This window comes from Reyranella sp. (assembly GCF_965229815.1).
Lineage (GTDB): Bacteria > Pseudomonadota > Alphaproteobacteria > Reyranellales > Reyranellaceae > Reyranella.
In genome coordinates, this window is the sequence record NZ_CBDDJN010000002.1 from 1,401,027 (window position 1) to 1,456,567 (window position 55,541).

The window sequence follows — 55,541 nt, forward strand, 5'->3', positions numbered from 1 at the left end:
GAGGGCTATGGCCAAGCCATCTTCCTGCATCTCGCGGAACTGGGGCTTGTCCTGCTGCTGTTCACGGACGCGGCGCGCACCGGCCTGTCGTCGCTGTGGAGCATTCGCAGCCTGCCGGCGCGGCTGCTGCTCCTGGGGCTGCCGCTGACGGTGGCGCTCGGGACGGCCGCGGCGTGGCTGACGCTGCCCGGTCTCGGCCTCCTCGAGGCGGCGATCCTGGCCGCGATCCTCGCGCCGACCGACGCCGGTCTCGGGCAGGTGATCGTGACCAGCCCGAGCGTGCCGCCGACCGTCCGGGAGGCCCTCAATGTGGAGGCCGGCCTCAACGACGGACTGTCGGTGCCGTTCCTGCTGTTCTTCATGGCCGTGGCGGCGGCGCCGCTCGAGGGCACGGCGGCGAGCCTCGGCCAGTTCATGGTCGAGCAGCTCGGCTACGGCGTGGCGGTCGGAGGCGCCATCGGCCTGGCCGGCGGCTGGCTGCTCGGCCAGGCGTCGAGGCGCGGCTGGATGTCCGACGTCTTCGCCCAGGCCGGCGTGGTCGCCCTCCCGGCGCTGTGCCTCCTCGTGTCCGACCAGGTTGCCGCCAGCATGTTCATCGCCGCCTTCGTGGCGGGCCTGTGCGTGCAGGTGGGCTTCGACGCGGCCGGGCAGCACAGCCTGGCGTTCGGCGAGGTCTGGGGGCAGATCCTCAACCTCTCCGTCTTCTTCCTTTTCGGGATTGTGGTCGTGCGCAGCGCGACCTCATTCGATCCTGCCATGCTCGCCTACGCGGTGGCGAGCCTGACCGTGGTTCGCATGCTGCCGGTGGCGCTCGTGCTGGCCGGAAGCGGTCTCGGCTGGCCGACCCGGATGTTCATGGGCTGGTTCGGCCCGCGCGGCCTGGCTTCGATCGTGCTGGGCCTCGTCTACCTCGAACGCGAGGTCCATCTGCCCGGCGAGTCGACGATCCGACAGGTCACCATCCTGACCGTCCTGCTGAGCATCCTGCTGCACGGGCTGAGCGCGCGTCCCGGCATCGCGCTGTACGCCCGCCTCAGCGGTGCACCATCAGGAAGGCGACCAGGGTCGCGGTCGCGGTGACAAGGGCGCCCCAGCCCATGTCGACGACGGTGAGCGTCGTCGACCAGCCGCGCAGCACCGCCTGGTTGGTGAGGTCGTAGGCGGCATAGACGAAGAGACCATAGAGCGCGCCGTAGCACGCGGCGGCGAGCCAGGTGCCGGCGCCCAGCGCCGCCGGCACGGCGAAGGTCGCGATGCCGGCCGCGTGCAGGAGATAGAAGAGCACAGCCGCCAGCCACACCGGATCCTCGCGCATCAGGGGTCCCAGACGCGCCTTGTAGAAGTCGCGGCCGATGAAGCCCAGCCAGATCCCGTCGAGGACGGCCAGCACGAGGAGCGCCGACAGGAAGCTCAGGCCGAATGTCCGCATGGTCTCACCCTGGATGTCGGTTCGTGGGCATCGGCCAGATACGCGCGGAGCGCCCGACCGGATGAGCCATGCCATGCAGGGCATCCATGCGCGTCGTGCGTCCTCTCCGGCCGGCGGGCGGGAGCAACCGGTGGCGGACGGCGCCGTTGCCCGCCACCCGAAGCAAACCCAGGAGATGACGATGGCCACGCCGCGCGAGCTTGAGGAGAAGTTCTGGTCTGCCCTCGAGTCCGACAGGACGGTGATGCTGGGCCTCGACGGCGTGGAGGACGGTCACGCCCGCCCCATGACGGCCCAGCTCGACGGCGGCCGCGGCCCGATCTGGTTCTTCACCGCGCGCGACAATGCGCTGGTGCAGAAGCTGCCGCAGGGCAACCGGGCGATCGCCACCTTTGCCGCCAAGGACCACGATCTGTTCGCCACCCTGCACGGCGCGGTCTCCATCGACACCAGCCGCGCCAACATCGACCGGCTGTGGAACCGCTTCATCGCGGCCTGGTACAAGGGCGGCAAGGACGATCCCAACCTCGTGCTGCTGCGCTTCGACGCCGAGAAGGCAGAGGTCTGGCTCGACGCCTCCAGCATCGTCGCCGGCATCAAGATGCTGCTCGGCGCCGATCCGCGGAAGGACTACGAAGACAAGGTCGGCGAGGTCGACCTGCGCCGATAGCGAGGCCGGCCGGTCCGGCTCAGGGCTCGAAGCTGAAGATCCGCTTCCAGTCGGACTTCATGCTGATCACGGTCCAGCCCTTGGCCTTCGCCTCGTCGTACAGCGCCTGCGTGAAGGTGCCCACCCGGGAATCCGGCAGGCCCTGGGCCGGACCGTAGGCGTACTCGCGCACCGCATCGTCGTGCAGCACGAGCATGCCGAGGCGGGCGCCGTTCCCGGCCGTCGTGTACTCGAGCATCTGGCGGTCGCCGGTCGAGTTGCCGAAGGCGGCGTGCGGCCGCCGGCCGATCATCAGGTAGATGCCCTCGGGCTTGCCGGCATCGTTGTCGTTCAGGAGCAGGCGGGGTTCCTTGGTCAGGAACGGCTTGCCGTCCTTGTCGTAGCCGTACTTGGTGGCGGCGGCGGTCCCCACGACCTGCTCCACCGGGATGCCGTAGGTGGCCTCGGCGTAGGCCCGCACGAAATCCTGGCCGCCGCCGGTCACGATGTAGGTCTTGTAGCCGCTGGCGCGCAGGTACTTCATCAGCTCCTGCATCGGCAGGTAGGTAAGGTCCGTGTAGGGGCGCTTCCAGCGCGGATGACGGGCCGTCTCGAGCCACTGCCGCGCGCCCGCGCGGAACTGATCGACGCTCACGCCGGTCAGCGTCATGGACAGGAGCTTCAGCAGGTCCTCGTCGCTCAGCTTGCCCATCGCCTCGCGATCGCCCGACAGGACCGTCTTGAACGGTTCGACGCCGGCCAGCTCCGGCTTCTGCCTGACCAGGGCCGGCACCTGCTCGAGGCAGTAGACGATCTGGGTGTACAGCGGATGCTCGACCCAGAGCGTCCCGTCCTGGTCGAAGGTGGCGATACGCTCGGCGGGCGGCACGAAGGTCGGGCTCGCCTGGTCGGTCGTCTGCTTCACGAAGGCCAGGATCGCCTGCTTGGCCGCACCGTCGTTCCAGGAGGGCAGCGGGTCGGTCTGCGCCCGGGCGGCCGGGCCGAGGCCGGAGGCCAGGACCGTGAGCAGGCTCGCCAGTGCGGCGGCGAGAAAGCGCGAACGGAACATCATCGTGGCAGCCTCTCCTGTTGCGCCGAGCCTAGCATGACGACCGATGACGATCCGGACGAGGCGGATGCGCGTCCTGCATCGAACGGCGGCCTTCCCTCCTGTCGCGGAGGCTCGACTCGTCTATGATGTCGGCCTGCGAAGGGAGGCAGCCATGCCCGACAAGAGCTGGGAGATCGCCGGCGAGTACATGGAAAGCTGCAACTGCGACTATCTCTGTCCCTGCATCTTCACCAATCCGCAGGCGCCGGCGACGCACGATCATTGCACCGCGCTGATGGTCTATCGCATCGACCGCGGCCGCAGGGGCGACGTGGTGCTCGACGGCTTGAAGTTCGCGCTGGTCATCCGCTCCAGGCGCGTCATGGCGGACGGCGACTGGGTGTTCGGCGTCGTCGTCGATGACAAGGCGAGCGAGGCGCAGCGCAAGGCGCTGGCCGCGATCGCCGGCGGCGAGGCCGGAGGGCCGCCGCAGATGATCCGGGACAATCTCGTGAGCGATTTCCGCGGCGTCGAGTTCCATCCCATCGCGTTCACGATGGACGGGCTGCGCCGCGCCGCGGCGATTCCGGGCGTGCTGGCCTTCGAGATCGAGGGCGTCGCCTCGCGCAACCGGTCGGGCGAGCCGTACTTCATCGACAATACCGCCCATCCCGCCAACCGCCGGCTGGCGCTCGCCCGGGCCAGCAAGACCGAAGTGCAGGGCTTCGGGCTCAGCCTCGGCCTAGCCGGCAAGGGCAACAACGGCCACTTCGCGCCCTTTGCCTGGTCCGCCTGACGGCGCGCCGTCGCGGCCCATCGAGCTGCTGCTCGGGCCGCGCGTCGCGATCCTGGCCGCCCTCGCGGCGCTGACGTTCGTCTGCTGGCTCTGGCTGGCCGACGAGGCGGCCACCATGGCGGCCATGGATCCGGCCATGACGATGCCGCCCAAGGGGTTGCACGACCTCGTCCTGCTGTTCGTGATGTGGTGGATCATGATGGTCGGCATGATGCTGCCCAGCGCCGCGCCGATGATCCTGACCTTCGCCGCCGTCAATCGCCGCCGCCGCGCCCGCACCCAGCCCTACGTGCCGACGGCGCTGTTCGTGGCCGGCTATCTGCTGGCCTGGGGCGGCTTCTCGTTCATCGCCACGCTGGCGCAGTGGGGCCTCGAGAGCGTGGCGCTGCTGTCGCCGATGGCGATGGCCGCCACCGCGCCGTGGCTCGCCGCGGCCCTGCTGCTGGCGGCCGGCCTATACCAACTGACGCCACTCAAGAATGCCTGCCTCGGCCTCTGCCGCTCGCCGTTCGACTTCGTCGTCAACCACTGGCGCGACGGGTCTGTCGGAGCGCTGCGCATGGGCCTCGGTCACGGCCTCTATTGTCTCGGCTGCTGCTGGGTCCTGATGGCGCTGCTGTTCGTCGGCGGCGTGATGAACCTGCTCTGGGTCGCCGCTCTCACCGCGATCGTGCTGGTCGAGAAGCTGCTGCCCTTCGGTGCCTGGACGGCGCGGATCGCCGGCGTGGCGCTGATCGGATGGGGCCTCGGCCTGCTGCTGGCCGGCCGCTGAATCGACCTTGACGATGCGATCCACCTCATCTCATCCGCGCGCGCGAATGTCGTAGGTCGCCGGAGGGCATGATGAGATTGGCTGGTTCCAGCCAATCTCATCATGCTTTATCGCCTCGGACGAAGAACGGTGCGGCGATGGACATGGACAGCATGGCGTACGGCGGCAGGAGCGGGTTGGGACGGCGCGAGGCGCTGGCCGTCGGCTCGGGGCTGGCCCTGTCGGGCTTTTCCGGCCCGGCCGTCGCGGCGACGGGCGTGCGCTTCCTGCGATCGGCCGAGCAGCTGCGCGCGGCCTACGACATCGTCATCGTCGGTGCCGGCTCGGCGGGCTGCGTGCTGGCCCATCGCCTCGGCCGGGCGGGTCGCCGCGTTCTCGTGATCGAGGCCGGCGGTCCGGCGACGCTCCCGGCGGTCGCCGATCCGCCGCAATGGCCGACCCTGTCGGGCGGGCCGCTCGACTGGCGCTACGCCACGGTGCCGCAGCCCGGCCTCGGCGGCCGCGTCGTGCCCTATCCCCGCGGCAAGGTGGTCGGCGGCTCCAGCATCATCAATGCGCTCGCCTACCAGGCCGGCCATCCGGCGGCCTACGACCGCTGGCCCGAGGGCTGGCGCCATGCCGACCTCCTGCCCTTCTTCAGGCGGGCCGAGACCTTCTCGGGCGGCGGCGACGCATGGCGCGGCGGCGACGGGCCGCTCCACGTCCTGTCGCTCGCCGACGTCGAGGACCGGACGCCGGTCGCGGCGTCCTTCCTCGCGGCGGCGCGCGAACGCGGCTTCGCGATGACCGCCGACCTGGGCGGCGCCGTCACGACGGGCGCGGCCTGGAACCAGCTCAGCGTCCGGGGCCATGTCCGTGACGATGCCGCGACGGCGTTCCTCGGGCGCCTCGAGGGCGCGGACGTCGACGTGCTCGTCGAGACGCAGGTGCTCGGTCTCGCGATCGAGAGCGGCCGCTGCGTCGGTGTGCGGATCGCGGGGCGCGTCCTGCGCAGCGAGGGCGAGGTGCTGCTCTGTGCCGGCGCCGTCGATTCGCCGCGCCTGCTGATGGTCTCGGGCATCGGTCCGGCCGACGCCCTGCGCGCGCTCGGCATCGGCACCGCCGTCGACCTGCCCGAGGTCGGTCAGCACCTTCAGGATCACCTGCTGCTGGCCGGCGTCGCCTACCGGGCGCGGCGCGCCGTGGCGCGTTCGCACTACAATCACGCCGATGCGCTGCTCTACGTGCCCGCCGCGCGGGACGACGAGCCTCCGGAGCACCTCGTGATGTGCCTCTCGCTGCCCTTCGTGCAACCGGCTGTGGGCGCGATCGAAGGGCCGGCCTACACGCTGGTGCCCTGCCTGATGCAGCCGCGCAGCCGGGGCAGCGTGCGGCTGGCGTCCGCCGATCCCCGGGCGCCGGCGCTGATCGATCCCGGCTACCTCACCGAACCCGGCGACCTCGCGAGCCTCGTCGAGGCCGTGAGCCTTGCCCGCGAGATAGGCGCGGCCGCTGCGCTCGACGACTGGCGGCTGGAAGAGGCCTTTCCCGGTCCGGGCTGGGCGGACCCCGCGACGCGGCCCGAGTTCATCCGCCGCGCCGCGCGATCGTTCCACCATCCGGTCGGTACCTGCCGCCTCGGCGCCGTCGTCGATGCGGCGCTGCGGGTCCGCGGCGTGGCCGGCCTGCGCGTTGTCGACGCCTCGGTCCTGCCCGGCCTGCCGTCGGCCATGATCAACGCCGCCGTGACGGCCGTGGCGGAGCGCGCCAGCGGCCTGGTCCTGGCCGGATGAATGCGCGGCAGGGGCTTGTCCCGCGATCGCCCGAAACCTCCTTTTGTTATATATCAATAGCTTAGCGCCATCCCTCTAATTGCACCGCTGTAGAAGCCAAAGTTATTGTTCTGACAGTGCAATGACGCTACATCAGCCCCGGGAAGAGACGCGTGGTTTGGGGAAGCCGACGCGTCGAGAGGAGGTGTGGACATGACACTCAGAACGGTGCTGGCGCTCGCCACCCTGGTCGGAGCGGGATTCTCAGTGGCGGCACTGTCGCCGTCGATCGACTTGTCGGCCGCGGCCCAGGGGGCCTCGCCGCCGGCACAGGCGGCGACGCCGCGCGATCCGACCTGCACGACGCAGTACGCGGCCCAGGCCGACGTCTCGGCCGGGACGCTGGTGACGCAGAACTACCAGATCAAGGCGGCCGTGCCCGGCGGCCTGTGGCTGCAGAAGGAGAAGGACGTCTTCTACTGCAACTCGGGCATCGTGGCCGACGGCGATACGATGTGCTGGAAGCTGACGGGTCCGGTCCGCGGGCAGGCCTGTTCGGATGCGGCCCAGAAGGCCGCCTCCAAGCCGATCTCGAACTGACCGTCGCCCGTCGTCGGGGCGTGGACATGAAGAGAGGCGGGATCGCGTGCGATTCCGCCTCTTTTCATTCGCGTGTATCGAGTCTGTGGCTCAGCGGCCCTCGCGCCACCAGGCGGTGCCGAGGGCCAGCAGGAAGGCGGCGGCGACCAGGATACCCGGCAGCAGCGGGATCTGGTTGATGCCGGCGACCGTGTAGCCTTCGTTGCGGCGCAGGCCGATCCAGTCCGAGCCGCCGGCGGCGCGGCCGGGGCGGACCGAGCGGATGTCGGGCTCGCCGGTGTCGGAGAGCCACATCGCCGTGCCGCCGGTCGCCTCGGCGAACGGCTTCAGCTTCGCATCGGTGGCGCGCACGTCGGAGAATTCCAGCGGGTCGGGATTGCCGACCGCGGCCACCGTGTTCAGCGTACCGTCGTCGAAACGGTAGAGACCCGGCTTCTCGACATCGACCACGCCCACTCCCAGGCCGGGGCTGGCCTGGCGCAGCTCGATGGTCCGCGTGCTGCCGTCCGGCGAGGTCATCGTCACATTGGGGAAGGTCGCGGCCAGCGTGCGCCGCGAGACCTCGATGCGGCCGCCGACCGACGTGGCGCGCAGCGCCTCTTCCTCGAGATCGGGTTCCTTCATCAGCCAGTGCGCGACGCGGCGCACCAGCTCGGGCTGCGGTCCGCCGCCGTCGATGCCGCGATTCCACAGCCACAGATGGTCGGACATGAGCTGGGCGACCCGTCCTTCGCCGACGCGGTCGAGGATGACCAGCGGCCGGTCCTCGGCGCCGGACATCACGGCATTGCCGTGCTCGGTGCGCGAGGTCACGACCCGGAACCAGCGGCCCCAGTCCGGTTCCTTCCCCGGCTCGCCGGCCTGCGGCAGGTTGGCGGTCACGGGATGACGCTGGCCGATCTCGGTGACCTTGGGCTTGAAGCCGGTCTCGAGCACGTCGCCGAGCGGCGCGGCGGGCAGCACGGTCCCGAGCGGCGTGCGGTAGAGCGAGCGCTGGGTGGCGAACACCGGCCCGACCGAGACCAGCAGCGCGCCCCCCTGCTTCACGTACTCGGCGATGTTGCGGAAATAGTCGCGCGTGATCAGGTTCCCCGACTCGTAGCGGTCGAAGATGATCAGGTCGAACTCCTTGAGCTTCTGCTCGAACAGCTCGCGCATCGGGAAGACGATCAGGCTGAGCTCGCGCACCGGCGTGAAGTCGTCCTTCTGCGGCGTGCGCAGGATCGTGAAGTGGACCAGGTCGACGGCCGGATCGCTCTTCAGCAGGTTCCGCCATGCCCGCTCGCCCTGGTAGGGCTCTCCCGAGACCAGCAGGACGCGCAGCCGGTCGCGCACGCCGCTGATGGTGAAGAGGGCGCGGTTGTTGTCGAGGGTGAGCTCGTTGGGGCCCGCCGCCACCTCGATCTCGACGACGTTGGCGCCGGGGTTGCCGACGGTGATCGGCACCTCGATGTCGCGTCCCACCGGCACATCCATGCGGCGCACGACCTCGCCGCCGACCGAGAGGGTCACCGGGGCCGTGCCGCCGCCCGGATCCTCGACCCGGAACTTGGTCGTCACCTCGCGGCCGACCACGCCGAAGCGCGGCGACTGCTCGAGCACGATCAGCCGGTCGCGCTCGCCCTTCCTGCCGGCGATCAGTGCATGGACCGGTGCGCCGCCGAGCTCGGGCAGCGTCTTGGAATCGTCGAGTGCCGGCACGTCGTGCACCTGGCCGTCGCTCAGCAGGATCACGCCGGCCAGACGCTCCGGCGGCACCTCGACCAGCGCCGAGCGCATCGTCTCGATCAGCCGCGTGCCGCCCGGCCGCTCGCTGCCGAGCTGGATGTGGGCCGGCGGCAGCACCGCCTCGCGCACCTCGAGTCCTTCCTGCTGGCCGAGCTTCTTCTTCAGCGCCTCGCGGGCGGCGGTCACCTGGGTGCGGCGATCGCCGATCGACATCGAATCGGAGTCGTCGACCACGACCAGCGCCACGTCGGCGATCGGCTTGCGCTGCTCCTCGACCAGCGACGGGTTGGCGAGCGCCGCCATCACCACGAGGAGCGCGCCGAGCCGCCACCAGGTGCCGCGCGCGCGCGCGAGGAAGCCCAGCGCGACGAGGACGAGGCCGAGCGCGCCCAGCCCGCCGAGGATCTCCCACGACAGAAGCGGGTCGAAGGCGACCGAGACTGCCGATGTCGGGTTCATCGCCGCAGCCTCTGCATGATGTCGGGCAGGTGCACCTGGTCGTCCTTGTAGTTGCCCGTCAGGGCATGCATCACGAGGTTCACGCCGACCCGGAACGCCATCTCGCGCTGCGTCTCGCCGCCCGGCGAGACCGGCATGATGCCGCGCCCGCGCTGGTCGACCGCCCAGGCGCCGATATAGTCGTTGGAGCCGATGATGATGGTGGTCACGCCGTCATTGACCCGGCCGCTGCCCGCCTCGATCCACAGCTTGCCGCCCGACCAGCGGCCCGGCATGTCGCTCAGCAGGTAGAACGACCGGGTCAGCACATGGTCCGTCGGCATGGCGACCAGCGGCGGCGTCTCGATGCCGCCCAGCAGCCGCTTGAGGTCTGGATTGCCGCCCGAGCGCCGGTCGAAGCTCATCTGCTGGTCGCGCGTGTCGACGAACAGGATGCCGCCGGTGCGCAGGTAGCGATCGAGCGCGGCCGAGGCGCGCGGCGACAGGGCCGGCTGGCTCGGCGTCACCGCCCAGTAGATCAGCGGGTAGAGCCGCGGCTCGTCCTTCTCGAGGTCGAGGCCGACCGGATCGGCCGGCTCGACCGAGGTGCGGCTGCGCAGCACCTCGCTCAGCCCCTCGAGCCCCTGGCGCGTCAGGTCGTCGACTTCCTTGTCGCCGGTGACGATGTAGGCAAGCCGGATGTCGAGCGAGCCCTTGAGCGCCTGCTCCTCGCTGAGCGGCGGCGGTCCCGGCCGCTGGTCGGCGGCCCGCCCGTCGGGCGCCGGCATCAGCGTCGCGGCGAACAGCAGGAGAGCGGCCGGCGCCGCCCGGCCGGTGCGACGGCCGAAGCGCAGTGCCCGGCCCATCAGGCCGCGCAGCCACAGCGACAGGAAGAGGTCGAGCAGCAGCAGCCCCAGCGCGGCGAGCAGGAACCAGCGCGACAGGTCGGTCTCGCCGCCCTCGCTCAGCCGGTCGGTCTGCACGCCGGCCGGCAGGACCAGCGGCTTCGGCGCGTCGACATGGCCGCCGATGTTGAACGCCACCTGGGCGTTCTCGTCGCCGTAGAAGCCGGGCGGGGTCGCGGGCCTGGGCTTGAAGGTCTGGTTGGCATCGGCCGGCAGCATCTGCGCACCGGCCGGCGGCGCGCCGAGCCGGCCGAATCCGTCCAGCGTCCGCCACGGCTTCAGTGCCTTGTTGACGCCGTCGCCGGCGACGCCGCGCGACAGGATGACCAGACGCTGCAGCATGTTCACGAACAGACCCGAGAGCGCCATGTTGCTCCAGCCGGCGTTGGCGGTGGTGTGGAACAGGACCAGCCAGCCTTGGCCGCGCTTCTCGGCGGTGACCAGCGGCGTCCCGTCGGCCAGCCGCGCCCAGGTCTTGTCGGCGAGATCGGGTGTCGGCTCGGCCAGCACCTGCTGGCTGATGCGCACGTCCTTGGGCACCGGCAGGCCGAGGAAGGGGCTGTTGGTCGGGAACTCGGCCAGCGCGCTCGGCTGGCCCCAGCTCATGACGCCGCCCAGCGCCCGGTCGCCCAGCCGCAGGCGGGTCGGCACCAGCGGGTCGTTGCCGGCCGCGAGGTTGGGGCCGGCGAAGCGCACGGCGACGCCGCCGCGCTCGATCCACTTGGCGATCTCCTCCCGGTCGTTCGCCGAGGGCGCGGCGCCGTCGGGGATCAGAAGGACGGCCGTGTTGCGGTTCAGCACCGTCTCCCGGTCGCCGATCGTCAGGCTGACATAGGGATCGATCGCCTTCTCGAGATAGTAGACTTCCTGCAGCAGCGGCTGGCCGGCCGCGGTCGGCCGCTCGCCCAGGACGGCCACCGGGCGGCGGCGGTTGCGCTCGTCGAGCAGCACGGCCGAGCCGGCGCCGCCCTGGGTCTCGATGTCGAGGCGGGCCATGCGGTTGCGCAGCTCAGGCGGCGCCGGCAGCACGCCTTCGCCCTTGGTCTCGCCGGCGCCGAAGTCGAGCTCGATGCGCGCCACGATGCGGCCGGCCTCGTCGGAGGCCTGGACCGCCACCTTGCGCGGCCCGTCGGCCTCGGGCCGCAGCGCCTGGACCTTGAGATCGCGACCCTCGGCGACCGGCGGCAGCAGCAGCAGCGGAGACGTCGCCTGGTCGGGCAGGACAACCTGCAGCCCGTCGAAGCGGCGCAGGCGCTGCGCGAGCCGGGTTGCGCCCTCGTCCTCGAGACCGTCGCTCAGCCATACGACGGTGGCCGCGGGATCGACCTGAAGGCCGTCGATGGCCGTCGCGACCGCAGCGCGATCGGTCGGCCAGGGCTTGGGCCGGAAGGCCCGGAGCACGGTACGGGCCTCGTCGGCGCGCAGCGCGCCGCGGCGGACCGTCGGGGCGTCGAGCGGCAGGGGTGCGGTGCCGAGCAGCACGACGGGCCGCTGGGTGCGCTCGGCGCGCTGGATCAGCCGCTCGGCATGAGCGATGCGCGTCGTCCAGCCGGGCGCCGACGACCAGCCGTCGTCGATCACCAGCAGGAGCGGGCCCTTGCCCGGCAGGTCGGTCTGCGGGTTGAGCAGCGGTCGCGCCACGGCGAGGATCAGCGCCGTCGCCAGCAGCAGCCGCAGCAGCAGCAGCCACCACGGCATCTTGGCCGGCGTCTGCTCGGTCGGCTCCAGCCCGATCAGCAGCCGGATCGCCGGGAACCGGATCACCTTCGGCAGCGGCGGGATCATGCGCAGCAGCCAGTAGATGACCGGCAGCGCCAGCAGGAGCGCCAGCATGCCGGGCGCCGCGAAGGCGAAGGCGCCGAAGCTCAGCATGCGGACACGCGGAAGCTCGCCGGCCTCCCCGGCGAAGCTGGGGAGGTGTCGCCGTCACACGGCGACGGAGGGGTCATGGGCTTCAGTGCCGAGGCCCATGACCCCTCCGTCCGCTTCGCGGACACCTCCCCACGCGGAGCGTGGGGAGGAAGGCTTGAAAGGAGCTCGCTCATCACGTCACGCCGCCAGCCGACGCAGGTCGGCCATGGCGAGGTAGAGCGACAGCAGGACGGTCTGCGGCGACTTGTCGGTGCGATGCAGGTGGACCGTCCAGTCGGTCGAGCGGGTGAGATGCAGGAGCCCTTCCTTCTGGGCCGCCAGCCGCGCGCCGTAGGCCTCGCGGACGCCCTCGACGCGGCGGATCGTGTGCTGGCCCTCGGCTTCCAGGCCCTCGAACTTCACGTGGCCGTTGAACGGGAGGTCTTCCTCCGCCGGGTCGAGGATCTGCACGAGATGGCCGCGCAGGCCGCCGCCGGAATAATGGCGGATCACCGCCTCGATCCTGTCCAGCGGGTCGAGCCAGTCGGAGATCAGCACCACGGTTCCGTGCGCCGGCAGCGGCAGGAGCGGCGGCAGGCTGGGCAGCGCGGCGCCCCGGTCGGCAACCTGTCGCGCCTCGTCGAACAGCGTCTCGGCCACGCGGCGCACCGCCAGCCGCCCCGAAATCGGCCGCATGCCGGTGCCCAGAACCGCCACGCGCTCCCCGGCATCGGACAGGAGGCTGGCCAGCGCCAGGGTGATCAACTCGGCCCGCAGCGCCTTGGTGTCGCTGTTGCGCAGCGAGGCGTACTGCATCGACGGCGATCCGTCGCGCCACAGCCAGACGCTGGCCGCGGCTTCCCATTCGGTCTCGCGCACGAACAGGTGGCGGCTGCGCGCGCTCTGCCGCCAGTCGATCTGGCCCGCGCTGTCGCCAGCACGGTAGGGCCGGTACTGCCAGAAGGCATCGCCCTGGCCGACGCGCCGGCGGCCGTGCACGCCCTGAATCACGGTCGCGGCGACACGGTCGGCCGCCACCATCAGCGCAGGCAGCGTTCCGGCGAGTTCGAGGGAACGATGAAGGGTGCTGGAGGACGCCATTACGCTTCGAATTGCAAGCCCTGCGCCAGCCTAAGCCAGCCGCGCGCACATCTGGGCGATCACCGTTTCCACCGTCACGCCCTCGGCGCGGGCGGAGAAGTTCACCGCCATGCGATGGCGCAGGATCGGTCCGGCGAGCGCCACGACGTCGTCGATCGACGGGGCGAGCCGGCCCTGGATGATGGCGCGCGCGCGGCAGGCCAGCATGAAGGCCTGGCTGGCGCGGGGGCCGGGGCCCCAGGCGACGCGCTGGCGCACGACGTCGAGGTCGGACGTATCGGGGCGGCCGGCGCGCACCAGCTTCAGGATGGCGTCGACCACGCTCTCGCCGATCGGCAGGCGGCGGACGAGGGCCTGCGCCGCCATCAGGTCGGCCGGCGTCAGCGCCTGGGTCGCCGTCGGCAGGGTGGCGCCCGTGGTACCGATCATGATCTGGCGCTCGGCCTCCTCGTCGGGATAGCCGACGTCGGCCTGCAGCAGGAAGCGGTCGAGCTGGGCCTCGGGCAGCGGGTAGGTGCCCTCCTGCTCGAGCGGGTTCTGGGTCGCCAGCACGTGGAAGGGGGCCGGCAGATCATAGGTTTTTCCCGCCACCGTGACGTGGCGCTCCTGCATGCTCTGCAGCAGGGCCGACTGGGTGCGCGGGCTGGCGCGGTTGATCTCGTCCGCCATCAGAAGCTGGGCGAAGACCGGGCCCGAGATGAAGCGGAACGAGCGCCGTCCCGTGTCGCTCTCCTCGAGCACTTCGGAGCCCAGGATGTCGGCCGGCATCAGGTCGGGGGTGAACTGGATGCGCTTGGTCTCGAGCCCCAGCACGACGCCCAGCGTCTCGACCAGCTTGGTCTTGGCCAGACCCGGGACGCCGATCAACAACAGGTGCCCACCGGACAGCAGCGCAACCAGTGTTTGATCGATGACATCCTGCTGGCCATAAATGACCCTGCCGATGGCCGCGCGGGCGGCGCGCAGCTGGCCGCCCAGACGTTCGATGTCGGCCAGGGCGGCGAGGGCATCGGCGTCGGTTGCGGTCGAAGTGTCTGGGGCCACTGGGGCGCTCCTGTTGTCCGAGGGATCGAGTTGAGGGAAGCCCAGAATTGAGGCCGGAACAAGGGCATGACGGTTGACGAAATCGTGCGGCGGGTCAGCGAACGCAGTCGGCGTTTGGCATCCGGTTTGCCCGTACCCCACCCACCCCTGGGCAGCGACTTCTCGCTGAACGGCGTGGTCCCCTCGCCGGCTGCCTTCCGGCCGGCCGCCGTGCTCGTGCCGCTGGTCGTTCGCGAGCCCGCCATCACGGTGCTGCTGACCCAGCGCACCGACGACATGCCGAGCCACGCCGGCCAGATCGCCTTTCCCGGCGGGCGCACCCAGAAGGAAGACGCCGATGCGGTGGCGACGGCGCTACGCGAAACCGAGGAAGAGGTCGGGCTGTCGCGGACCTTCGTCGACGTGCTGGGCGCGGTCGACCCCTACCGGACCGGCACCGGCTACGAGATCACGCCGATCGTCGGCATCGTGCGGCCGGGCTTCACGACCCATGCGGATCCGCGGGAAGTGGCGGACGTCTTCGAGGTGCCGCTCGCGCATTTCCTGGACGAGCGCAATCACCGTATCGACAGCCGCCTCTACCAGGGTCGGGAGCGGCGCTACTACGCCATGCCCTATGGCGACCGCTATATCTGGGGGGCCACCGCCGGCATGCTCAAGAACCTGCACTTCGTCCTGACCAGCTAGGCCGTCATGCTGCGCATCGTCCTGATGGCCCTCATCCTGGTCCTGGTGCCCACCGTCGCCTTCTTCCTCTGGGCGTGGGGCGTGAAGATCAAGGAGCAGCGCAAGCTCGCAGGCACCCTGCCGGACTGGCAGGACCTGCCGTTCACCTGGCTCGCCATCGCCGGCCTGGTGCTCGCCATCGCGGGCTTCGTCCTGCTGTTCTTCACCCAGAGCCAAGGGTACGGCGGCCTGTTCGCGCCATGACGGCGTCGTGCGCATCCGGCGAAGGTTCGCGGTGATCCCCGGCTGGATGGGCAAGGGGCCGGTGCGGCGGCTGCTCGACGCGCTGGCCGCGGGCGGGGTCGAGGCGCGCTTCGTCGGCGGCTGCGTGCGCGACTGGATCGCGGGCCGGACGGTGGGCGAGATCGACCTCGCAGTCGACCGGCCACCGGATGTCGCGACGCGCGTGCTCGAGACAGCGGGTATCAAGGTCGTGCCGACCGGGGTGCGGCACGGAACGGTCACGGCGGTGGTCGACGGCCAGCCGTTCGAGCTCACGACCCTGCGCCGCGATGTCGAGACCGACGGCCGCCGCGCCGTCGTCGCCTTCACCGACGACTGGCGCACCGACGCCGAACGCCGGGACTTCACCTTCAACGCGCTCTACGCCGAGCGCGACGGCACCATCCACGACTATTTCGACGGCCGGGCCGACCTCGCGGCGGGCCGCGTGCGCTTCATCGGCGATCCCGACCGGCGCATCGCCGAGGATCGGTTGCGCGTGCTGCGCTTCTTCCGCTTCCACGCGTGGTACGGACGGCCGCCGCTCGACGGGGAAGGCTTCCAGGCCTGCCGGCGCAACGCCGCGACGTTGCGCAGCCTGTCCGGCGAGCGCGTCGCCAAGGAACTGCTGCGCACCCTCGTGGCGCCGGGCGCGGCGGCAGCCGATGCGCTCGATGCGATGCTCGAGGCCGGCGTGCTCGATCACTGGCTGCCCGAATATGCCGGCAGCGCGCGCCTGCGCGCCCTGGCGGCGCGCGAGGAGGCCGGGAAGGAGACGGCAGACGGCGTGCGGCGGCTGGCGGCGATCCTCCCTGCGGCGGCAGACGCCACGGCGATCGGCAAGCGCCTAAAGCTGTCGACGCAGCAGTCGCTGCGGCTGTCGGTCCTGCTGCCGCCGGAACCCGCGATCGACGTCGCGGCCGGACCGCCGGCCTGGCGCGCCGCCCTCTACCGGCTGGGCAGCCGCCTGTTCATCGACCGGCTGCTGCTGTCGATCGATGCACCGGGCGACTGGCAGGCAGCACTCGACCTGGCGCGGCGGTGGACGCCACCCGAGCTGCCGGTGGGCGGCCGCGACGCGCTCGCCCTCGGCCTTGCGCCGGGGCCCCAGGTCGGACGGCTGGTCGAGGCGGTCGAGGGCTGGTGGGTCGCGGGCGACTTCGCGGCCGACCGGGCCGCCTGCCTCGCCGAGCTCGCGCGTCTGGCAAAGAGCGCGCCGTGATCCGTCCGGGCCTTTCCTTCGCGCTGTGGCTGGCGCTGGCCCTGTTCGTGGTGCTGAACAACGCCGTCGGCGACACCTGGATCGGCCTGTCGCTCAGCGTGCGCGCCGTCGAATGGTACAAGGCGATCGTGCCGCTGCCCTATGCGGCGATGCTCGCGGTGATCCACGCCCGCCGCACGGCGGGGCCGCACTGGCTGCCGGCGGCGCTGCTGGCGGCCGTGCTGTGGCCGACCTCGACGCTCCTGGTCGACTTCGCCTATGCGCGGCTGCTCTACGATTCCGATCCGCTCGCCTTCCTCGACCGGTTCGGCGGCCCCTATCCGCTGTTCCTGGCCGGCCTCGTCGTCCTGCCGCTGCTCGCCGGCACCCTGGTCGGCCGGCGCTAGAAGCTCACGGCCACTTCACCTCGGGCGGCAGCGACATCAGGATCGCCTCGACGTTGCCGCCGGTCATCAGGCCGAACCGCGTGCCGCGATCGTGCAGCAGGTTGAACTCGACGTAGCGGCCGCGGCGCACGAGCTGGTGCTCGCGCTCGGCGGCGGTCCACGGCTCGTTCATGCGGGCCCGCACGATGCGGGGGTAGACGTCGAGGAAGGCCTCGCCGACGTCGCGGGTGAAGGCGAAATCGCGCTCGAAGTCGCCGCTGTCGAGGTCGTCGTAGAAAATGCCGCCGACGCCGCGCGGCTCGCCGCGGTGCGGAAGGTGGAAGTACTCGTCGCACCATTGCTTGAAGCGCGGATAGTAGGTCGCGTCGTGGCGGTCGCAGGCTGCCTTCAGTGAGCCGTGGAAGGCCTGCGTGTCCTTCTCGTCGGGCACCATCGGGGTCAGGTCGCCGCCGCCGCCGAACCAGGCGCGGGTGGTGACGATGTGGCGGGTGTTCATGTGCGCCGCCGGCACCCGGGGCGAGCGCATGTGGGCGACCAGCGAGATCCCGGTCGCGAAGAAGCGCGGATCCTGCTCGGCGCCGGGAATCTGCCGGCGGAACTCCGGGCTGAACTCGCCGAACACGGTCGAGACGTTCACGCCCACCTTCTCGAACACGCGGCCGCGCATCAGCGACATCACGCCGCCGCCGCGATCCTCGCCGGCGGGGCCGGGCTCGCGCCGCCACGGCTTGCGCTCGAAGCGTCCCGGCGCGAGGTCGCGGTGGGGGCCGGTGAGCTCGTCCTCGATCCGCTCGAACACGGCGCAGAGACGGTCGCGCAGCCCCTCGAACCAGGTCCGGGCGGCATCCTTGCGTCGCTCCACGAGCGCGGCGTCGGGCAGGGGCGTGGGAGTGCTAGTCGGCGAGCGCATCGTATCCGGAGGTCTGGCGGAGGGCCTCGCTCACTACCATGGCCGCCGCCAGGGCGACATTCAGCGACCGCACCCCGGGCTGCAGCGGGATGCGCAGCCTGAGATCGGCCGCCTCGTGGACCTCGGCCGGCACGCCGGCGCTCTCGCGGCCCACCAGCAGCGTGTCATCCGGCCGGAAGGCGACGTCGGGGAAGGGCACGGCCCCCAGGGTCGTCAGGAGGACTAGGCGGCCGGGCGCCCGGTCGCGCCGGAAGGCCGCCCACGAGGCGTGCCGGACCAGGGTCGCCCGGTCGAAGTAATCCATCGCGGCCCGCCTCATCCGCCGGTCGTCGACCGGGAAGCCGCAGGGCTCGATCAGGTCGAGGGGAAGGCCCAGGCAGGCCGACAGGCGGATGCAGGCCCCCAGATTCTGCGGGATGTCGGGCTCGAAAAGGGCGAGACGCATGGCTCCGTCCGTTTTTCGTCCGCGCCGCGGAAAGGCGGCTCTGCGGCACGCTGTCACACAACGGCAGGGCTCCGGCCTGCGACCAACAGAGCCTTGAAACATAAGGTCCTTTTGCGGTCTAAGTCTCAATCTCCTCGGGGGAGCGCAAGAGAGCAATATGGCAACACCCAGCATTCCGGCCGGCGGGCATGGCGACCCGACCCGGCGCGACTTTCTCATGGTCGCGACGGGCGCCCTCGCCGGCGTCGGCGCCGTCGCCACGGCGTGGCCCTTCATCAACAATCTCAATCCCGCGGCCGACACGCTGGCGCTGGCCTCGATCGAGGTGAACGTGCAGCCGATCCAGGTCGGCCAGGCGATCACGGTGAGCTGGCGCGGCCAGCCGCTGTTCATCCGCCACCGCACGCCGGAGGAGATCAAGGAGGCCGAGGCCGTCCCGCTCTCGGAGCTGCGCGATCCCCAGACCGACAATGCGCGCTGCACCGACACGGCCAAGAAGGTCCGCCCGGAGTGGCTGATCCAGGTCGGCGTCTGCACCCATCTGGGCTGCGTGCCGCTGGGCAACAAGCCGGGCCAGCCCAAGGGTCCGTTCGGCGGCTGGTTCTGCCCCTGTCACGGCTCGGCCTACGACACGTCGGGCCGCATCCGGCAGGGGCCGGCGCCGCGGAACCTGGCGATCCCGCCCTACCTCTTCACGTCCGACACCCTCGTCAAGATCGGCTGATCTTCCGTCCGATCGCCTGCACGGGATCGCTCCAGGAGCTGCAGAAATGGCCTCGTCACACGGCACGCCGCCGGTCTTCAACAACAAGGTGATCGCCTGGATCGATCACCGCCTGCCGGTGTTCTCGTATCTGGAGAAGGAATACCACACCTTCCCGACGCCGCGGAATTTCAACTACTTCTGGAACTTCGGCGCCATCGCCACGGTGATGCTGGTGCTGATGATCGCCACCGGCGTGGTGCTGGCGACCAACTACATGCCGAACGTGCTGATGGCCTTCGACTCGGTCGAGCGCATCGATCGCGACGTGCCGATGGGCTGGCTGATCCGCGACATGCACATGAACGGCGCGTCGTTCTTCTTCATCGCGGTCTACATCCACATCTTTCGCGGCCTCTACTACGGTTCCTACAAGGCGCCGCGCGAGCTGCTGTGGATGCTGGGCGTGGTCATCTTCCTGCTGATGATGGCGACGGCCTTCATGGGTTACGTGCTGCCCTGGGGCCAGATGAGCTTCTGGGGCGCCACCGTCATCACCAACCTGTTCTCGGCCATCCCGGTCGTGGGCGAGTCGATCGTGCACTGGCTGTGGGGCGGCTTCTCCGTCGACAACGCGACGCTGAACCGCTTCTTCGCCTTCCACTACCTGCTGCCGTTCGTGATCGTGGCCGTCGTGGCGCTGCATGTCGTGGCGCTGCACATCCACGGCTCGAACAACCCGCTCGGCATCGATCCGAAGGGCCCGCAGGACACCGTTCCCTTCCATCCGTACTACACGATGAAGGACGGGTTCGGCACGGTCGTGTTCCTGATCATCTATGCCGGCTTCGTCTTCTTCGCCCCCGACTATCTCGGGCATCCCGACAACTACACCCCGGCCAATCCGCTGGTGACGCCCGAGCACATCGTGCCGGAATGGTACTTCCTGCCGTTCTACGCGATCCTGCGCGCGGTGCCCGACAAGCTCGGCGGCGTCATCGCCATGTTCGGCGCCATCGCCGTGCTGTTCGTGCTGCCCTGGCTCGACACGTCGCGGGTCCGCTCGGCCACGTTCCGCCCGATCTACAAGTGGTTCATGCTCGTGCTGGTGGTCGACGTGATCGTGCTCGGCATCTGCGGCGCCCACCCGCCGGAGGGCTGGTACGTGCCGATCTCGCAGCTCGCGACGGTCTACTACTTCTTCCACTTCCTCATCCTGCTGCCGATCCTGGGCAAGATCGAACGGCCGTTGCCACTGCCCCCCAGCATCGCCGACTCGGTGCTCAAGAAGGCGGGTTAAGGACATGCGCAAGTATTTCGCCTCGGGCGCCCTCGCGCTCGCCTCGCTCGCCGTCGGCACGCTCGCCGTCGGCGCAGAGAGCCTTTCCGCCTACGAGGCCGAGAACAAGCTGCCGGAGAAGCATTGGCACTTCCAGGGACCGTTCGGCACCTACGACCGCGCCGCCGCCCAGCGGGGCTACCAGGTCTATGCCGAGGTGTGCGCCGCGTGCCACTCGATGTCCCTGATGTACTACCGCAACCTGACCGAGCTCGGCCTGACCGAGGACCAGGTCAAGGACCTGATCAAGGACATCCAGGTTTCCGACCTCAACGACGAGGGCCAGACGGTCGACCGTCCGGCCAAGCTGTCGGATCGTTTCAAGAGCCCGTTCCCCAACGCGCTGGCCGCCGCCGCCGCCAACAACGGCAAGGCGCCGCCCGACCTCAGCGTCATCGTGAAGGCGCGTGAAGGCGGACCGAACTACGTCTACGGGATCCTCACCGGCTACGTGCCGTTCGACAAGCTGTCGCCCGAGGTGATCAAGGCGTACGACGTCTCCAAGGACGACAACTTCAACAAGTACTTCCCCGGTCACAAGATCGGCATGGCGCCGCCGCTCAGCGACGACAAGGTTCAGTACGCCGACGGCACCAAGGCGACGCTCGACCAGGAAGCCGCCGATGTCACGGAGTTCCTGGCCTGGGCCTCGGAACCCCATCTCGAGGCGCGCAAGCGCACGGGCATCCGCGTCATCCTCTTCCTGCTGGCGCTGGCCGGCATGATGTACGCGGTCAAGCGGGCGGTGTGGGCCGACAAGCACTGATCGCTCGCCGATCCTTGCATCGACCTGGGCATTGATCCGGGCGCGCCCCTGTCGGGGCGCTCCGGACGGCGCGTCAGGCGCTCCGCCGGCTGCGGCGTTCGATCGCCTCGTGGCGCGCCAGCAGGCGGCGCGCCCGGTCGATCACCGGGATGTCGATCATCTTGCCGTCGACGGTGAAGGAGCCGCGGCCCTCCGCGGCCGCCTTCTCGTCGGCCGCGATCAGCCTGTGGGCCTGCGCGATCTCCTCGGCCGGCGGCGTGAAGGCCTCGTTCAGGGCCTGCACCAGTCCCGGATGCACGCAGGTCGCGCCCGAGAAGCCGAAGCGTCGCGCCCGCTCGGCGCTCCTGCGATAGGCCTCGGGATCGGTGTAGTCGGCGACGGTGCCGAGGATGCCGATCATCGGGACGCCGTGCGCCTGGGCCGCGAAGGCGACCAGCCGCTTGGGCAGCTCGAGCGTCTCGTCGCCCGGGATCGAGCCGGTCTCCAGCGCGAAGTCCTCGCCGCCCAGCATCATGGCGATGACGCGTGGGCCGCGCTCGGCGATGTCGTTGATCTCCGCCAGGGCGCGCGGATGCTCGATCATGACGCCGAAACCGACGCCACCCACCGGCATGCCGCGCTCGCGCTCCAGCTCGCTCACCACCTCGTCGAGCAGGCGCAGATGGCCCACGCCTTCCGTCTTGGTGACGAACAGCGCCGCAAGCCCCGGCCGAACGGCCGCCTCGATGTCGGGCACGGCGAGCCGGAGCGGCCGGTTGATCCGCACGGCGACGTCGGCGCCGCCGCGCACCACCTTTTCCATCGTGTCGGGCAGCAGGGCGCGCGCCCTCGGCTTCTCGGCCGGCGTGACGCTGTCCTCGAGGTCGACCAGGACGCAGTCGGCGCCGCGCTCGTGCGCACGGTCGATGAATTTCGGGACGTTGCCCGGCACGTAGAGGATCGAGCGCCAGACGGGTGCTGTTGGGCGGTTCACGCTACTTCTTCTTTCCCTTGTTCTTTTCCTGGGAGATCGCGCCGGCAGCGCAGAGCTTGTCGTACTCGACGTCGCCCAGCAGGGGCTTCAGCAGCGCCTCGTTGTGCTCGCCGATCCTGGGCGCGGCCGCGCGCAGGGCGCCCGGAGTGCCCGAGAGGCGCGGCACCACCGGATGGGTGGGCAGCGTGCCCATCTCGTCATCGTCGATCTCGATCAGCGCCTCGCGCTCCAGCACGTAGTCGTCGGCCACGATCTGGGCGATGTCGTACACCGGCCCGATGGTGACGCCGGCCTCGTCGAAATACTTCAGGTTCTCGTCGAGGTCGCGTTCGGCGATGAAGCCGCCGATGATGCGGTCGAGCTCCTCGCCGTTCCGGACGCGCTCGATGTTGGTGGCGAACCGCGGATCCTTCGCCAGCTCGGGTCGGCCGATCTTGACCAGCACCCGCTCGGCCATGCCCTGCGTCGAGGCGGACAGGCACACCCAGTGACCGTCCCTGGTCTGGTAGACGTTGCGCGGCGCGGCATTGGTCGAGCGGCTGCCGGTGCGCACCTTCACCTCACCCGTGAGCCTATGGTTGGCGGCCTGCGGCCCCAGCACCGAGAACAGCGGGTCGAACAGCGGCAGGTCCATGACCTGCCCCATGCCGCCGTTCATCTCGACCTCGCGCAGCGCCACCATGACCGCGCCGTAGCCGTAGAGCGCCGCCATGGCGTCGGCCAGGTACATCGGCGGCAGCACCGGCTCGCGGTCGGCGAAACCGTTCATCGAGGCGAAGCCGCTATAGCCCTCGATCAGCGTGCCGAAGCCTGGCTTGTGGCGGTAGCGCCCGTCCTGGCCCCAGCCGGAAATGCGCACGATGACGAGCTTGGGATTGATCGCGTGCAGGTCGGCCGGCGCCAGGCCCATGTCCTCGAGCACGCCGGGCCGGAAGCTTTCGACCAGGATCTGGGCCGACCTTGCGAGCTCGCGCACGATGGTCCGGCCGGCATCCGAGCGCAGGTCGAGCGCGACGCTCTTCTTGTTGCGGCTGTAGACCTTCCACGCCGTCTCGATGCTCTTGACCCGCCACGAGCGCAGCGTGTCGCCCTCGGGCGGCTCGATCTTGATGACCTCGGCGCCGAAATCGGCGAGCTGCAGGGTCAGCACGTTGCCGGCGACCAGTCGCGAGAGGTCGACCACGCGGACCCCGTTCAGGGGGCCGCGTGCGGTCGGTGTGAGGGGTTTCTTTGCGGGTCTCTTCGTCATTGCTGGGGGCGCGCCACTCCAGTGGCGCGTCTTCTCTTGGCTGTTTGGCCCGCGTTTGCCTCGCCCGCCTCATGAGCGAGCCGGAGGCTCGCGGTCCGGAAGATCATGATCGCGCTACTGGAGGAGCGCGCGCCCGGCTAGCCGACGTGCTTGCCGAAGAACTCCATCGTGCGCGCCATGGCCTGCCGGGAAGCGGCCGCGTCGTAGCTGCCGCGCTCGTCGCAATGGAAACCGTGATCGGCCGGGTAATCGAAGATCTGCACGTCGGGATGAAGCTTGCGCAGCTCGTTCACGTGCTCCATCGGGATGTGCATGTCCTTGTCGCCGAAATGCATCTGTGTCGGGACCTTGGCCTTCTCGTTCTTCAGCCCGTGGATGCCGCCACCGTAGTAGGCCGAGACCGCGTCGGGGTTGAGCCGCGTCGCCGCCAGCCAGGAGATGGTGCCGCCCCAGCAGTAGCCGGTGACCGCCACCTTGCGGGCGCCGCGCTTCTTCAGCTCCTCGATCGCCGCCTCGACGTCCTGCACCGGCTTGTCGAAGCCCAGTTCCATCACGTACTTGCGGCCTTCGGCGATCGTGTCCGGCGTGTAGCCCAGCTCGACGCCCGTCTTGATATGGTCGAAGAACCGGGGGGCAAGGGCGAGATAGCCGTCGGCGGCGAACTTGTCGGTCACCGCCCGGATGTGGTGGTTGACGCCGAAGATCTCCTGGATGACGACGATGCCGCCCTTGGGCGACCCCTTCGGGGTGGCGAGATAGGCGCCGATCTCGCCGGCCTTCGACTTGAGACGAATATCCTCGCCCATGAAAAATCCTCCCGGTTGCGGCCGGCATTGGACATGGTAATGGGCCGCCATTCAACACGTCCCCATCGGGGAGCGAAAGCGAGCGCGAGAGCCAGCGATGTACATTCCCAAGCCTTTCGAGGGCAGCGAAGCCGTCGGCCGCGAGATCATGCAGGCCCATAGCTGGGCCCTGCTGATGACCGCCGACAGCCAGGGCGCGCCGCTCGCCACCCACCTGTCGCTGCTGTGGCAGGACGACGGATCCGAGCACGGCTCGCTGATCGGCCACATGGCGCGCGCCAACGACCACTGGAAGCTGTTCGATCGCGGGACCGACTCGCTCGCCCTCTTCTGGGGACCGCACGCCTATGTCTCGCCGACCTGGTACACGCCGGGTCCCAAGGTGCCGACCTGGAACTATGTCACGGTCCACGCCTATGGCCGGCCGCAGGCCATCGAGGATACGGCGGGCGCCCTGGCGGTGCTGGCCCGCCTGGCGGCGGCCTACGAGGGCTCGGCGCCCGATTCCTGGAGCCTCGACCGGCTGCCGCCCGGCAATGCCGAGGCGCAAACCCGCGGCATCGTCGCCTTCCGCATGCCGCTCGCGCGCGTCGAGATCAAGATCAAGCTCAGCCAGAACCGCGACCTCGAAGACCGCCAGCGCGTGATCGCGAAGCTCGAGGCCAGCGACGGTCAGGATGCACGGGCGACGGCGGGGTGGATGAAGCGGGTGCTGCCCTAGGCGGCATCGTCAGGGCTGCCGGTTGCCGCAAATCGGCATGGCGATCCGCAACCGTTCGCCCGCAACCTCGACGTCCTTGAAGCGCGGCGCCACCGGCTCGACCTTGCCGGTACGCAATGCGTCTCGCACGCCCGGACAGGAAAGCTTGTCGCGGATCTGGCCGACGGCTGCCCACGTGCCGTCGGCCATTCGAGCGAAGACTGTGGCGAAGAAGGGATCAGAGAGCAAGATTTCGGGTTCGTTGTCGCCCGTGAGGTCGATCAGGCTCGCCTCGCACTTGACTTCCGCCGTCGTCAGGCAGCGCGGCGTGGGAATCGCGGGCAGCCTGCTGGGTTTCCAGTCCTGACTCAGGAAGTCGGCTGGCAAGGCATCGCCAGCCGGTCGCACCACGGTGATGTTTCGCCGCCGCGTATCGGCGGTCGCACCGCTTGCCGACCGCGTCGCCTTCGAGCGCAGTTCCTCGATGCGTGCCGTGATGCGCGCAGCGTTGGGCCCCTGTGGGCTGGTCCGCAGGCGGTCGTAGGCGTCCTTGCCGTAGCGGCCGCCGCGATGCTCGAGGAAGGCAAAGTCGAACTTCTCGGGCACCACGCGCCCGGATTCCAGGCGGCCGACCTGATCGGCCACCGAGATGCGCGTCGGATCGGCGAGCGGCGTCAGCAGCGCGAGCAGGCCGGCGCCGACGATGAACGCCGAGATGATGTTGGTCGTGGGCAGGCCGCGCAGGGCCGGGCCCGATCGCAGCGCGGCAAGGGCATAGCCCAGTGCGTGGGCCGCGAGCATGACGAGATAGGCGCAGGCAATGACCCGCGACGGGGTCCAGCCATACTGGTCGACGCGCAGGCCGAGCCCGACGGACGCCAGCACCACCAGCGGGACCAGCATCAGCGCAGCCAGGAATCGCGTGTAGACCAGCAGGCGGCCACCGCCGGGCGCCTCGCCGTCCTGATAATGGCTATTGATCAGCAGGATGAGGAGGGCGGCCGCCACCATCAGGCTGCGGGTCGCGTAGCGCGTGTGCCACAGCGGGTCGAGGCCGGTGAAGAACAGGGCGACGAGGAAGGCCGCACCGATCACGGTCAGAACCGGCATCAGCCAGGACATCAGGTTGAGCAGCAGCGTCCGCGCGCCGCGCACCAGGTTTGCCTGGTGGTCGGTCAGGTGCAGGGAGACGCTCACCGCGACGGTCGTCGCCGGTAGCCAGAACCATCGCTTGGCGATCGTCTCGCCGACGATCTGCACCTCGATCGACCTGAACAGCCAGGCGCCCAGCCACAGGACGCCCCAGAAGAGGCTGACGAAAAGGGCGGAGAGGGCGAGCTGCGTGACCTGCTTCCACGAGACCTCGAAGTAGGTGGTGAAGCCGGCGATCGGCTTGCGGTCGACGTCTCCTGCGGTGACCAGGGCATTGGCGATGAAAAGCAGGCATGCCAGCGATGGCGTGAAGGCGCTCAACGGCTCCCACCAGATCCAGAAACCGCTCGTGGACTGCCGCATTGCGGACGCGGCGTGGTAGCCGACCGCGGCGCATATCAGGGCCGAGGCTGCGGTCCACGCGAGAAGCGTGCGCAGGCGAAGATTGCCGAAGCCGGAGATGGCGACGAGCGGTGCGAAGACCAGGGCCACCTGCAAGGCGACCAGCGCTTCGGGCTGGTCCGGGGGCCAGAGCTTCTGCTCGTTGACGATCGACAGCCAATAGAGCGCGATGCCCTGCGCGAGGCCGATCGTGACGCGCACGACGGCTGCGCGGTTCGCCGAGGAGACGAGAGGGTCCATGTGACAGGCTCCGCCACCGATCCTGCTACCTGAGCGAGCAGGATCGGAAGCCTATCACATGGATCGCGAGCCTTACTTCGCCTTCAGCAGGTCCGTGACCTTGAGCAGGATCAGCTCGTTGTCGTCCGACTTGCCGAGGGCGCGTCCCGACGAGAAGGGCAGGTTGTTGTCGTTGCCGACGATGATGCGGTCGCCGTCGACGAGGTCGACGTTCTCGATCGTGAAGAATGGGAAGGTGAGCTTGCCGTCCTTGCCGCCCTGCCGGGCGACCTTCTGGGGATCGTCGATGTCCATCAGGTCGATGTAGCCGACCTTCTTCACGAACCCGTCGGCGTCGGCCTGGGAAAAGTCGATCTTGTAGATCCGCTTGAACTTCGCCGGCACGTTGAAGCAGTCGACCTTGATCGCGTTCGCCATGCAGGCGAAGGCGGCGTCGCCCTCCGTGTCGTCGCGCTCGATGATCAGGCCCGTGCTGGCGTCGATCAGGTTGAAGTCGCCGATCGAGTTGGTGGGCTGCTCGAGAGCGTACTTCCAGCTCTTGCCGGTCCAGGCACCCTTGTCCACGTCGAACTCGAGGATGCGCAGGAAGCGCTGGCCGTCGCGGGCCTCGGGCTCGCCCTTGTCGCCGGCCAGCAACGGCCCTTCGAGCAGCGGATAGAGGGTCTTGCCGTCGGGCGAGACCGCCATCCCCTCGAAGCCCTTGCTGCGCCGGGCCTCGAACCTCACCGGCCCGGGCGTTGCCGGCATGACGAGGCCGGGATGGTCCGGAGAGCGCACGGTCTTGCCATCGACCACGGTGTCGTAGACCGCCAGCACCTTGCCGGTTCGATCGGTCTTGATCAGGTACGGGCCGAACTCGTCGCCGAACCACAGCGCATCGCCGATCGGCTGGATCGATTCGATGTCGAAGTCTGAGCCCGTGAGATAGCGCCTGGGCGTGTTCTCGTTGACGATGCGGAACGGCACCTTGCGGTCGGGATCGTTCAGGAATCCGGTCGAGACCCGCTCGACAGCGCCGGTCTTCCAGTCCGGCTTCACGATGTGGAACATCAGCATGGCGTCGGGCGAGTTCGCCTTGTTGCCGAAGCCGTTGTCGCTCAGCGTCAGGAAGGTGCCGTCGCGCAGGTTCTTGATGCCCGAGAAGCCCTGCACGGGCTGGCCCTTGAACGGCAGGCTGAGCCCCGTCGGACGCGGCGCGGACTTGTCGGACAGCGCCGAGTTTCCGGCGACGCTCTCCGGAGCGTCGACCCGCTTGCCGGGCGGGCCGGCATAGCGGCCGGAGATCTGCAGGTCCTGCGGCGCATCGGCCGGCGGCGGCACGAGCGTGAGGGCCGGCAGCACCGCCTGGCCTTCGAGCACCGCGGGATACTTGGTCTGGGCGCTGACGGAGGCGGCCAGCAGGAGGCCGGCCGCTGCCGCCATCAGGAAGGGTTGAGTACGCATGTCGTCTCCTTGTCGTCGACGATGCGGTGCTAGCGGGGAGGCGCTACGGTTTGGCGACGGCGCCTGTGGATGCCCGGTGCATCGACTACGGGCTGTCACGGTGTCGCAACAATTCGGTAACGACGCCATCGCCGGCCGGGAGTAGGCGACAGGAAAACCTCCACAGGAGACTTGGGATGGACCGGCGCAGCCTCGGAGATGTCGACCCGGAAGACATCGGATCCAATCGCAGCGGCGAGACGACGATGGGCGAGCTGATCGCGCGTCGCCTCGGGCGTCGGGCGGCCTTGCGTGGCCTCGCCGGAGCGGGCGCCGCCGCGGCGCTGACCGCCGATCTTCTCGGCAACACGGCCCTGGCCCAGGCGACCGGGCCGTCGACCCTGACCTTCAAGGAAGTGCCGCATGGCCTGGACAGGATGCATCACGTCCCCGAGGGCTACGAGGCGCAGGTGGTGATCCGCTGGGGAGATCCGGTCGTGTCCGGTGCGCCGGCGTTCGACCCGACCGCCCTGACCGTCGCCGCGCAGGAGAAGCAGTTCGGCTACAACTGCGACTTCATCGGCCTGCATCCGCTGCCGGCGGGAAGCCCGGCGGGCGACCGCTTCCTGATGGTCGTCAACCACGAGTACACGGATCCCGGCCTGATGTTCGCGGGGCTGGGGGCCGGCCGGAACGTCAACCTCAAGGCGTCGAAGCCGCAGGTCGAGGTCGAGATGGCCGCCCATGGCGGGTCGGTGATCGAGATCCAGCGCGACAACGGCACCTGGAAGGTCGTGCCCGAGTCGAGGTACGCCCGTCGCATCACGGGGACCTCGCCGATCGACGTGTCGGGACCGGCCGCGGGTCACGACAAGCTCAAGACCTCGGCCGATCCGACGGGCCGCAAGGTCCTGGGCATGCTGAACAACTGCGCCGGCGGCTCGACGCCCTGGGGCACCTGGCTGACCTGCGAGGAGAACTTCAACGGCTATTTCGGCGGCGACGCCGACAAGATGCCGGATGCCAAGGCGTACAAGCGCTACGGCGTCTCCAAGGCGACCTGGTATGCCTGGGCCCAGCACATCGACCGGTTCGACGTCGAGAAGGAACCGAACGAGCCCAATCGTTTCGGTTGGGTGGTCGAGATCGACCCGTACGATCCGGGCTCCCCGCCGGTCAAGCGCACGGCGCTGGGCCGCTTCAAGCACGAGGGCTGCACCTACGCCCTGGCCAAGGACGGCCGCGTGGTCTTCTACACCGGCGACGACGAGCGCTTCGACTATGTCTACAAGTTCGTCACCGCCCGCCCCTGGAATCCCAATGACCGCGCCGCGAACAAGGACCTGCTCGACGAGGGCACGCTCTACGTCGCGCGCTTCAACGACGACGGCAAGGTCGAGTGGCTGCCGCTGGTCCACGGCCAGGGGCCGCTGACCGCGGAGAACGGCTTTGCGAGCCAGGCCGATGTCGTGATCCAGGCGCGCATGGCGGCCGACCTCCTGAAGCCGACGCCGATGGACCGTCCCGAGGACATCGAGACCAATCCGGCGACGGGTCGCGTCTACGTCATGCTGACCAACAACACGCGACGTACCGAGCAGCAGGTGAACCGAGCCAACCCCCTGGCGCGCAACGCCCATGGCCATGTCATCGAGATCGCGCCCAAGGATGGCGACCACGCCTCGGCGGAGGGAACCTGGTCGATCTTCCTGGTCGGCGGCCGTCCCGGCATGGATCCGGGGGCGCGCTACCACCGGCAGGTGTCGGAGAACGGCTGGCTGTCCTGCGTCGACAACTGCGCGTTCGACAGCAAGGGGCGCATCTGGATCGCCACCGACGGCGCGCCGACGGCGGCCGGCATCGCGGACGGCCTCTACGGCGCGGACACGACGGGCTACGGCAAGGGCCTGACGCGATGCTTCTTCCAGGCGCCGAGCGGCGCGGAAGTCTGCGGCCCCATCGTCACGCCGGACGATTCGACGGTGTTCCTGGCCATCCAGCATCCCGGCGAGGATGCCGGCTCGAGCTTCGACAAGCCGTCCACGCGCTGGCCGGACTTCCAGGAGAACATGCCGCCGCGCCCCTCGGTCATCGCCATCACCAAGAAGGGCGGCGGACCGATCGGGTCCTGAGAAGGGGCGGCCGATCGCGGCGGGGATGACCCGCCGCGAGGGCGTCAGACGTTGAAGCGGAAGTGGAAGACGTCACCGTCGCGGACCGGATAGTCCTTGCCCTCGAGGCGGAGCTTGCCGGCGTCGCGGGCGCCGGCCTCGCCGTTCAGGCTGACATAGTCGTCGTAGGCGATCGTCTCCGCGCGGATGAAGCCCTTCTCGAAGTCGGTGTGGATGGCGCCGGCCGCTTCGGGCGCCCGGGCCTCGCGCCGCACCGTCCAGGCGCGGGCTTCCTTCGGACCGACCGTGAAGAAGGTGACGAGGTCGAGCAGCGCATAGCCCGCGCGCACGACGCGGGCGAGGCCGGTCTCCTCGAGACCGAGCGAGGAAAGGTACTCGCCCTGGTCCTCTGTTGGGAGCTGGGCGACCTCGGCCTCGATGGCGGCCGAGATCACGACCGACGGCATGCCCCGCGCCCTTGCGTACTCGGCGGCCGCCTCGCTGTACTTGTTGCCGGTCGCCGCCGAGGCTTCCTCGACGTTCAGCACGTACATCATGGGCTTGGCGGTGATGAGCTGCAGGCGCTGGAAGACCGGCCGTTCCTCGGCGGTCAGCGCGGCCTCGCGCGCGGGCTTGCCGTCGCGCAGCGCGTCCAGCGCCTTGCGGACGACGGGAACCTCGACGGCCGCTTCCTTGTCGCCGCCCTTGGCCCGCTTCTCGAGGTTGGGCAGACGCTTCTCGAGCGAATCGAGGTCGGCCAGCATCAGCTCGGTCTCGACGATCTCGGCGTCGCGCACCGGATCGACGCTGCCCGAGACGTGCGTGACGTCGCCGTCCTCGAAGCAGCGCAGCACGTGGGCGATGGCGTCGACCTCGCGGATGTTTGCGAGGAACTGGTTGCCCAGGCCCTCGCCCCGCGACGCGCCCTTGACCAGGCCCGCGATGTCGACGAACTCGAGCTGCGTCGGCACGATCTTGGCCGACTGGGCGATCGTGGCCAGCCGGTCGAGCCGCGGATCGGGCACCGCGACCCGGCCGACATTGGGCTCGATGGTGCAGAACGGATAATTGGCCGCCTGCGCCGCCTGGGTGGCGGTGAGCGCATTGAACAGGGTCGACTTGCCGACATTGGGCAGGCCGACGATTCCGCAGTTGAAGCCCATGGTCTACGCTTTCGACTCTTCGACCGGAGGTTTGGGGGGCGGCGCGAGATGCGCCACCCGGCTCATGTAGCGTTCATCGGTCTTGCCGGTGCCGTCGACCAGCAACGCCGATTCGTCGGCCAGCGCGCCCAGCACCCGGGGCAGCCAGCCGTCCTTCGGATCGCGCTCCTCGGGCGCGAAGTCTCGCAGCACCCAGTGCAGGACGAGGTCCTTGTTGCCGGGATGGCCGATGCCGATCCGCACCCGGCGATAGCCGTTGCCGACATGGGCGTCGATGTCGCGCAGCCCGTTGTGGCCGCCGGCGCCGCCGCCCTTTTTCATGCGCACGCGACCCGGCGCCAGGTCGAGCTCGTCGTGGAACACGACGATGCGGTCGAGCGGGATCTTGAGGAAGCGCACCGCCTCGCCGACCGCCTTGCTCGATTCGTTCATGAAGGTCATGGGCTTCAGCACCAGCGTGCGCTCGCCGGCGAGATGGCCTTCGGCCATCTCGCCGTTGAAGCGGTCGCGCCAGGGCGAGAAGACACGGCGGCGGACGATCTCGTCCACCGCCATGAATCCCACATTGTGCCGGTGCCCCGCGTAGCGTGGCCCGGGATTGCCGAGCCCGACCAGCAGAAGCATCGAACGGACGGAGCCTGGGCCCGCCGCCTACTTCTTGGCCGGCGCTGCCGCGCCGGCGGCCGGCGCTGCCGCCCCGGCAGCCGGTGCCGCCGCGGCGCCTTCGGCGGCCGGTGCTCCCGCGTCCGTCTGGGCCGCCTCGCGGACGACCGTCGGTGCGGCGATCGAGGCCACGGTGGCGTTGTGGTCGCGCGTCACGACGCGCACGTCCTCGGGGATGGCCAGCGACGACAGATGCACCGAGTGGCCGATCTCGAGGCCGGTCAGGTCGACCTCGAAATACTCGGGGATGGAGGCCGGCTTGGTGCGCACCGTGATCTCGTGCAGGACGACGTTCAGCACGCCGCCGCGCTTGATGCCGGGGGCCAGCACTTCGTTCTTGAAGTGCACGGGCACCTGGACGGTGATGATCGAGTCGGGCCCGATGCGCAGGAAGTCGAGATGCAGGGGACGGTCCGTCACCGGGTCGACCTGCACGTCGCGCGGCAGCACGTCGTAGTTCGTGCCGTCGACGTCGATCTGCATCCGGTGATTGAAGAAGCCCTCCTTGTGGATGTCGCGCTCGATCGATTTCGGCTCGACCGCGATCATCACGGGGGCTTGCTTGTCGCCGTAGATCACGGCGGGAATCAGTCCTTCGCGACGGCTGGAACGGGCGCCCCCTTTGCCGGCCCGGTCCCGCTTCCTCGCGACGACCTTCGTCGTCTCTGCCATTTCAACTTCTCCTAAAGGTTCGGTTTCTCTTTCTCTCTCTCTCACTCGCGGCGTGGCCTCCAGGGGTGCCCAGCGCCGCATCTCCGGAAGTCCCTAGTCGAACAGGCTCGACACCGAGGACTCCTCGGAAATTCTCTTCATGGCCTCGGCCATCAGCGACGCGATGCTGAGGGGCCGCACGTTGGGCGATACGCGCACCGCCTCGGTCGCCTGGATGGAATCGGTGATCACCATCTTCTCCATCGGCGAGGCCGCGACGCGCGCCACGGCGCCGCCCGACAGGACGCCATGCGTGACATAGGCGGAGACCGACTTGGCCCCCTGATCCATCAGGGCGACGGACGCGTTGCACAGCGTGCCGGCGGAATCCACGATGTCGTCGATCAGGATGCAGTCCCGGTCCTTGACGTCGCCGATCACGTTCATGACCTCGCTGACGCCCGCCTGCTCGCGACGCTTGTCGATGATCGCGAGGTCGGCGTCAATCCGCTTGGCGATGGCACGAGCGCGCACCACGCCGCCGACGTCGGGCGACACGACCGTCAGGTTGCGGTTCGACAGGGTCTCCTGGATGTCCTTGCTGAACACCGGCCCGGCGAACAGGTTGTCGACGGGGATGTCGAAGAAGCCCTGGATCTGGGCCGCGTGCAGGTCGAGGGTCAGGACGCGGCTGGCACCGGCATGGGTCAGGAGGTTGGCGACCAGCTTGGCCGAGATCGGCGTCCGCGGGCCGGTGCGGCGGTCCTGCCGCGCATAGCCGTAGTAGGGGATCACCGCGGTGATGCGCCGGGCCGAGCTGCGGCGCAGCGCGTCGATGGTGATCAGCAGTTCCATCAGATGGTCGTTGGCCGGGAAGCTCGTCGACTGGATGACGAACATGTCCTCGCCGCGGACATTCTCAAGGATCTCGACGAAGATCTCGTTGTCCGAGAAGCGGCGGATGTTCGCCTTGACCAGCGGCAGCGCCAGCTTGGCGGAAATCGCTTCCGCCAGCGGACGGTTGCTGTTGCCGGTGAGAATCTTCATATCGCGCGACCCCTGTCGCCGGGCGGGTTCTCGTTAAGCCGTTGAAATAAAACGACAAAACGGCCACTCCCGGCCGCGACGCGGCGGACCATACCAATGAGTCCCCGCGCTGTAAACGGCCTGAAATATCGCATTCGGGCGGGCCGGCCGGCGGGCCCGGGTTCAGGGCGCCGCGGCCGCGTGCTCGGGCTGGCGGTGCTTGTTGATCTTCATCCAGACATGCTCGCCCGAGGTCGTCTTCATGTAGCGCGGCGGCCGGCCGGCCTCGGCGCAGGTCGGCAGGCACTGGATGACGGCGTCGTAGTTGGGCTGGTGGAAGAACGCCATCGAGAAGCGCCGGGCGGCCGAGGCGGTGGCGCGCGGCGGGTTGACCACCCGGTGCAGGGTCGACACCCAGCGATCGTTGGTCCATTCGGCCATCAGGTCGCCCAGGTTGACCACGAAGGCCTCGGGGACGTGCGGCACGTCCAGCCAGCCGCCGTCCCTGGCGCGGACCTGCAGGCCGCCCTCGGCGCCGTCCGGCTTCACGATGGTGAGGCTGCCATAGTCGGTATGGGCGCCGGCGCGCAGCTGCCCGGGCAGCGGCGGCTCGTGCTGCGCGGGGTAGTGCAGCATGCTGAAGTTGGTGATGTGGCGGTCGATCTTGTCGTCGAAGAACCGCTCGTCCATGCCGAGGCCCATCGCGAAGATCCGCATCAGGCTGGTCGCCAGCCGTTCCATGTCGCGATAGTAGGCGGTCCAGGTCTCGCGGAACTCGGGCAGCCCCTCCGGCCACATGTTGGGGGCGAAGAAGTTGGCCGGCGTGGCGGCCCGATGATAGGCGTCGTCGGGCGCGTCGACCGGCCCGATGGAGAAGGATTCCTTGTAGTCGGGCGGCGTCTGCTCATCGAGGCTGTAGGCCAGCGCCTCGTTGCCCAGCGCGATGTAGCCGCGGTAGCGGTCGGGCGGCATGCGGTAGCGCAGCTTGTCCTCGAGCGGCCGGTCGAAGAAGGCCGCCGAGACGCGGCGCATGTCGTCGACCAGCGACGCCGGGATGCCGTGGCCGGTGACCAGCAGGAAGCCGATCTCCGAGCAGGCCCGGTCGACGGCGCGGGCGACGTCCCGCCGCCCGGCCTCGCCGCCCGCCAGGAAGGGCGAGATGTCGATGATGGGGATGGTGTCGGGCATGCGTCCTCCTCCGGCCGGAGGCGACGCAAACCGGATGCCAAGCGTGCGGCGGGGGCGGGTTTTCCCGCGCCGCGCAATGAAGGGCTAGGCGGCGTGCGGGTTGGCCACGAACGGCCACTGCCCCTTGTCGACCTTGGTGTAGGGCAGGAGCGACCAGTCGGGCACCAGGGCGCCCGGCGCCGCCACGTAGACCACCTCGCTGGCGATCGGGGCGTAGGCGGCGTGGAAGTGCTGCATGGACTTCACCACCACGACCTTCTTGGCCGAGGGATCAACGCCGAGCTTGGTGAAGCAGTCGCGGCTCAGGCACTGGGTGCGCTTGCTGTTCACGATCACCGTCACGCCCTCGATCTGCAGGGCGGCGGCGTCGCCGATCGAGCCCACGCTCTTGCGCTCGCCGCCGAACTCGATGGTGACGTTCTTCTCGAGCTTCAGCACCCTGGCGCGGCCGTCGACCGGCGGGCCCGACTGCGGGCCGAGCTTGCCGCCGATGCGGATGTCGAGCTCGGCGCCCTCGCCGACCTCGAAGGCGAGCTTCACGGCGCCGGGATCCCAGAACATGCCGATGGCGGCGTCCTGGACCTTGCGGTCGAGCAGGGCTTTCAGGATGAAGGTCGAATCGGAGGCGGCGCCACCGCCGGCATTGTCCGACACGTCGGCCAGCACCATCGGCTTGGGCAGGTTGTGCGAGGAGACGCGCGCCATCGCGGCGTCGAGCGAGACGTAAGGCGGCTGCGTGGCCTCGCGCATGGCGAAGAATTCCTGGCCGAGCTCGCGTGCCAGTTTCTCGGCCTTGGACCGGTCGCCGTCGGTGATGGCGATCAGCTTGCTGCCCATCTCGCGGATGTCTGACCACGGGAAGCCGTGGGCGATCGACAGCGACAGAACCCCGTCCTTGCCTTCCATCGCCTGCAGCTTGTCGACGAAGCCGCGCATCGGCTGGCGGGTGGTGTGGAACACCCCGATCATCTTGCAGTCCCAGGCCGCCATCACCGGACGGGTGCGGCCCTCGATGGCACCTTCCATGACGGTGAACAGGTCGTCGGCGCGCTCCGGAACGTCGACGTGCGGATACTCCTTGAACAGCACCAGGGCCGTGGCGTCGCGCAGCGTGCCCTCGCCGATATTGCAGTGCAGGTCGAGCTCGGCGCCGACCGGGACGTCGGGCCCGACAACCTTGCGGACATGGGCCAGGATGTCGCTCTCGCAATCGTCGTAGCCCTCGGCGACCATGGCGCCGTGCATCGACAGGAACACGCCGTCGACCGGCAGGGCGGCCTTCAGGTCGGCGACGATCTCGTCACGGAAGGCCTCGTAGACCTTCTTGACCGTCTTTCCGGCCGGCTGGGCGAACGCGCAGAGGCTCTCGACGACCTCCCAGCCCTTGGCCTCGGCGCGACCACGCCACACGGCGAGCGGCGCGCCGAACATCGGCACGTTCTCGCCGTAGCTGGCCTTGCGGAACAGGCATGTGTCCTGGAAAAGCTGCTGGCCGGTGGGAATGGACGCGAAGGTGTTGGTCTCGGTACCGAGGCACGCGGTGAAGATCTTTTTCATGGGCGGCGATCTTAGAGCATGTTCCGGAGGTCAGGAGGAAAAATGAGCGACTCCGGTCTCGCATCGATGCCGCTCTACACGCACGTCGACCGTATCGCGCGCGGCCTGGCGGCGCGCGGCATCGGGCCCGACGATCCCATTCCGCCCGAGATGCTCTTCGCCCTCGACCAATGGCACTATCACGGCACCGCCGCGATCTGCGACGCCGGCCGTTTTCTCGGACTCGGGCCCGACAGCCGGGTGCTCGACATCGGGTCCGGGATCGGCGGCCCGGCGCGCTTCCTCGCCCATACGACCGGCTGCCGCGTCACGGCGCTGGAGCTGCAGCCCGAGCTTCACCGGATCGCCCTCGACCTGACGCGCCGCAGCGGCCTCGCGGACCGGGTCACCCACCTGTGCGGCGATGCGCTCGTCCTCTCCCTGCCGTCGGGGTCCTTCGATGCCGTCATCAGCTTCCTGGCCATCCTGCACATCGCCGACCGGCCGGCGCTGGTCCGCCGCATCGCCGACGTCCTGCGGCCCGGCGGGCGATGCTACATCGAGGATCTGTGCCGGCGCGCTCCGTTTGCCCCGGCGGACCTGCGGGACCTGCGCGGCGTCGTGCACGGCGTTACCGTCACCGGCATCGACGACAATGTCCGTGACCTCGGCCAGGCCGGCCTGGTCGAGGTGGTGGCGACGGACCTGACCGACGACTGGGCGCCGCACGCCGCGCAGCGGCTTGAGGCCTGCCGCTCGGATCGCGCCAGCCTGATCGACACGCAGGGCGAGGAGGCCTGGGCGGCCCAGGAGCTGTTCCGCGCGACGATCGACCGGCTCTACCGCAGCGGCGCCCTGGGCGGCGTCCGGCTGACGGCCCGCCGGCCCTGACGCCCGCCGTCAGGCGGTCGCGAGCGCGCGGTCCATCAGCGCGGTTTCCGCCCCGCCGAGATCGGCGGCGCCGAACTGGGCGCTGGGGACGCCGCGAAGACGCGTGTCGGCATAGAGGGCGGCGAAGTCCGACCCGGCCTCGGCCAGCGCCGCGACGGCGGCAATGCGGGCGAGGCCCTCGCAGACGAAGCGGGCGCGCCGCTCGGCCTCGCCCGAGCGCAGGATGCCGGCCAGCGACTCGGCCAGGGGCCGCACGTCGAAGGCCGACGAGGCCGTCCTGGCGAGGGCCCCCACCGTCGCCATCGCCTGGTCGGGATGGCGGCCGGCGGCGCGCAGCACGTCGAGTGCCATGACGTTGCCCGAGCCCTCCCAGATGGCGTTGAGCGGCGATTCCCTGAAGTAGCGCGCCAGCGGCAGGTCCTCGGTGTAGCCGTTGCCGCCCAGGCACTCGAGCGATTCGTAGACCAGCTGTGGCGTGCTCTTGCACACCAGGAACTTGACGGCGGGCGTCAGCAGCCGGGCGTAGGCGGCCTCGGCCGGGTCCAGCGCGGCGTGCTCGGCGGCGCGGCACAGGCGGAACACCAGGGCGACCTGCGCCTCCAGCTCGAGCGCCATGTCGGCGACCGTGGCGCGCATGGACGGCTGGTCGGCCAGGCGCTTCTGGAAGACCGAGCGGTTGCGGATATGGTTCAGCGCCTGGCTGAGGGCGATGCGCGACTGGCCGGCCGAGGCGATGGCGCAGTCGAGCCGCGTCAGGTTCACCATCTCGATGATGGTGCGCACGCCGGCGCCTTCCGGCCCGACTCGCTCGGCCCAGGCGCCGTGGAACTCGACCTCCGAGGAGGCATTCGACTTGTTGCCGAGCTTGTCCTTCAGGCGCTGGAAGCGGATTTGGTTCTTCGATCCGTCGGGCCGGTAGCGCGGCATCAGATAGCAGGTGAGGCCGCCCTCTCCCTGGGCAAGGACCAGGAAGGCATCGCACATCGGCGCCGACATGAACCACTTGTGGCCGGTGATCTCGACATGGCCGCCGGCCGGACGCGCCTCGGTGATGTTGGCGCGCACGTCGGTACCGCCCTGGCGCTCGGTCATGCCCATGCCCAGGGTCACGCCGTCCTTCTCCCACCAGGGCAGCGGGCGCGGATCGTAGATGCGGGTCTGGATGCGGGGCAGCCATCGCTCGAGCAGCGCCGGCTCGGCGCGCAGCGCGCCGATGCAGGCGTGCGTCATGGTGATGGGGCACATGTGGCCGCTCTCGGCCTGGGTGGCGAGATAGAGGCGCACCGCCCGCGCCGACATCGGGCCGGCCGGGTCGCTGCCGTCGTGGGCCGAGGCGTGGATGCCGTGCCCGATGCTCTTCTGCATGAGGGCGTGATAGGCGGGATGGAATTCGACGAGGTCGAGCCGGTTGCCGCGGCCGTCCATGGTGCGCAGCTTGGGCGGATTCTCGTTGGCCACGCGGCCGAGATCGAGGGTCGCCGCCGCGCCATAGTCGCGGCCGCAGGCGGACAGCGCGGCAAGATCGAGCCCGGCGCGGCGGGCGGCGTCGGCCAGCGGCCGGTCGGCACCGAACAGGTCGACGTCGCCGAAGGCAGGCGACTGGTTGAACGAGGCGTCTTCGAGCAGGCCGCTGGACATCCGTCGAGTCTGGTCCCGCCCCGTCGCGGCGGCAAGCCCGGGACAGGGCCTTGGCGCGGACGGGCTGCGGGGACTGGCCCGGCCCTTGCACGTGGCTGCAGGCAACGGGCAACGATCGGCAAGCGGGAGAAACGGCCATGCGGCGCAGGAACTTCATCCAGGCAACGGGCGGATTGGTGCTGACGGGCGCAACCGGCGCCGTTCCCGCCTGGGCCCAGACCACCACGGTCCGCGTCGCGCTGGGCTGGATCAACAACGTCGAATATGCCGGCATCTGGCTGGCCATGGAGAACGGCTACTTCAAGGACGAGGGTCTCGAGGTGAAGACCCTTCCGGGCGGGCCCAATGCCCCGCCGCCGCCGGTCACCGTGGCGGCCGGCAATGCCGAGTTCGGCTACGGCACCTGGCTGCCCTATCTCGACGCGGTCGGCCGCGGCAACGACTTCGTCCTGGTGGCCGGCACCTTCCCGGTGTCGCCGCTCGGCATCCTGTCGCTGGCGGCCAAGCCCATCAAGAGCGCCGCCGACATCGTCGGCAAGAAGATCCTGGCCCAGGGTCCGAACGAACGGACCGCGATCGACGCCACGCTCGCCCTCAACAACCTGCCCAAGCAGTGGGAGTTCGTGCCGGCCGGCTTCTCGCCCGAGCCGCTCCTGTCCAAGGCGGGCGACGGCTACACCGCCTACGGCACCAACCAGGCCGTCACCCTGGAGCGCATGGGCATGGTGCGCGACAAGGACTTCTTCTTCACCTCGTTCGATTCGATGGGCTTCAAGTCCTACGCCAACCTCGTGTTCGTGACGCGCGCCTACCTGCAGGCCAACCGGCCGACCGTGGTCAAGTTCCTGCGCGGGCTGACCCGCGGCTGGATGGAGAACGCCAAGGATCCGGCGGTCGCCGCCAAGCTGGCGGTCTCCAAGTACGGCGCCGATCTCGGCCTCGATCTCAAGCAGCAGACCCGCCAGAACGAGCTGCAGTACGGCATGCTGAAGAACCCCGCCAAGCCCGACCAGCCGCTGCTGGTGCTCGATCGCGATGCGATCGCGGGGCCGATGTATGCCGCGGCCAAGGCGTCGGGCCGCGACAAGCTGCCCGAGGTCGACAAGCTCGCGGACTTCGCCGTCATGCAGGAAGTGCACGCCTCTCTGAAGAAGAGCTGAGCCGTGGCCGGCAAGGCGGGCGCGGCGCCGCAGAAGGTCGATCTGCTGCTGAGCGGCTGCGACGTCGTCACGATCGACGACCGCAACCGCGTGATCCGCGACGGCGCCGTCGCCATCCGGGGCAACAGGATCGTGTGGATCGGCAAGGCGTCGGCCGCCCGCCGGCATGTCACGGCAGCCTCGACGCTGGACGGCGCCGGGCAGATCGCCATGCCGGGCCTGATCGACGCGCATGTCCACACGGCGCAGACCCTGCTGCGCGGCAAGCTGGCCGAGATCGGCCTGCGCCGCCCGATCAAGATCCCGCCGTGGAAGAACTACTACATCCCGTTCGAAGGCATGCTGACGGACGAGGACGTCCATCTGAGCGGCCTGCTGTGCTACGCTAACATGATCTCGGTCGGCACGACCTGCTTCGCCGAGGCGGGCGGTCCGCATCCCGACGCGATGGGCCGGGCCGCCGTCGAGATCGGCATCCGCGGCTTCGTGGCGCTCAGCACCGTGGACCAGGGGACCAACGTGCCCGGCTCCATGATCGCCACCACCCGGCAGTGCCACGACCGCAACGTCGCCCTGGTCAAGCGCTGGAAGGGCGCGAGCCACGGCACCGACCGGGTCCAGGCCTGGCTGTCGCTGCGACAGATCATGGTCTGCACCCCCGAGCTGATCGAGGGCATGGCCGAGGCCGCCCGGGCGCTCGACGTAAAGATCCATACGCATCTCTGCGAGGGCGTCTACGAGATCGACTATGCGCTGGAGAGGTTCGGCAAGCGGCCGGCCGAGTACCTGCACGGGCTGGGCGCGCTCGACCGCCACATGCATTGCGCGCACTCTGTGCTGCTGTCGGCCGAGGAGATGGACCTCTTCGTCCGCCATCGGCCGTCCGCCTGCCACTGCGCCTTCAACAACTACCATATCGGCCCGCATCGCCTCTCCGAGATGTGGCGGCGCGGCATCGACATCGGGCTCGGCACCGACGGCGCCGCCTCGTGGGGGTCGCTGGACATCTTCCAGGTCGCGCATGCGACCCGCATCGGCCAGCAGGCAGTGATGGGAACGCCGATCGCCTACCGCAACGTCATGGGCAGCGAGGAGATCCTGAAGGTCGCGACCAACGGCGGCGCCCGCGCGCTCGGCCTCGAGAACCAGATCGGCAGCCTCGAGGTCGGCAAGAAGGCCGATATCCTGCTGGTCGACCGCACCCAGCTCGACCACATGCCGCTCTACGATCCGTATTTCGTCGCTGCCAATACCGTGGTCGGCCGCGACGTGCGCACGGTGGTGATCGACGGCAAGGTCGTGATGAAGGATCGCGAGCTGCTGACGGTCGACCGCGAGGAGATCGACCGCCGCCTGGCCGAACGCCTGCCGAAGCTGATGGAACGCTTCGACGCGATGACGGCCTGAGGCGGCCATGAGCGGGCGCGCCGCCATCGCGATCGACCGGGTCAGCAAGCGCTTCGCGCTGGCCGGCAGCAGCGAGGGCGTGCTGGCGCTGGCCGAGCTGTCGCTCGCCATCGCGCCGGGCGAGTTCGTGGCGATCCTCGGCCCCAGCGGCTGCGGCAAGAGCACCCTGCTACGCCTGGTGGCGGCGCTGGAGCAGCCGAGCAGCGGCACCGTCAGCGTCGACGGCGCCCCGCCGGGCCAGGTCTCGGCCAACCATGCGCTAGGCGTCGCCTTCCAGGACCATGCGCTGCTGCCCTGGCTCAGCATTCGGGACAATGTCGCGCTGCCGTTCCGCATCGCCGGCCGCCGGCCGGACGAGGCGGCGATCGCGCGGCTGATCGACCTGGTCGGCCTGTCGCGCTTCGCCACGGCGCGGCCGCGCCAGCTTTCCGGCGGCATGCGCCAGCGCGCCTCGATCGCTCGCGCCCTGGTGCTCGAGCCCGAGGTGCTGCTCCTCGACGAGCCGTTCGGCGCACTGGATGCCGTGACCCGCCGGCAGATGAACGTCGAGCTGCAGCGCATCTGGTCGGCCCGCCAGATCACGACCCTGCTGATCACCCATTCGGTCGACGAGGCGCTGTTCCTTGCCGACCGGGTCGTGGTGATGAGCGGCCGGCCCGGCCGCATCGTGCGCGAGGTCGCCGTGCCCTTCGCCCGGCCGCGCGATCCGGCGGTCATGCGCAGCGAGGAATTCCATCGCATGGTCGACGACCTGACGGCGGCGCTGGAGAACGAGGAGCCGCCGCCGTCATGAGCGCGGGCACGCGGAGCCTGCTGCTGGGCGCGCTGGGCATCGGCCTGTTCCTGGCGCTGTGGGAGCTGATCGGCCAGCTGAAGCTGGCCGGCATCAGCTGGCCGCCGCTCAGCGCGGTGCTGGACATGCTGACCGACGAAAGCCGGCTGCCGCTGTTCCGCCGCGCGCTCGGCGCCACGCTGGCGGAGACGGCCATGGGCTACCTCTGGGGCACCGCCGCGGGACTGGGGCTTGCGACCCTGGCGCATCTCGTACCGCCACTGCGCCGCGGCTCGGACCGGCTGGCGGCGGTGCTGAACTCGGTGCCGTCGATCGCGCTGGGGCCGATCTTCCTCGTCCTGCTCAGCCGCGAGAGCACGCCGGCGGCGGTGGCGTCGATCCACGTCTTTTTCATCGTCTTCGTGTCGGTCGGTTCGGGCCTGCAGCGGGCGACCGCGGCGCATCGCGACCTGTTCGCGGTGCTCGGCGCCGACCGCGTCCGGCGGTTCTGGCGGCTCGAGCTCCCGGCGGCGATGCCGTCGCTGGTCTCGGGGCTGCGGCTCGCCTGGCCCGCCGCCCTGATCGGGGCCATCATCGGAGAATGGTTCGGGGCGCCGCGCGGCATCGGCATCCTGATCATCAACGCCATGCAGAACTTCCAGATCGTGCTGCTGTGGTGCGCCGTGCTGCTGGCGGTGGCGTCCTCGCTGCTGATCTACGGCGCGCTCACGCTGCTCGAGCGGGCCGCCTATTCGAGGTTCGGCTGATGGAGACCACGGCCCGCCGCCCGCTGCTGCTGCGCCTCGTCGAGGACTACTGGGGCATCATCCTGCTGCTGGTCGCCTGGGAGCTCTGGGTCATCGCCAACAGCTTCAACCCCATCGTCATGCCGACGCCGACCGCCGTGCTTGGCGACCTGGTGAGCCATCCCGACGTCTACCTGCGCAATGTCGGGATCACGCTCGCCGTGGCGGCGTTCGGCCTGGTGATGGGCATGGTGGTGGGCACCGGGCTCGCGGTCGCCGCCTGGTTCTCGCCGGTGGCGGCGGGGCTGCTCAACCCGCTTACCGTCCTGTTCAGCTCGGTGCCGGTCGTGGCGCTGATCCCGGTGATCGCCCGGTTGCTGGGTTACGACACCTCGACCGTGCTCGCGATCGTGGTGATCATCACCTTCTTCCCGTCCTTCGTCTTCGCCTCGTCCGGCCTGCGCGCGCCGCCGCCGGGCGCCGAGGACCTGTTCCGCGTGCTCGGCGCCTCGCGGCTCGACGTGCTGCTGCGGCTGGCGCTACCCGCGGCCATGCCCAACCTCGCCATCGCCTTCAAGCTCGCGGCCGCCCACGCCATCCTGGCCGCCATGGTGGCGGAGTTCCTGATGGGCACGTCCGGGCTCGGCTACCTGTTCGCCAAGACCAAGTCGGACTTCCAGACCGAGCAGGCGTTCGGCGCCAGCGCCGTCGCCACGGTGATCTCGGCGACGGCGTTCCTGCTGGCGGGCCTGGTCGAGCGGCGGGTGCGCGACCGCTACACGTGAGGCGTCAGCCGCCGCCTTCGTACTTGAACGAGACCTTGAGCCTGGTGCGGTAGGCCGCGACCTTGCCCTTCTCGATGACAAGGTCCTGCTCGACGACCTCGGCGACCCGGAGGTCGCGCAACGACTTGGCCGCACGCTCGACCGCGACTTTCGCCGCTCTTTCCCAGGAGTCGCTGCTGGTGCCTACGAGCTCGATCACCTTGTAGACGCTGTCCGCCATGTGAGCCTCCCTCGACACGGGTTCGCCGTCTCAGTCCGGTGCCGGTCAGGGGGAGGGCGCGGCAGCGGGTGCCTTGCAGGCCTTTCCTTGGCCGCAAGGCTAGCACCGCGTGGCCGACGGCTCAAATCATGCCGTGGCGAACTTGCCGAACTCCCAGTTGCGGCCGGGGGCGGCGGCGAACAGCGACTTGGTATACTCGTCCTTCGGTGCGCCGAAGACCTGCTCGGCCGAGCCGTACTCGACGACGCGGCCCTTGCTCATCACCGCGACATAGTCGCAGATCTGCGCCGCGACGCGCAGGTCGTGGGTGATGAACAGCACTGCGAGGTTCAGCCGCTGGCGGATCTCGTCGAGCAGCTCCAGCACCTGCTTCTGCACGGAAACGTCGAGCGCCGACACCGCCTCGTCGGCGATCAGCAGCTCGGGCTCCATGGCGAGCGCGCGCGCGATGCAGATGCGCTGGCGCTGGCCACCCGAGAACTGATGCGGGTAGCGGTCGAGCGCGTTGGGATCGAGGCGCACCGTCTCCATCAGCTTGCGGGCGCGGGCCATCGCCTCGTCGCGCTTGAGGCCGAAGTTCATCGGCCCCTCGATGATGAACTCGCCCACGGTGATGCGCGGGTTCATCGAGCGGTAGGGGTCCTGGAAGACGATCTGCACGCGCCGGCGATGCGGGCGCAGCTTGCCGGCCGGCATGGTGGCGATCTCGGTGTCGCCCAGGAAGACCTTGCCCTCGCTGGGATCGATCAGGCGGGCGATGCAGCGCGCCACGGTCGACTTGCCGGAGCCCGATTCGCCCACGATGCCCAGCGTCTCGCCGCGGCGGATGTCGAGGTCGACGTCGGTGGCGGCCTTCACGACGCGCGCCTTCTGGAAGAAGCCGGAGCCGGTGTAGGTCTTGCCGAGCTTCTCGGTGCGCAGCACCGTGATGCCGTCCTTGCGCGCGCCGCGGTGCTGCGGATGGATCGACGGCACCGAGGAGATCAGCATGCGTGTGTAGCCCTGCTCGGGTCGCGACAGGATCTGCTCGGTCGGCCCCATCTCGACCAGCTCGCCCCAGCGCAGGACGGCGACCTTGTGGGCGATCTCGGCGACGACGCCGAAATCGTGGGTGATGAAGAGGACGCCGGTGCCCTGGCTGGCCTGCAGCTCGGCGACCAGCTTCAGGATCTCGGCCTGGGTCGTGACGTCGAGCGCCGTGGTCGGCTCGTCGGCGATCAGCAGGACCGGATCGAGGACCAGCGCCATGGCGATCATGATGCGCTGGCGCTGTCCGCCCGAGAGCTGGTGCGGGTAGGAGGCGTAGATGCGCTCCGGATCCGGCAGCTTGACGCGCTCGAGGATGGTCAGGATCTTCGAGCGGCGCTGGGCGGAGTCTAGCTTGGTATGGGTCTCCAGCACCTCGTCGATCTGCTCGCCGCAGGTCATGACCGGATTGAGCGCCGTCATCGGCTCCTGGAAGATCATAGACATGCGCGTGCAGCGCAGCTCGCGCAGGCGCGCCTCGCCGGCCGCCAGCACGTTCTCTCCCTCGAGCAGGATCTCGCCCGAGGTCGGCTTCAGCGCCTTGGCCAGCAGGCCCATGACGGTGAAGGCGATGACCGATTTTCCGGAGCCCGACTCGCCCACCAGGCAGACGATCTCGCCGGGATTGACGGTGAAGCTCACCTTCTCGACCGCATGGGCGCGGTCGGCGCCGGCCGGCAGGGCGACGCTCAGGTTGCGGACTTCCAGGACGGGCTTGACGGCTGTGGTGCTCATCGGAGCACCACAGCCGTCATCCCGACCGAAGCCCCCCTCGTTCCTCGGGGTAAACGCCAGGCGGAGTGGAGGGATCGCTTATGAAACACAAGAACCTCGAACATGAAAAAGAGACCCTTCGGCTCGCTTCGCTCGCTCAGGGTGAGCAGGAAGGAATGACCCTGCGGGTCATACCTTCTTGCTCATCTTCGGATCGAGCGTGTCGCGCAGGCCGTCGCCCATGATGTTGATGGCCAGCACCGTCAGCGCCAGGAAGATGCCCGGATAGAGGATGTTGTGCGGGAACACGCGGAACAGCGTGCGGCCCTCGGCCATGATGTTGCCCCAGCTCGGGATCTCCGGCGGGATGCCGATGCCGAGGAAGGAGAGGATCGCCTCGGCCAGGATGGCGGCGGCGGCGATGAAGGTTCCCTGCACGATCAGCGGGGCGACGGTGTTGGGCAGGATGTGCCGGAACATCAGGATCCAGGTCGGCGTGCCGACCGAGATGGCGCCCTCGACATAGGGCTCCTCGCGGACCGTCAGCACGACCGAGCGCACCAGGCGAACGACGCGCGGCACGTCCGGAACGACGATGGCGAAGATCACGGTGATGAGGCCGGCGCGCCAGATCGAGACCAGGGCGATCGCGAGCAGGATGCCCGGAATCGCCATCAGCCCGTCCATGACGCGCATGATCGGCCCGTCCAGCCAGCGGATGTAGCCGGCGATCAGGCCGATCACCAGGCCGATCGCCACCGAGGCGATCGCCACGGCGACGCCGATGACCAGCGAGACGCGGGTGCCGTAGATGACGCGGCTGTAAACGTCGCGGCCGAGGCTGTCGGTGCCCATGATGGCCACCCGCTTGACCGTCGTGCCGTTGTCCAGCCGCATCGTGATCTCGGTGCCCGGCTTCTTGTTGCGCGCCGCCGGATCGATGCGGGTCGGGTCCACGGTACCGAGGAACGGCGCCAGGATCGCGATGGCCAGCATCACCAGCAGGATGATGCCACCGAAGAGAACGGCCGGGTTGCGGACGGCAAGGAGCCAGAGGCTCTTGCGCTTGGTCGCGGCTGCCGCGACGGCGGCGGAGTCGACGACTTCTTCTTCAGCAATCGCGCTCAATAGCGGATCCTCGGATCGAAAAGGGTGTAGCTGATGTCGATCAGCAGGTTGATCACGACGTAGACCACCGAGAAGAGCAGGATGACGGCCTGGATGGTGGGGAAGTCGCGGCTGAGCACCGCCTCGACGGTGAGGCGGCCGAGGCCGGGCAGGCCATAGACGCTCTCGGTCACCACGGCGCCGCCGATCAGCAGGGCGACGCCGATGCCGATCACGGTCAGGATCGGCACGGCGGCGTTGCGCAGCGCGTGCCGCATCAGGACGACGCGGTTGGAAAGCCCCTTGGCGCGCGCGGTGCGAATGTAGTCCTCGTTCAGGACCTCGAGGACGCTGGCGCGGGTGATGCGGGCGATCAGCGCGATGTAGATCACCGCCAGGGTCACCGACGGCAGCACCATGCGCTCGAGGAAGCTCCAGAAGTTGACGCCGATGCGCGTGTAGCCCTGGACGGGCAGCCAGCCCAGTTCGATGGCGAAGACATAGATCAGGCAATAGCCGATCACGAACACCGGGACCGAGAAGCCGAGCACGGAGAAGCCCATGACGACGCGGTCGAGCAGGGAGCCGTGCTTCCAGGCGGCCAGCACGCCCAGCGGGACGGCCAGCAGGACGGCGATGACCAGCGTGCAGGTCGCCAGCGCCAGCGTCGGCTCGACGCGTTGGGCGATCAGCTCGGCGACGGTCTTCTTGAAGAAGAAGCTTTCGCCGAAATTGCCCTGCAGGACGTTGCCGATCCAGATGCCGAACTGGGTCCAGATCGGCTCGTTGAGGCCGAGCTTCTCGCGGATGTCGGCGATCTGGTCGGAGGTGGCATTGTCGCCCGCGATGACCGCGGCCGGATCGCCCGGGGTCAGCCTGAGCATGAGGAACACGAAGACCGCCACCACGGCAAGCACGGGTATGATGGCGATGAGACGGCGGGCGATGAAGTCGAACATTTTCCCTCTGTTGTCACCCCGGCGAAGCGGAGGGCCTCATCGGATGAGACCCGTCGCTCCGCCCGGGACGATGCCAGGACCTTGCGGCCCCGGCGTCACTTCTTCTCGACGTTCCACATCACCGGTACTGGCGCCTTGAGCCAGCCGGAGACGTTGGAGCGGGTGGCGCCGGGCCCGTACCACTGGCCGAGCCAGCCGTACTGGGCGGTGGTCAGGGCGCGCGTCTGGATGGCGCCCGCGAGGGCCTTGCCCTTGGCGGGGTCGGTCTCGCGCGCGTACTGGTCGCGCAGCTTCTCCATCTCCGGGTCGTCCGGCCAGCCGAACCAGGCCTTGGAGCCGTTGGCCGCCATGTAGGAATCGGAGATCGGGTTCAGAACGTCGGCCGCCACGGAGTAGGTGTGGAAGATGTTCCAGCCGCCCTTGTCGGCCGGCTCCTTCTTGGTGCGGCGGGTGACCAGCGTCTGCCAGTCCATCGACTGCATGTCGACCTTGAAGCCGCCGCGCTCGAGCAGCGACTTGGTCACCGGCGCCATGTTGGTCAGCACCGGCAGGGTGGTCGACTGCATCAGCACGATCGGCGTGCCGTCGTAGCCGGCCTCCTTGAGGAGCGCCTTGGACTTCTCGAAGTTCGCCTTGACCAGCATGCCGTCGGGCGCATCGAACGCGTTGGGCGTGCCGCAGACGAAGGCCGCGCTGCACACCTTGTAGTATTCCTTCTCGCCGACCGTGGCCTTGAGATACTCCTCCTGCTGCATGCAGTAGAGGGCGGCCAATCGCATCTTGGGATTGTCGAACGGCTTGTTCACCCAGTTGAAGCGGATGACGAACTGGTGGCCGAGCGGGTTCCAGTCGACCAGCTTCACGTCCTTGTCCTTCTTGAGGACGGGGATCAGGTCGTGCGGCAGCTGCTCGACGACGTCGATCTCGCCGGCGCTGATCGCGTTCACCTGCTGCTGCGTGTCGGGCATCTCGATGACCTCGACGCGGTCGACCTTGACGACCTTGCCGCCGGCCAGGCCCGAGGGCGGCTCGGCGCGCGGCTTGTACTTGGTGTTCTTGGCGTACACGTGCTTCTCGCCGGGCTTGGACTCGGCGTCGACGTAGATGAACGGCCCCGACCCGATGTGGCTGCTGATCTGCTTGAACGGATCGGTCTCCGCCGCCGCCTTGGGCATCATGAAGGGCACGTTGGAGCTCGGCTTGCCCAGCGTCTCGAGCACCAGGCCGTACGGCTCCTTGAGCTGCATGGTGAAGGTCTTGGCGTCGACGGTCTTGAGCTCCTTGACGAAGTCCATGAGCTTCTGGGCCATCGTGTCGCGCTTGCCCCAGCGCTGCAGCGAGGCGACGCAATCCTCGGACGTGACCGGCTTGCCGTCGTGCCATTCCAGGCCGTCGCGCAGCGTGAAGGTCCACAGCGTCTTGTCGGGCGAGATGGTGTACTTGTCGACCATCTGCGGCTTGAAGGCGTTCTGCTCGTCCATCGCGAACAGCGTGTCGTAGATCATGTAGCCGTGGTCGCGGGTGACGTAGGCGGTCGTCCAGATCGGATCGAGGATCGTCAGGTTGCCGCTCTTGACGTAGCGCAGGACGCTGGGCGCGGCCATCGCCGGCCGGGTCATCGCGACCGCGGCCGTGCCGGCGGTCAGGGCGGCGAACTCGCGCCTTCCGAATTTCGTCTTCATCTTGAGCCTCCGAATCTCCTTCATGGGTGGAGGCGACTCTTCCGGTCGCCTGGGTCGAGGGGCACGCGGAGCCGGGCGGCCCCGCGTGCCCTTCTCAGCTACTTCTTCGTGACGTTCCAGAACACGGGCGCCGGGGCCTGCAGGACGCCGTCCACGTTGGAGCGCAGTGCCATCGGCGAGTACCACTGGCCGAGATGGACATGGGTCGGGTACTCGGTGACGCGCACCTGCACCGCCTCGGCGATCGCCTTCTGCTTCGCCGGATCCGTCTCCTTGGCGAAGTCGTCGCGCAGCTTCTGGATCTGCTCATCGCAGGGCCAGCCGAACATCGCCTTGTCGCAGCCGGCGTTGAAGAAGCCCGCCATGACCGGGTTCAGGATGTCGGCGGCGACCCAGGAGGTGAGGAAGGCGTTCCAGCCGCCCTTGTCCGGCGGATCCTTCTTGGCGCGGCGGCTGACCAGCGTCTGCCAGTCCATCGACTGCATGTCGACCTTGAAGCCGCCCCGCTCCATCAGGTTCTTGGCGACCGGGGCGAGGTTCGTGAGGACGGCGAGATCGGTCGACTGCATCAGCACGACCGGCGTCCCGTCATAGCCCGCCTCCTTGAGCAGCGCCTTCGACTTCTCGAAGTTGGAGTTGAGCTTGTCCTCCCAGCCCTTGTCCGTCGCCAGCGGCGTGCCGCAGACGAACATGGCCTTGCACTCCTTGTACCACTTCGCATCGCCGATCACGGCGTCGAGAAAGTCCTTCTGGTTGAAGGCGTAGAGCACGGCCTGCCGGACCTTGGGATTGTCGAACGGCTTGTGCAGGGTGTTGAAGCGGAACGTGTACTGGTTGCCCAGCGGGTTGCCGCTGAACAGCTTGACGTTCTTGTCCTTGGCCAGCACCGGCAGCAGGTCGTGCGGCGGCGATTCGAGCATGTCGACCTCGCCGTTCAGCAGCGCGTTGACAGCCGTCTGGTGGTCGCCGAGCACGCGCCACTCGACGCGGTCGACCTTGGCCACCTTGCCGCCGGCGAAGCTCGATGCCGGCTCGCTGCGCGGCTTGTACTTCGCGTTCTTCACGTAGACCGTCTTCTCGCCCGGCTTCCACTCGTCGGCCTTGAAGACGAACGGACCGGATCCGATCACGTCCTCGGGCTTGATCTGGGTGTTGGGGTCGGTCTGCGCGACGCGCTCGGGCATCATGAACGGCACGTTCGACGACGGCTTGCCGAGCGACTGGAGCACCAGGCCGTAGGGCTCCTTCAGCACCATCGTGAAGGTCTTGTCGTCGACCTTCTTGAGCTCTGCGACGCGGGCCATCAGCGACTGGCCCATCGAGTCCTTGGCGCCCCAGCGCTTGATCGAGGCGATGCAGTCGGCCGAGGTGACCGGCTTGCCGTCATGCCACTCGAGCCCGTCGCGCAGCGTGAACGTGTAGGTCAGCTTGTCCGGCGACACCTCGTACTTCTCGAGCATCTGAGGCTTGACCTCGAGCTTGTCGTCCATCGCGAACAGCGTGTCCCACACCATGTAGCCGTGGTTGCGCACGATGTAGGCGGTGGTCCAGATCGGGTCGAGGATCTTGAGATCCGAATGCATCACGACGCTGAGCGTCTCGGCGCTTGCGGTCGTCGCACCCAGGAGGCCGGCGACACTTGCGGCCGCGGCCATGGTCGCGACCGACTTCCTCAATGAGAACATTTTATAAAGACTCCCTATTTGCTTGCGCTCCCCAGTGCGCGGCATCCGAAGCAAGAATCGAGCCGCGGTAGCGGACAGTAGCAGTCGGCCACCCCCCTCTGACAAGGCGATTCGGGTCGCAGGCGGGCTAGGGGCGTGGCCTGTTCATCGCCTTTTCGAGGAGTTGCAGGACGCCCTCCGAGGCGGCCGTGGCGACGATGTCGCCAAACCCGGCCCACGACCCTTTTGCCGCGGCGAGCGGGACGGGATTCGCCTGCTCGATGTCGCCGACGGTCTTCCCCGACGGGTCCTTGACGTACCACTTCACGACGAGCTGCCCCATGCGGTCGTCGATCGGCGTCAGGCTGACGGCGCCGACCACCGTGAACACGTCGTTGCCGGGCGCGTCGACGATGACGATCTTGCTCGACCCCAGCGCCCGGCGCATGCCGGAGAAGAGTTGCTTGTTGCCGTCCGACGGCGCGCCGGTCACCGGAGCGACCTGGACCTTGACCTGCTGCTCCTTGGGCTGGGCCGCCGCGGCAGCCGTCTGCGTCGCGTTCGGCACGCTCGACGACGATAGCTGCGTGTACTCGCGCGGTTCCTCCGGCGCCACCGACAGGCCGGCGGCGACCTGGCCGATCGATCGGGCCTGGAACGTCGGCGGCTTGCCGATCAGAGTCGCGACCCGGGGGGCGGCCTGCTGGGCGATGCGGGAGACCAGGCGGTCGTTGGCTTCGCCATAGTCCTCGGGACGGGCGCGCGTGCGGCTGGTCAGCGGTTCCTGGGACCTGGCCGCGCCCGCGACGCTCCAGTCGATCTGGATCTCGATTCCCTGCTCGGCGTCGCGCGTGCTCATCACGCCGTTCACCTGGATGGGCGCCTCGGCCGGCTGGACGGCGGCGACGATCCCGTAGGACTGCAGCTCCATGGCCAGCGCTGCCGCCACGCGCTGCCCGAGCTGGGGCGGCATGTTGCGCGGTGCGGCGATGGCGAGCTCGGCCTTCTCTGCCGGCGGCCGGCGGATCGGCGCATCGGTCTGGTCGGGCTGGAACGGTCGGGGCGGCGGGCCGCAGGCGGCGAGCGCCAGCGCGGCCGCGAGGAGGAGCCAGCGACCTACATCATGGAGCATGTCGCCACCGCGCCCACCAGGCAGCACACGACGAGGATGATGAGATAGGGCATCTCAGGCTCGCAATGCGACCACCGACAGACCCCGGCCGTAGTCGCGCACGCCTTGAAGCGTGTTCCGTCGGTAGCTGAAGAAGTCGTCGCGCGCCGTCAGCGTGTCGTGACCGGTGGCCTCGGCGGCGACGCCGGCCAGGGACAGGCGGTGAAGCAGGTAGCCCGCGAGGTCGAAGAGGAAGTGGCCGGCACGGGCGGCAGGCCGGAAGAAGGCCGCGTTGCCCGCCTCCTGCGCCAGGAACGGCGCCGGGAACTCCGGCCCGACCTCGTAGGAGTCGCGGCCGATGCAGGGGCCGATGGCGGCGTGGATGCGCTCGCGCCGGGCGCCCAGACGCTCCATTGCCGCGAGCGTGGTGTCGACCACCCCGCCCAGGGCACCCTTCCAGCCGGCATGGGCGGCGCCGACCACGCCGCCGGCAGGGTCGGCGAACAGCACCGGCGCGCAGTCGGCTGCCAGCACGCCCAGCGCCACGCCCGGCCGGTCGGTGACCAGCGCATCGGCCTTGGGCGCGCCGGGCGAGGTCCAGCGCCGGTCGGCGACCGTGAGGACGTCGGTCGAATGGATCTGGTGCACGGTCAGGAGATCGGGCTCATCGAGGTCGAAGGCGGCTGCGGCGCGGCGGCGGTTCTCGCGCACATTGTCGGGCGGGTCGTCGGAGCCGTAGCCGCAGTTCAGCGAGCTGTAGAGCCCGGTGCTGACCCCGCCGGCGCGGGTGAAGAAGCGGTGCTGCACGCCGTCGAGGTCGGCCAGCGTCTTGGCGTGGATCATGCGACGTCCGTGCGAGGGTCCAAGGGAGTGTCCGGGAAGCCGGGCGGGGCGGCGCTCCCGTCGTCGCCCACGGCCAGAACTCGGAAGAGCGTGCCCATTTGATCGGAGTCGATCAAGCGAGCCAGCGCCGCATCCAGCGCATCGCGCTGCTGCGGCGTCGCGCGCGCCTTCAGAGTGCGTGCGCGCTCGGCGATGCCCAGCGCCAGAAGGAAGGCGCCCTGGCCGACCGGCCCGAAGCTGCGCGTCCCGGCGGCCTCCGCGAGGGCGGCGAAGTCGACATGGGCGCTGAGGTCGGTCTCGCCCGGACGATCGAGGAGGTCGGCGGCACGATGGCGGCGCACCGCCTGCAGCGAGCTGCCGAGCGCTCCGTCGTGGCCGTAGTCGACGATCAGCGCCCAGCCGCCGTCGCGCCGCAGGCGCGCGCCGATCGCCGCGGCGAGCGCGCGGCAGGGCTCGGACAGTTCGGCCTGCGCTCCCACCGGCGCGTCGGCCGGGAGAAGGGCGGAAAAGGGCGAAACCCCGGGAGCGAGCGCCAGGCGCAGCGTCTCGCCGTCGTCGGCCAGCCCGACCATGCGTTCGGCCCAGCCGGCGGGCGTGCGCTCGAACTGCCGCACCGGCAGGGCGTCGAAGAACTCGTTGGCGATCAGCAGCAGCGGGCCCGCGGGCACGTCCTCGAAACGGCCGTGCCAGGCCGGCGCGAGGGCGGGGCTGAAGGATGCGAGGGCATCGGCCTGCGCGAGCCGGAGGCGATCGTTGATCTCGACGAGGTGGAGATCCACGGCCGCATGGAAGCCCGGCACGCCGCGCGTGGCGCGCAGCGCGTCGGCCATCAGCGTGCCTCGCCCGGGCCCGAGCTCGACCAGCCGTACCGGGGCGGGACGGCCCATGGCGAGCCAGCGATCCGCGACCCAGGCGCCCACCATCTCGCCGAACATCTGGGAGACTTCGGGGGCCGTCGTGAAGTCGCCGGCGGCACCGACCGGCAGCGCCCTTCGGTAGTAGCCGAGGCGGGGATGCGCCAGCGCCTCCGCCGTGAAGTCGGCCAGCGAGATCGGCCCGGTGAGCGCGATGCGCCGGGCGATCAGCCGGCCGAGCTCGCCGGCCACAGGGCTCTCGTCAGGGGCTTTCGTCATGCGCGGCCCGCCCTTCCGCGGTCCATCCGCGGACCGTCACGGCAGCGCGGGGCGCCGGTAGGCCCGCACGATCAGCCAGCCGCCGCCGACCAGCAACGGCACCGACAGGATCATGCCCATGGTGAGCGGCCCCCACAGGTAGCCGAGATGCGCGTCGGGCTCGCGGAAGAACTCGCCGACGATGCGCGCTACGCCGTAGCCGAAGCCGAAGACACCGGTCAGCAGGCCCGGCCGTCGCCGTCCGTCGGTCAGCCGCCACACCGCGACGACGACGATGGTGAGCGCAATCCCCTCGAGGAAGGCCTGGTAGAGCTGGCTGGGATGGCGCGGCAGCGGACCGCCGCGCGGGAAGACCATCGCCCACGGCACGTCGCTGACGCGGCCCCACAGCTCGCCGTTGATGAAGTTGGCGAGGCGGCCGAGGAACAGGCCGGTCGGCGCCACGATCGACGTCAGGTCCGACAGCATCAGCGGGTTGGTGTTGTTGCGCCACGCGAAGGCCAGCACGGCGACGATGACGCCGAGCAGGCCGCCGTGGAAGGACATGCCGCCTTCCCACACCGTGAGGATCGAGAGCGGATGCGTGAGGTAGAAGCCCGGCTTGTAGAACAGCACGTAGCCCAGCCGGCCGCCCAGGATGACGCCCAGCGCCGCCCACATCAGGAAGTCGTCGATCTTCACCGGCGTCAGCACCTTGGGCGGCTGCTCGCACACCCGGCGCATGACCTGCCAGCCGATGACCAGCCCGGCGATGTAGGCGAGGGCGTACCAGCGGATCGCGAACGGACCGATCTCGACCAGCACCGGATCGATGGCGGGAAAGGGAATGACGAGGGGGTTCATTGCCCGAAGCTTATAGCCGGCCCGACGCGGCGGCAGAATGGCAGGCGCTCAAATGGTCGCGGCGCCGGCCTTGGGGGCCGGCGCCGCTGGGACGATCCGAACGAGGAGTTCTTCTTCTTGCGAGAGGGGGCGTCGGAGGGTCCGTTGGGGGTCAGGCTTCGCCGACGGTCTCGAGGATCGAGGCCGTCAGGGCATCGAGGGGCGACTTGCCGGCCCAGACGACGTACTGGAAGGCCGGGTAGAAGCGCTCGCTCTCGCTGATCGCGACCTCGACGAGGTCGCTCAGCTGCTCGGGCGTGAGGCCTGTGGTGCCGCGCAGCGGGATGGCGTGGCGGAACATCGGCAGGCCTTCGTCGGTCCAGAGATCGAAATGGCCGAGCCACATCTTCTCGTTGATCAGCGCCAGGAGCACATGGATGTCGTTGTGGCGCTCGGTCGGGATGCGCACGTCGTAGGCGCAGGTGAAGTGCAGCGCCTCGACGTCCTCGCGCCAGCTGAAGAACATGCGGTAGTCGCACCACCGGCCGGCAACCTCGACGGCGATCTCGCGCTCCGATGTCCGGTCGAAAGGCCAGTCGTTCGCGGCGACGACGTTCTCGATCATCTCGAGCGGGTTGATGTCTTTGTGCTTGCTCCGCTCGTGTCGCGATAAGGACATCGACCCACTCCCCAACCATTTCCGCCTGGCGGCTTGTAAGTACCGTTTCTACCGGCGGTCGGCCGA

At 69.3% G+C, this 55,541-nt stretch carries 52 protein-coding genes (1 of these 52 only partly in view); 21 read left to right on the top strand and 31 right to left on the bottom strand.

What is annotated here, in order from left to right; translation table 11 throughout:
• On the top strand, positions 1–1,080 hold the 3' portion of the coding sequence (locus ACO073_RS07130) for a cation:proton antiporter (RefSeq protein ID WP_421996462.1). 144 nt of this gene lie to the left of the window's left edge; 1,080 of the gene's 1,224 nt are visible here — the last part of the coding sequence; its start codon lies beyond the left edge, outside the window; it ends in the stop codon at positions 1,078–1,080.
• On the opposite strand, the gene ACO073_RS07135 is transcribed toward ACO073_RS07130, so the two are convergent.
• Positions 1,034–1,429: a DUF2177 family protein gene (locus ACO073_RS07135; protein WP_421996463.1), complete on the bottom strand. Its 396-nt coding sequence runs from the start codon at positions 1,427–1,429 to the stop codon at positions 1,034–1,036. The two genes, ACO073_RS07130 and ACO073_RS07135, sit on opposite strands and share 47 nt — an antisense overlap.
• Before the next feature lie 181 nt (positions 1,430–1,610).
• Here ACO073_RS07135 and ACO073_RS07140 point away from each other — a divergent pair, with 181 nt between their 5' ends.
• Positions 1,611–2,099: a pyridoxamine 5'-phosphate oxidase family protein gene (locus tag ACO073_RS07140; RefSeq protein ID WP_421996464.1), complete on the top strand. Its 489-nt coding sequence runs from the start codon at positions 1,611–1,613 to the stop codon at positions 2,097–2,099.
• Positions 2,100–2,118: 19 nt separating this feature from the next.
• Here the strand turns inward: ACO073_RS07140 and ACO073_RS07145 are convergent, their stop codons facing one another.
• Positions 2,119–3,150 carry an HAD family hydrolase gene (locus tag ACO073_RS07145; RefSeq protein ID WP_421996465.1) on the bottom strand — a complete coding sequence of 344 codons (1,032 nt, stop codon included), beginning with the start codon at positions 3,148–3,150 and terminating at the stop codon, positions 2,119–2,121.
• A 151-nt stretch (positions 3,151–3,301) separates the two neighbouring features.
• Between ACO073_RS07145 and ACO073_RS07150 the strand changes: the two genes are divergently transcribed.
• From ACO073_RS07150 to ACO073_RS07165, 4 genes are all read left to right on the top strand, one after another.
• A complete protein-coding gene (locus ACO073_RS07150) occupies positions 3,302–3,925 on the top strand; it encodes a DUF1326 domain-containing protein (protein WP_421996466.1) in 624 nt (207 codons plus the stop codon).
• Entirely contained in the window at positions 3,909–4,697 is a 789-nt protein-coding gene (locus ACO073_RS07155) for a DUF2182 domain-containing protein (protein ID WP_421996467.1), read from the top strand. Before ACO073_RS07150 ends, ACO073_RS07155 begins: the two co-directional genes overlap by 17 nt.
• Positions 4,698–4,840: 143 nt before the next feature.
• Positions 4,841–6,469, top strand: a complete 1,629-nt coding sequence (locus tag ACO073_RS07160) for a GMC family oxidoreductase (RefSeq protein WP_421996468.1) — start codon at positions 4,841–4,843, stop codon at positions 6,467–6,469.
• A gap of 192 nt (positions 6,470–6,661) precedes the next feature.
• Complete coding sequence (locus ACO073_RS07165; protein WP_421996469.1) at positions 6,662–7,048, top strand: hypothetical protein; 387 nt, start codon at positions 6,662–6,664, stop codon at positions 7,046–7,048.
• A 90-nt stretch (positions 7,049–7,138) separates the two neighbouring features.
• On the opposite strand, the gene ACO073_RS07170 is transcribed toward ACO073_RS07165, so the two are convergent.
• The 4 genes from ACO073_RS07170 to ACO073_RS07185 all read right to left on the bottom strand — a co-directional run bounded on the left by ACO073_RS07170 (position 7,139) and on the right by ACO073_RS07185 (position 14,115).
• Complete coding sequence (locus ACO073_RS07170) at positions 7,139–9,235, bottom strand: hypothetical protein (RefSeq protein ID WP_421996470.1); 2,097 nt, start codon at positions 9,233–9,235, stop codon at positions 7,139–7,141.
• Entirely contained in the window at positions 9,232–11,991 is a 2,760-nt protein-coding gene (locus ACO073_RS07175) for a DUF4159 domain-containing protein (protein WP_421996471.1), read from the bottom strand. The genes ACO073_RS07170 and ACO073_RS07175 overlap by 4 nt, the downstream gene beginning before the upstream one ends.
• A 177-nt stretch (positions 11,992–12,168) precedes the next feature.
• On the bottom strand, positions 12,169–13,071 hold the full coding sequence (locus tag ACO073_RS07180) for a DUF58 domain-containing protein (protein WP_421996472.1): 903 nt from the start codon (positions 13,069–13,071) through the stop codon (positions 12,169–12,171).
• 30 nt (positions 13,072–13,101) lie between these two features.
• On the bottom strand, positions 13,102–14,115 hold the full coding sequence (locus tag ACO073_RS07185; protein WP_421996473.1) for an AAA family ATPase: 1,014 nt from the start codon (positions 14,113–14,115) through the stop codon (positions 13,102–13,104).
• Positions 14,116–14,241: 126 nt separating this feature from the next.
• On the opposite strand from ACO073_RS07185, the gene ACO073_RS07190 reads away from it, so the two are divergent.
• Genes ACO073_RS07190 through ACO073_RS07205 form a run of 4 tightly spaced genes read left to right on the top strand, consistent with a single transcriptional unit; the run spans position 14,242 to position 16,671 of the window.
• Positions 14,242–14,802, top strand: a complete 561-nt coding sequence (locus ACO073_RS07190; RefSeq protein WP_421996474.1) for a CoA pyrophosphatase — start codon at positions 14,242–14,244, stop codon at positions 14,800–14,802.
• A 6-nt stretch (positions 14,803–14,808) separates the two neighbouring features.
• Positions 14,809–15,045, top strand: coding sequence for a hypothetical protein (locus ACO073_RS07195; protein WP_421996475.1), 237 nt, complete (start codon positions 14,809–14,811; stop codon positions 15,043–15,045).
• Between the two features lie 7 nt (positions 15,046–15,052).
• On the top strand, positions 15,053–16,285 hold the full coding sequence (locus tag ACO073_RS07200; protein WP_421996476.1) for a CCA tRNA nucleotidyltransferase: 1,233 nt from the start codon (positions 15,053–15,055) through the stop codon (positions 16,283–16,285).
• Positions 16,282–16,671 (top strand): hypothetical protein, encoded by a 390-nt coding sequence (locus tag ACO073_RS07205; RefSeq protein WP_421996477.1) that lies wholly within the window; start codon positions 16,282–16,284, stop codon positions 16,669–16,671. Before ACO073_RS07200 ends, ACO073_RS07205 begins: the two co-directional genes overlap by 4 nt.
• Positions 16,672–16,675: 4 nt before the next feature.
• Here ACO073_RS07205 and hemF read toward each other — a convergent pair whose 3' ends face one another.
• Both hemF and ACO073_RS07215 read right to left on the bottom strand, forming a co-directional pair.
• Positions 16,676–17,581 (bottom strand): oxygen-dependent coproporphyrinogen oxidase, encoded by a 906-nt coding sequence (gene hemF, locus ACO073_RS07210; RefSeq protein WP_421996478.1) that lies wholly within the window; start codon positions 17,579–17,581, stop codon positions 16,676–16,678.
• On the bottom strand, positions 17,565–18,026 hold the full coding sequence (locus ACO073_RS07215) for a tRNA (cytidine(34)-2'-O)-methyltransferase (RefSeq protein WP_421996479.1): 462 nt from the start codon (positions 18,024–18,026) through the stop codon (positions 17,565–17,567). Before ACO073_RS07215 ends, hemF begins: the two co-directional genes overlap by 17 nt.
• Before the next feature lie 157 nt (positions 18,027–18,183).
• On the opposite strand from ACO073_RS07215, the gene petA reads away from it, so the two are divergent.
• Genes petA through ACO073_RS07230 form a run of 3 tightly spaced genes read left to right on the top strand, consistent with a single transcriptional unit; the run spans position 18,184 to position 20,834 of the window.
• Complete coding sequence (gene petA / locus ACO073_RS07220) at positions 18,184–18,750, top strand: ubiquinol-cytochrome c reductase iron-sulfur subunit (protein WP_421996480.1); 567 nt, start codon at positions 18,184–18,186, stop codon at positions 18,748–18,750.
• Positions 18,751–18,796: 46 nt separating this feature from the next.
• The gene (locus ACO073_RS07225; protein ID WP_421996481.1) at positions 18,797–20,029 is read left to right on the top strand and encodes a cytochrome b; all 1,233 of its coding nucleotides are present in this window, start codon (positions 18,797–18,799) and stop codon (positions 20,027–20,029) included.
• A 4-nt stretch (positions 20,030–20,033) separates the two neighbouring features.
• The gene (locus ACO073_RS07230; RefSeq protein WP_421996482.1) at positions 20,034–20,834 is read left to right on the top strand and encodes a cytochrome c1; all 801 of its coding nucleotides are present in this window, start codon (positions 20,034–20,036) and stop codon (positions 20,832–20,834) included.
• 73 nt (positions 20,835–20,907) lie between these two features.
• Here the strand turns inward: ACO073_RS07230 and ACO073_RS07235 are convergent, their stop codons facing one another.
• The 3 genes from ACO073_RS07235 to ACO073_RS07245 all read right to left on the bottom strand — a co-directional run bounded on the left by ACO073_RS07235 (position 20,908) and on the right by ACO073_RS07245 (position 23,862).
• On the bottom strand, positions 20,908–21,807 hold the full coding sequence (locus ACO073_RS07235; protein ID WP_421996483.1) for an HpcH/HpaI aldolase/citrate lyase family protein: 900 nt from the start codon (positions 21,805–21,807) through the stop codon (positions 20,908–20,910).
• Between the two features lies 1 nt (position 21,808).
• The gene (locus tag ACO073_RS07240; protein WP_421996484.1) at positions 21,809–23,056 is read right to left on the bottom strand and encodes a CaiB/BaiF CoA transferase family protein; all 1,248 of its coding nucleotides are present in this window, start codon (positions 23,054–23,056) and stop codon (positions 21,809–21,811) included.
• 137 nt (positions 23,057–23,193) lie between these two features.
• Positions 23,194–23,862, bottom strand: a complete 669-nt coding sequence (locus tag ACO073_RS07245) for a dienelactone hydrolase family protein (RefSeq protein ID WP_421996485.1) — start codon at positions 23,860–23,862, stop codon at positions 23,194–23,196.
• 97 nt (positions 23,863–23,959) lie between these two features.
• On the opposite strand from ACO073_RS07245, the gene ACO073_RS07250 reads away from it, so the two are divergent.
• Positions 23,960–24,583, top strand: a complete 624-nt coding sequence (locus tag ACO073_RS07250; RefSeq protein WP_421996486.1) for an FMN-binding negative transcriptional regulator — start codon at positions 23,960–23,962, stop codon at positions 24,581–24,583.
• 9 nt (positions 24,584–24,592) lie between these two features.
• Here the strand turns inward: ACO073_RS07250 and ACO073_RS07255 are convergent, their stop codons facing one another.
• Together ACO073_RS07255 and ACO073_RS07260 are read right to left on the bottom strand one after the other, a co-directional pair.
• On the bottom strand, positions 24,593–26,356 hold the full coding sequence (locus ACO073_RS07255; protein ID WP_421996487.1) for a DUF4153 domain-containing protein: 1,764 nt from the start codon (positions 26,354–26,356) through the stop codon (positions 24,593–24,595).
• 72 nt (positions 26,357–26,428) lie between these two features.
• Positions 26,429–27,799 (bottom strand): esterase-like activity of phytase family protein, encoded by a 1,371-nt coding sequence (locus ACO073_RS07260; protein ID WP_421996488.1) that lies wholly within the window; start codon positions 27,797–27,799, stop codon positions 26,429–26,431.
• A 176-nt stretch (positions 27,800–27,975) separates the two neighbouring features.
• On the opposite strand from ACO073_RS07260, the gene ACO073_RS07265 reads away from it, so the two are divergent.
• Positions 27,976–29,910 (top strand): PhoX family protein, encoded by a 1,935-nt coding sequence (locus ACO073_RS07265; protein WP_421996489.1) that lies wholly within the window; start codon positions 27,976–27,978, stop codon positions 29,908–29,910.
• A 44-nt stretch (positions 29,911–29,954) separates the two neighbouring features.
• Here ACO073_RS07265 and ychF read toward each other — a convergent pair whose 3' ends face one another.
• From ychF to ACO073_RS07295, 6 genes are all read right to left on the bottom strand, one after another.
• A complete protein-coding gene (gene ychF / locus ACO073_RS07270) occupies positions 29,955–31,052 on the bottom strand; it encodes a redox-regulated ATPase YchF (RefSeq protein ID WP_421996490.1) in 1,098 nt (365 codons plus the stop codon).
• Between the two features lie 3 nt (positions 31,053–31,055).
• Entirely contained in the window at positions 31,056–31,676 is a 621-nt protein-coding gene (gene pth / locus ACO073_RS07275) for an aminoacyl-tRNA hydrolase (protein ID WP_421996491.1), read from the bottom strand.
• A gap of 27 nt (positions 31,677–31,703) precedes the next feature.
• Entirely contained in the window at positions 31,704–32,387 is a 684-nt protein-coding gene (locus ACO073_RS07280) for a 50S ribosomal protein L25/general stress protein Ctc (protein ID WP_421996492.1), read from the bottom strand.
• Positions 32,388–32,480: 93 nt separating this feature from the next.
• Positions 32,481–33,413 (bottom strand): ribose-phosphate pyrophosphokinase, encoded by a 933-nt coding sequence (locus tag ACO073_RS07285; protein WP_421996493.1) that lies wholly within the window; start codon positions 33,411–33,413, stop codon positions 32,481–32,483.
• Between the two features lie 162 nt (positions 33,414–33,575).
• Entirely contained in the window at positions 33,576–34,580 is a 1,005-nt protein-coding gene (locus tag ACO073_RS07290; protein ID WP_421996494.1) for an isopenicillin N synthase family dioxygenase, read from the bottom strand.
• Positions 34,581–34,664: 84 nt separating this feature from the next.
• Complete coding sequence (locus ACO073_RS07295) at positions 34,665–36,137, bottom strand: M81 family metallopeptidase (RefSeq protein WP_421996495.1); 1,473 nt, start codon at positions 36,135–36,137, stop codon at positions 34,665–34,667.
• 42 nt (positions 36,138–36,179) lie between these two features.
• Between ACO073_RS07295 and ACO073_RS07300 the strand changes: the two genes are divergently transcribed.
• The gene (locus ACO073_RS07300; protein WP_421996496.1) at positions 36,180–37,007 is read left to right on the top strand and encodes an SAM-dependent methyltransferase; all 828 of its coding nucleotides are present in this window, start codon (positions 36,180–36,182) and stop codon (positions 37,005–37,007) included.
• Between the two features lie 9 nt (positions 37,008–37,016).
• On the opposite strand, the gene ACO073_RS07305 is transcribed toward ACO073_RS07300, so the two are convergent.
• Complete coding sequence (locus ACO073_RS07305) at positions 37,017–38,645, bottom strand: acyl-CoA dehydrogenase family protein (protein WP_421996497.1); 1,629 nt, start codon at positions 38,643–38,645, stop codon at positions 37,017–37,019.
• Between the two features lie 137 nt (positions 38,646–38,782).
• Here ACO073_RS07305 and ACO073_RS07310 point away from each other — a divergent pair, with 137 nt between their 5' ends.
• Genes ACO073_RS07310 through ACO073_RS07330 form a run of 5 tightly spaced genes read left to right on the top strand, consistent with a single transcriptional unit; the run spans position 38,783 to position 43,515 of the window.
• Entirely contained in the window at positions 38,783–39,805 is a 1,023-nt protein-coding gene (locus tag ACO073_RS07310; protein WP_421996498.1) for an ABC transporter substrate-binding protein, read from the top strand.
• 3 nt (positions 39,806–39,808) lie between these two features.
• Complete coding sequence (locus ACO073_RS07315; protein ID WP_421996499.1) at positions 39,809–41,212, top strand: amidohydrolase family protein; 1,404 nt, start codon at positions 39,809–39,811, stop codon at positions 41,210–41,212.
• A gap of 7 nt (positions 41,213–41,219) precedes the next feature.
• Complete coding sequence (locus ACO073_RS07320; RefSeq protein WP_421996500.1) at positions 41,220–42,005, top strand: ABC transporter ATP-binding protein; 786 nt, start codon at positions 41,220–41,222, stop codon at positions 42,003–42,005.
• Complete coding sequence (locus ACO073_RS07325) at positions 42,002–42,751, top strand: ABC transporter permease (RefSeq protein ID WP_421996501.1); 750 nt, start codon at positions 42,002–42,004, stop codon at positions 42,749–42,751. Before ACO073_RS07320 ends, ACO073_RS07325 begins: the two co-directional genes overlap by 4 nt.
• Positions 42,751–43,515, top strand: a complete 765-nt coding sequence (locus ACO073_RS07330) for an ABC transporter permease (protein WP_421996502.1) — start codon at positions 42,751–42,753, stop codon at positions 43,513–43,515. Before ACO073_RS07325 ends, ACO073_RS07330 begins: the two co-directional genes overlap by 1 nt.
• Positions 43,516–43,519: 4 nt before the next feature.
• Here the strand turns inward: ACO073_RS07330 and ACO073_RS07335 are convergent, their stop codons facing one another.
• The 11 genes from ACO073_RS07335 to ACO073_RS07385 all read right to left on the bottom strand — a co-directional run bounded on the left by ACO073_RS07335 (position 43,520) and on the right by ACO073_RS07385 (position 55,475).
• Positions 43,520–43,735, bottom strand: a complete 216-nt coding sequence (locus tag ACO073_RS07335; protein ID WP_421996503.1) for a dodecin family protein — start codon at positions 43,733–43,735, stop codon at positions 43,520–43,522.
• A gap of 126 nt (positions 43,736–43,861) precedes the next feature.
• Positions 43,862–45,496, bottom strand: coding sequence for an ABC transporter ATP-binding protein (locus ACO073_RS07340; protein WP_421996504.1), 1,635 nt, complete (start codon positions 45,494–45,496; stop codon positions 43,862–43,864).
• A gap of 168 nt (positions 45,497–45,664) precedes the next feature.
• Positions 45,665–46,603: an ABC transporter permease gene (locus tag ACO073_RS07345; RefSeq protein ID WP_421996505.1), complete on the bottom strand. Its 939-nt coding sequence runs from the start codon at positions 46,601–46,603 to the stop codon at positions 45,665–45,667.
• Positions 46,600–47,541 carry an ABC transporter permease gene (locus tag ACO073_RS07350; RefSeq protein WP_421996506.1) on the bottom strand — a complete coding sequence of 314 codons (942 nt, stop codon included), beginning with the start codon at positions 47,539–47,541 and terminating at the stop codon, positions 46,600–46,602. Before ACO073_RS07350 ends, ACO073_RS07345 begins: the two co-directional genes overlap by 4 nt.
• A gap of 95 nt (positions 47,542–47,636) precedes the next feature.
• A complete protein-coding gene (locus ACO073_RS07355) occupies positions 47,637–49,223 on the bottom strand; it encodes an ABC transporter substrate-binding protein (protein ID WP_421996507.1) in 1,587 nt (528 codons plus the stop codon).
• A 98-nt stretch (positions 49,224–49,321) separates the two neighbouring features.
• Positions 49,322–50,908 (bottom strand): ABC transporter substrate-binding protein, encoded by a 1,587-nt coding sequence (locus tag ACO073_RS07360; protein WP_421996508.1) that lies wholly within the window; start codon positions 50,906–50,908, stop codon positions 49,322–49,324.
• Between the two features lie 127 nt (positions 50,909–51,035).
• Entirely contained in the window at positions 51,036–52,019 is a 984-nt protein-coding gene (locus ACO073_RS07365; protein WP_421996509.1) for a hypothetical protein, read from the bottom strand.
• 54 nt (positions 52,020–52,073) lie between these two features.
• Positions 52,074–52,841: a peptidoglycan editing factor PgeF gene (pgeF, locus tag ACO073_RS07370; RefSeq protein WP_421996510.1), complete on the bottom strand. Its 768-nt coding sequence runs from the start codon at positions 52,839–52,841 to the stop codon at positions 52,074–52,076.
• Positions 52,838–53,974 carry a class I SAM-dependent methyltransferase gene (locus ACO073_RS07375; RefSeq protein ID WP_421996511.1) on the bottom strand — a complete coding sequence of 379 codons (1,137 nt, stop codon included), beginning with the start codon at positions 53,972–53,974 and terminating at the stop codon, positions 52,838–52,840. The genes pgeF and ACO073_RS07375 overlap by 4 nt, the downstream gene beginning before the upstream one ends.
• Positions 53,975–54,010: 36 nt before the next feature.
• Positions 54,011–54,817 (bottom strand): prolipoprotein diacylglyceryl transferase, encoded by an 807-nt coding sequence (gene lgt / locus ACO073_RS07380; protein WP_421996512.1) that lies wholly within the window; start codon positions 54,815–54,817, stop codon positions 54,011–54,013.
• A gap of 151 nt (positions 54,818–54,968) precedes the next feature.
• Positions 54,969–55,475, bottom strand: a complete 507-nt coding sequence (locus ACO073_RS07385) for a YbjN domain-containing protein (protein ID WP_421996513.1) — start codon at positions 55,473–55,475, stop codon at positions 54,969–54,971.
• Positions 55,476–55,541 lie beyond the last annotated feature (66 nt).

Bases quoted from the DNA above. Each gene is read 5' to 3' on its own strand.
- ACO073_RS07180 (WP_421996472.1), bottom strand. From the start codon at position 13,071: ATGGCGTCCTCCAGCACCCTTCATCGTTCCCTCGAACTCGCCGGAACG.
- ACO073_RS07325 (WP_421996501.1), top strand. From the start codon at position 42,002: ATGAGCGCGGGCACGCGGAGCCTGCTGCTGGGCGCGCTGGGCATCGGC.
- petA (WP_421996480.1), top strand. From the start codon at position 18,184: ATGGCAACACCCAGCATTCCGGCCGGCGGGCATGGCGACCCGACCCGG.
- ACO073_RS07280 (WP_421996492.1), bottom strand. From the start codon at position 32,387: ATGGCAGAGACGACGAAGGTCGTCGCGAGGAAGCGGGACCGGGCCGGC.
- ychF (WP_421996490.1), bottom strand. From the start codon at position 31,052: ATGGGCTTCAACTGCGGAATCGTCGGCCTGCCCAATGTCGGCAAGTCG.
- ACO073_RS07140 (WP_421996464.1), top strand. From the start codon at position 1,611: ATGGCCACGCCGCGCGAGCTTGAGGAGAAGTTCTGGTCTGCCCTCGAG.
- pgeF (WP_421996510.1), bottom strand. From the start codon at position 52,841: ATGATCCACGCCAAGACGCTGGCCGACCTCGACGGCGTGCAGCACCGC.
- ACO073_RS07310 (WP_421996498.1), top strand. From the start codon at position 38,783: ATGCGGCGCAGGAACTTCATCCAGGCAACGGGCGGATTGGTGCTGACG.
- ACO073_RS07215 (WP_421996479.1), bottom strand. From the start codon at position 18,026: ATGCGTCTCGCCCTTTTCGAGCCCGACATCCCGCAGAATCTGGGGGCC.
- pth (WP_421996491.1), bottom strand. From the start codon at position 31,676: ATGCTTCTGCTGGTCGGGCTCGGCAATCCCGGGCCACGCTACGCGGGG.
- ACO073_RS07320 (WP_421996500.1), top strand. From the start codon at position 41,220: ATGAGCGGGCGCGCCGCCATCGCGATCGACCGGGTCAGCAAGCGCTTC.
- ACO073_RS07360 (WP_421996508.1), bottom strand. From the start codon at position 50,908: ATGTTCTCATTGAGGAAGTCGGTCGCGACCATGGCCGCGGCCGCAAGT.
- ACO073_RS07355 (WP_421996507.1), bottom strand. From the start codon at position 49,223: ATGAAGACGAAATTCGGAAGGCGCGAGTTCGCCGCCCTGACCGCCGGC.
- ACO073_RS07175 (WP_421996471.1), bottom strand. From the start codon at position 11,991: ATGCTGAGCTTCGGCGCCTTCGCCTTCGCGGCGCCCGGCATGCTGGCG.
- ACO073_RS07335 (WP_421996503.1), bottom strand. From the start codon at position 43,735: ATGGCGGACAGCGTCTACAAGGTGATCGAGCTCGTAGGCACCAGCAGC.
- ACO073_RS07330 (WP_421996502.1), top strand. From the start codon at position 42,751: ATGGAGACCACGGCCCGCCGCCCGCTGCTGCTGCGCCTCGTCGAGGAC.
- ACO073_RS07230 (WP_421996482.1), top strand. From the start codon at position 20,034: ATGCGCAAGTATTTCGCCTCGGGCGCCCTCGCGCTCGCCTCGCTCGCC.
- ACO073_RS07260 (WP_421996488.1), bottom strand. From the start codon at position 27,799: ATGCGTACTCAACCCTTCCTGATGGCGGCAGCGGCCGGCCTCCTGCTG.
- hemF (WP_421996478.1), bottom strand. From the start codon at position 17,581: ATGCGCTCGCCGACTAGCACTCCCACGCCCCTGCCCGACGCCGCGCTC.
- ACO073_RS07375 (WP_421996511.1), bottom strand. From the start codon at position 53,974: ATGACGAAAGCCCCTGACGAGAGCCCTGTGGCCGGCGAGCTCGGCCGG.
- ACO073_RS07195 (WP_421996475.1), top strand. From the start codon at position 14,809: ATGCTGCGCATCGTCCTGATGGCCCTCATCCTGGTCCTGGTGCCCACC.
- ACO073_RS07250 (WP_421996486.1), top strand. From the start codon at position 23,960: ATGTACATTCCCAAGCCTTTCGAGGGCAGCGAAGCCGTCGGCCGCGAG.
- ACO073_RS07365 (WP_421996509.1), bottom strand. From the start codon at position 52,019: ATGCTCCATGATGTAGGTCGCTGGCTCCTCCTCGCGGCCGCGCTGGCG.
- ACO073_RS07165 (WP_421996469.1), top strand. From the start codon at position 6,662: ATGACACTCAGAACGGTGCTGGCGCTCGCCACCCTGGTCGGAGCGGGA.
- ACO073_RS07170 (WP_421996470.1), bottom strand. From the start codon at position 9,235: ATGAACCCGACATCGGCAGTCTCGGTCGCCTTCGACCCGCTTCTGTCG.
- ACO073_RS07240 (WP_421996484.1), bottom strand. From the start codon at position 23,056: ATGACGAAGAGACCCGCAAAGAAACCCCTCACACCGACCGCACGCGGC.
- ACO073_RS07300 (WP_421996496.1), top strand. From the start codon at position 36,180: ATGAGCGACTCCGGTCTCGCATCGATGCCGCTCTACACGCACGTCGAC.
- ACO073_RS07350 (WP_421996506.1), bottom strand. From the start codon at position 47,541: ATGTTCGACTTCATCGCCCGCCGTCTCATCGCCATCATACCCGTGCTT.
- ACO073_RS07385 (WP_421996513.1), bottom strand. From the start codon at position 55,475: ATGTCCTTATCGCGACACGAGCGGAGCAAGCACAAAGACATCAACCCG.
- ACO073_RS07255 (WP_421996487.1), bottom strand. From the start codon at position 26,356: ATGGACCCTCTCGTCTCCTCGGCGAACCGCGCAGCCGTCGTGCGCGTC.
- ACO073_RS07305 (WP_421996497.1), bottom strand. From the start codon at position 38,645: ATGTCCAGCGGCCTGCTCGAAGACGCCTCGTTCAACCAGTCGCCTGCC.
- lgt (WP_421996512.1), bottom strand. From the start codon at position 54,817: ATGAACCCCCTCGTCATTCCCTTTCCCGCCATCGATCCGGTGCTGGTC.
- ACO073_RS07160 (WP_421996468.1), top strand. From the start codon at position 4,841: ATGGACAGCATGGCGTACGGCGGCAGGAGCGGGTTGGGACGGCGCGAG.
- ACO073_RS07150 (WP_421996466.1), top strand. From the start codon at position 3,302: ATGCCCGACAAGAGCTGGGAGATCGCCGGCGAGTACATGGAAAGCTGC.
- ACO073_RS07290 (WP_421996494.1), bottom strand. From the start codon at position 34,580: ATGCCCGACACCATCCCCATCATCGACATCTCGCCCTTCCTGGCGGGC.
- ACO073_RS07135 (WP_421996463.1), bottom strand. From the start codon at position 1,429: ATGCGGACATTCGGCCTGAGCTTCCTGTCGGCGCTCCTCGTGCTGGCC.
- ACO073_RS07340 (WP_421996504.1), bottom strand. From the start codon at position 45,496: ATGAGCACCACAGCCGTCAAGCCCGTCCTGGAAGTCCGCAACCTGAGC.
- ACO073_RS07285 (WP_421996493.1), bottom strand. From the start codon at position 33,413: ATGAAGATTCTCACCGGCAACAGCAACCGTCCGCTGGCGGAAGCGATT.
- ACO073_RS07265 (WP_421996489.1), top strand. From the start codon at position 27,976: ATGGACCGGCGCAGCCTCGGAGATGTCGACCCGGAAGACATCGGATCC.
- ACO073_RS07245 (WP_421996485.1), bottom strand. From the start codon at position 23,862: ATGGGCGAGGATATTCGTCTCAAGTCGAAGGCCGGCGAGATCGGCGCC.
- ACO073_RS07295 (WP_421996495.1), bottom strand. From the start codon at position 36,137: ATGAAAAAGATCTTCACCGCGTGCCTCGGTACCGAGACCAACACCTTC.
- ACO073_RS07145 (WP_421996465.1), bottom strand. From the start codon at position 3,150: ATGATGTTCCGTTCGCGCTTTCTCGCCGCCGCACTGGCGAGCCTGCTC.
- ACO073_RS07225 (WP_421996481.1), top strand. From the start codon at position 18,797: ATGGCCTCGTCACACGGCACGCCGCCGGTCTTCAACAACAAGGTGATC.